Source organism: Candidatus Bathyarchaeota archaeon, assembly GCA_025059045.1.
Lineage (GTDB): Archaea > Thermoproteota > Bathyarchaeia > Bathyarchaeales > DTEX01 > JANXEA01.
Genome location: JANXEA010000004.1, coordinates 1 through 56784 on the forward strand (window position 1 = coordinate 1; position 56784 = coordinate 56784).

Here is a 56784-nt window from a genome sequence, read left to right on the forward strand (position 1 = left end):
ACAATTGTCGCATGCCTGTTGCCCTCTCTCCTAATATGGTTGCTAACGATAACTCTTCCAAGAACAATTTTTGCGAGGCTCAAGATTGGGCAGGCCGTAAAGTTCTATTGGTCTTTCCCACTGCCTTTATCAGTCCTCTCCGTACTATTATCCTTGATTAGGATATAGTGTATGGTGACAAATTATGAGGCTTGGAAGAATGTTGCGTGTGGCTTTGGGCGCCCTTCTCCAAAAACCAGTAACCGTTAGATATCTAACCAAGCATGGTGAGAAGGTGCCTATACCCGACCGGTATAGGGGGAAGATAATCTACGACAAAGACGCTTGCATAGGATGCCTTTTATGCATCCGAACATGCCCCAGCGGAGTTATAACCGCTACAGAAGATAAAAAAGTCAGATTCGACATCTCAAGATGCATATTTTGCGGGCAATGTGAGGAGACATGCCCCAAAAAAGCCATCAGCTTAGGCTCAGAATTCGAGTTGCTGTCTCGCGAAAAGGAGGAACTGATCATCAAGTAAGCCTTATTAGAGATGAGAACGTATCCTAACCATGTTTTAATTGATGATGTGATCTGTCGATGCAGTCACATGAGCTGGTCGTCTTACTGCTTAGAGACGTGCTCTTTAAACATCCAGAGTTCACCTCGCTAGAGGACTATCTGGCTAGGAGATGCGGTTTCCAAAAGATCGAGGAAAAAGAACGAAAGATATCTGAACTGAAGGAGCTCTTTCCATATAGGCATGAAAAAATAGTAATAGAAGAAGAAGGCGGAGCATCTGTAGTCCTAGGAGAGGTAGAAAAGAAAGTTTCCTCCCTAAAAATATATGAAGGAACATTCCTGGAAAGCGATATAGAAGTTTACATGCTCGGTGAAACCACACGTAAAGAAGTTATTGTCGGAGTAGGAGAGAAAGAGAAGTACACCGTCCATATGGCCGAGTATCGCATGATAAAGATCATCAGCAGAAGCGGCTACGCGATTCAACAGTTGCTCGAGCAACTGTTAGTGGATATTGGGATCGAAATAAAATCTAAGGAATGGGTATTCCAAAGGCTCTCAGAGAGCTAAACAACCCTAATCATGTCCAGTAGGAGGTTTGGCTGGAGACCTAGGGCAAAACCGGCTGACGCAATCGTTATTGTAGGAAGCCACATACTCGGATAAACCTCGTTTACTTTTCTGGTTCTCCTCTTTTCCTTTCCCATGAATATTTGCTGAAATGATCTGACAAGAAATATGAAGGTGATCATGGAGAACGCCATGATAACGGTCACTGTTAGAATTGAGGCGACGATGCCCCCAAATTCGAACATGTAGCCGTAGACTATGGATAAAAAGAACCATTTGGCAAAAAAACCACTTAAGGGTGGAATACCTGCAAGTGAGAGTGCAGATACAATGTAACTGAACGCGGTTTTGCCCATCCTGTAAAGCAATCCTCCCAGCTTTTCCACATCTGCTGTTCCAGTCCTAAAGTACACGGAACCTAGGCTAAGGATTAACCCCGTCTTCATTAGGGCGCCGTTGACAAGATAGAATTGGCCGGCGATGAAACTCGATGGAGAATCCATCAGCCCTAAAATAAATAGGGTATTCCCAAACTCTTCTATGCTACAATATGCAAGCATTCTGTAAAAATTCTTCTGGGAATAAGCCATCAAAGCCCCGAAAACGATTGAAGTCAACCCTAAACCCACCATCAAGACAATAATAATTTTTGAAGGGAAGACCATGTAGAAAGGAGCGACCAAATTGTATAGTGCGAGAATCAAAGCGATGGGCTCAGAGCAGAAGAAACCATTAATGATTATGGTGGATCCTGGAAATGCGTCTGGCAGCCATCCGTGAAAAGGCACAATCCCAATATCTGCGCCGAGGCCGATTATGAAGCAGCCGACAGCCAACATTAGTAAATGCGAATTTTCATTCAAGACTCCACGAATATGTGCGTCACTTACAATAATAGCCAAGTTCGAGTTGCCAGTGAGAAGGTATATTATGAGTGTTCCAAGTAATACGAAGATAGCGCTGATCGCGGTGACTATAAGATATTTGAACGCCGCCTCACTTGCCAGCCTGCTCCGATTATGGGCGACTAATATCACAGAGACGGCGACTGTCAGTTCCACGAAGAGATATATGCCGAATAAGTCATAGGATAACAGCAATCCCAGCATACAGCAAAGAAAAAGTAGCAGAAAAAAGTTGTACAAATGTGGCTTTAGTCGGCCTCCCATCTCAGCATTAAAGTTGTAGATTGAGGTCAAAAAGAATATCAAGACCACGCCGACTAAGCCGGCTAAATTTTTTGAGTTTGCAGAGAGAGATAGCAAGGGAAGATCCAAGTTTTCCCCTATAATGACATATGGGATCATTAGGAGAACGACAAGGAAGGTCAAACCGACGCTGAAAATCAGTGTGACCTTACCTATTTTAACTAGAATTGGCTCAAGGAACCAAAAGGGGTGCAGAAGCAGATGAAGAATTCCTGCCGAAAGAGGAATCATTATCGAGAGGAGAGGAAGAAGGGAGTACACTATTTGGCCAGCCTCCAATCGCTGACATTCATGGATCTATAATCCTTGTATGCCTCTATTATTATGAAGACACCGACCATATTCACGAAAACCATTAGGACAAGCATGAAGGGGATCAATACTATGGGGCTTTCCGCGAACATTGGATATAATGAGTTTTCAGCCATGTTCAAGCCGATTAGGATCTTAAGGGGATCCCTACGCATTACCATAATGAGGATTGAGAAAGAGAACATGAGAGCAACAAATGGGAAATGACTCATATGCTCTGGGACATATGAAGAGGCTATTATGAACAGGATGACATTTAAGACTGATGTGATGACCAATGCTGCGGCCGCCCTTCTCCTACCGCCGAGCTGTTCATCGCTGACATTCTCAGTCTTCTTCATGCCCCAATAAATTATCATAGGGGATATTGCAGCCGCCGAAAACCACTCAGCGAAAGTTGCAAAGAAATCGATCAATGCCTCTAATTCTAGTCCGACTAGCAGATTTACGAGACATGATGTGAGTTTAACAAGACCTATGACAGCAGCATGGGCGGACATTAGATGGATCAACTGCTGTGTCGATTTTACAAGATTTCCCCAGAAAGTTAAGGCCGTTGAGATGATCAAGGTTAAAAGTACAATTGGATCCATTTTACCCACCTAGAAGGGCGAATAAAATTACGAGTACGGCGCCAGCCATGAATGATGCGACAGCCCCAAAATAGCTCTGCTGGATGTCCCAGCGTAGAATTCTTTGGCATAGATCATAGAGGCTATTGGACAATAAGTTATAGAACTTATCAATGTTTAACGATCTGTTGGCAGCGTCGATTTTTAATACGTAAGTTAATGCATGATAGAAATGTGAACCGCCAGGGTTGTCAAGCATTTTCAAATCCTCCCCACAGAGAAATGGCTTGAATGTTTCCTCACTCGGCGAACCTCTATAAGCCGCTGCCGCCTTAGCTGAGCGCAGCACCAAAACTAGGAGAACGGAGGAGAGGCAAACCATTGTTACGCCTAGCACGCTGGGGTCCCAAAAACCAATAGAAGTCTGAATAATCCATCCATGAGGAAGATCGAGTGTTAATCCGATATCTCTAACTGCAGGCGCCACAAGAAAGTTTAGTGGAATTGAAGGAACAACCCCAAAGATTATTAAGATGGTGGATAAGAAGATCATTGGCGTCAACATCGCCGCTGACGGATCTTTTATTTCAAACTTGAAATTTAACTCTCTATTCCTCTGCATGAATAGGGGGTTAAGCAGTCTCATAGCCATTGCAGCGTTTAGGACGCATCCGAGAAATGCGATAGCTGTGTAGAATGTTGCCTGAGCATTGATGGTTGCGTGAAAAAACAAGAACTTTCCCACGAATTCGCTTAAAAACGGGGCAGTTGACATTGTTAATGCGCCGATCACACAGCAGACCGCAGTTTTTGGCATAAAATGATATAAACCAGTCACATCATTAATGTCGTATCTTCCAGTGGAATAGGTCACAGCGCCAATGCAGAAGAAGAGTAGGCTGAAGCAGAAGGCATGGGATATTAAAAGGTATAGACCCGCTGACATTCCGTAGGAGGTCGTTAAACCCGTCGCCATTATTATGCAGCCGACCTCTGAAATGGTGCCATACGCGAGTATTCTTTTCATATTTGTCTCTGTTAGGCCATTAATCGCACCTATAAGGAGTGTGACTGCGCCGATTATGGAGAGTATGTGGCACCATAGGTTCACGTTACCAAGAATTGGCAGGGACAAAACATAGGATGAGATTAGATGCTTGCGGAAAACATCAAGGAAGAAGCGAATTATAATGTAGACCCCGGCTAAGACGCCGCATTCATGAAAAACGATAATATTTGGGGTCGGCGCTACAGTAGCGTCTGGAAGCCATGTGTGGAGAGGAAATAGGGCTGCCTTAGGCAACGCGGCAAACAGGAGAAGCGGAAAAATAATGTTGATTATAGGATCGTTGCTATTAATGAATCGACCTATCTGGTGGATCTCCAAATTTCCAATGTGGGAATTTATGATTACGGCCGCAATTAGTAACGTTAGACTACCCCCGTGGGTCATAACGAAGAATTTTATTGCAGCCCACAGAGAGGACTTGTCTTCGTTCCTGAAAGAAATTAACACATAGGAGAAGACGCTCATCATCTCCCAAAATATTATTAATTGCAGAAGGTTACTCGAGAATAACGTCCCAAGAACGGCGCAATTGAATAATAGAATGAAGGAATAGGATCTGTTGAATGCCCAGCCGATGTTATAGGCTCTGTTGTAAGGAGAAAGATAAGAAATGTTGTAGACAAGAGCTAAAAGCGTGAGCATTGAGGAAATGAATGCCAGTACCAATGCCAAATAATCTATGTAGAATCCAATGGTTAAGATTCCTGTCGGTGTGAGGATGGTGAAAAGATTTTTTTGCATAGGTTGTTGACAAAAAATGATCAGACATGAAATGATGAAAAGCGTAATATAAGCGGCTAAGATGCAAATGAGTTTTGCAAGTGTTGCTCCGCCCCTACGCCATTTAGCGATCAAATGTGATACTACTGCGGATGCAAACGGCAGAATGACGGCCGCAAGTATCGGTTCCAAATAGCCCATTCATGATCCCTCTGATGCGACACAAGCATACCGTTGATGAGATGTCATCCGCCTCAACCCTTATATCTTGTATGTGTCTACCGAACGGGTAGCCTTTTCATGCCAGACGTCCTCTACCTCTCTTCTCCTTAACCCTAGTCTTCCCTTTCCTGAGAGGATGGATGCTCTTAGGCCAACCCTCTGGCAGAATCAAAGGCCCCAAATTCGGGTGACCCTCAAACTTGATCCCGTATAAGTCGTGGGCCTCCCTCTCATAGAGGAGCGCTGCGAAAAAAATGTCGGAGATAGATGGGACACAGTCATCATTTAAAGGCAAATCGACTTTGGCTGTCAATATGATCCCTTTCTTAGTGAGATGATAAAGAAGCTCAAACCCTCCCTCATCCTGCAACGCTGTGATCCCCGCTAAATGAGAAAAGCCTTCATCCATCAAGTATCTGATAAATTTTTTGAGGTGCTCTTTGTCTAGGCGCACGAAGATCCGCTCTTCTCGTGGAACCGAGATCTCTTTAATCTGCGATGGAATCATCGCTTGCAGCTTATTTACTAGATCAGTTTTCATCATGGCAAGTCTTCTCTAATAGGCTTCTAAATGCATAATTTAAGAGTTTTCCGTTTTCTTTGAATAATCCTTAAAAAATTAAGTTAACAGTCTATAGTAGCGGAGGCTAATGATATGATTGATGGCTATGAAGGCCGTGGTCAACTCCGATGGCAAAGCGTGAAGACAGCACTCTACATAATCCTATTAGGCATTTTGCTATCGGTCCTGAACCTCGTGTTCGGCTGGACGTCTAAGGAGAGTATGCCAGCTTTCCTTCAGCCCTTCAGCAACGTAATAATCTTTGTTAACCCCTTTCTGCCATATGTTCAGGCAGTTCTAATTCTAGCAATAGGATACCTTGCCGTTAATACCGTAAGTGGGATGGTATACACATACATGCGAAGGTTTACAGATCATCCTACTGCCGCAACGATTAGGACGATAACAAGGATCTCGGGATTCGCCGTTTTACTCTCAACGATGGCCTCTGTATTCAATCTTAACACTGCAGCAGCCCTAACGATAGGGTCATTCGGGGGTCTCGTAGTTGGCTTTGCAACCCAAACCATTCTAACTCATGTTGTGGCTGGAATTTTTCTTCTCATCTCTAGGCCCTACACATTTGGAGATGTCATCACAGTTGCAGGTCAAACGGGTATTGTGAAGGAAGTTAAGATTATGCATCTTGTACTTGAATCGCTTGATGGAGCAACTGAGATACTTATCCCGACAGGCACCGTCGTGACTCAGATAATTCAGAAAAAGAAGCCGCCAAGCAACCCAAGCCAATCGAGACCGTATTAGAGATGGAGAAACCGCCGAAGAAAATTAGGTCAGGCTCATCTATCACGTTTACTGGCAGACTAATAGAGTATGAAAGCAGGAGGCCCTTGCAAAATGCTACTGCCCGCTTGATCGTGAAGGATGAGGGTCGAGATGATTTGATAGATTCGTCTATCGCAGATAATGTGGGGAGGTTCTTTGCGGTCTGGATGGCGAGGAGAATGGATTTTCATGGTAATATTGCAGAGGTTTACGCCAAGTTTGAAGAAAACGACGATTATCAGCCATCGAAAAGTAAGGAATACACTTACACTATTGAAATAGAGGAAACAGAATAGTTTATGCGTATAGGACTTTCGGGAGGAAGAAACTTGAAGAATCGACCTGCATGCTTTAAGTGCGGGGCATATGTCACATCATTCACCTATATGGATTATCCATTAGGCCCCAGCCTGTTGATGATGGTCTTCTGTAAAGAATGTGGAGCAGTGCAGGGTATGGTGCTGAAAGAAAAATAGATTGTTATGTGAGCCTGCAGTAATGAAACTGGTTGAGGCTAGGTTACTATCTCCTCAAGCTTACCCTCCGCTGCTGCATACTTTATTTCCAACATTGGAAGATCCATCGGTGTCTCGATTTCTCTAAGACCGAACCTTCTAAGCAGTCCGGAATATTTCAGGGTGAGCCTACGCATCTCTGGAGATGTTGGCCCGACGCATGGACATCCTGGGATCCTCAGACTTACGTCAAAGACGTAGAATTCTAGTCTCCTGCCTTCGGCGTCTTCAGGATCGTAAGCGACAGCGCCTTGAAGGGCGAATAAGCCAATTATGCCTGGGGGATACTCAAGCTCGCAGATCCTTCTGAATTTCTCTGCCGCCTGATAGACCATTGGCTTCTGCGATTCCCTCATCGTCAGTCCATAATGTCCTATCTCTTCGTTCCTTATTGGCACATCTATTGTTAGCTGGTTCTTTGCAGGTAGTGCGAGTATGCCATGGAGGTTAGTCTGCTTCCTATCGTCGAACCCTACGAAGTCAAAATTGTCGAAAACATCTCTTAAAGCCCAGCCCTGGAAGTTTGCGTTAAACTTCTGTCCCAAAACATATTCTTCGACTCTCGCCTTTCTTAAGCCCTCCTCGTCTATTACGTCTTTCCTGATAAGTTCCTCAGCCTTCATATAATACTCTTCTGGGGAAGATGCGTAGAAGAAGGCTCTCTCAAGAGGCTTCCTCTTCTGCTGGACTTTAACGATTGCAAGCCGATCAATCTCTTCCGGTTTGCTGAACTTTTTGGGTATTCTTATTCCAGCCTTTTCCAGCAACCAATACTGGTTCCTCACCTCGTTCCTTTCCTCAGCCCTAAGTAACATCCTATTTCCATAGATCGGTATTCGAAAATTGTTTTCAATATTATCGTATCCTACATAAACCGAGAACGATCTATTCGGAATGAATATTGTGTTCAATTCTCTCATCCGATTTTGGATGTCCTCTCGTAACATATCTGAAAATTTCTTGACCAAGATGATATGATCAAAAAGATGCCTATTGTATTTGGCGTAGAGAGATTCCCTGCCTTCTTGGCAGATCACAACTACTGGGAAGCCTGCGGACTTTGCAGAGATGCCTACTTCCTCTGCAGAGTGCGAGCCTAATACTCCAATACATATCTTTTCAGGATTATACTCCGAAACAATTTTCTGTGCTTCACTTCTTGTTAGGGGCAAATGCTCACCTCAAGTATTATCCTTCAAATTTTTTAGCCAAGGATCTCTTTAAGCCTATCCTGCTCTATGGCCTCTTTAATCTCCATAGCTATTCTCCTGCCAGTAGTCATGTTCATACCATGCTTCAAATTGGCATAGGGTGAACCATCCATGAAGACATTTGTCCCAGCAACTATCCTGGCTGAGATCTCGAAAACGTAGAAGCTCAGATCCGGCGTTACAACTGTCTCAAGACAGAATGGACCGAATAATCCTGGACTGCATATCTCTCTAGAGGTTTCGACAACTTTCTGACCCAGTCTGAAGACTTCTGGTAGGAGAGATTCCCGGAGCACGAGAGGCAGGTTTCCGACTATTGTATATGTGATATCCAAATCGGTCTGTAGGGATGGGGGCAACCGTGATAATGCGTCGACATTAGACTCATACCGCCTGTCAAAACCCATAAGCTCAAGCTCATCTCTGACAACAGAATAGAAATAATGGATGTAGACTGGTACGCCGACCACGTACTCCTGTATTATTAAATCTTCAGTTAACCCGGCCTTTTTATGAAATTCCTTCCCATCCCTAACGAGAAAGTAGCCTTGCCCTCCCTTAGCGCCCTGAAACTTAACGATACAGAGCCTGTCAATTTCGCTTGGGTCCTTGAAGATTTTAGGAACCTTGACACCAGCCCTCTCTAGCCAAATCCTCTGCTTATTTCTATCACTTTCCCACGCCAGAATTTTTCTGTTCCCATAATATGGGACTCTAATGTTTTCGATAATGGTCTGATCTATGTAAGCGACGAGTGACGCGTGAGGAATAAGAATCGAATTCTCAGAGAGAAGTTCATCTTCCACGCTTGGGAATTCGCGGTAAGAGGAGATTTCAATGATCCTATCAGCGACGCTGAAGTGCCTATAAATGAAGCTATGATCCTTTATGCTTACTGCAACCGTCCTGAACCCCTCATCCTTGGCGCCCTTGAGTATCTGGAGTGCTGAATGGCTTCCAAGAGTGGCTATCGAATACTTTTTGTGCTGCAAGGCATCAGCTCCCTCACAAAAAAATAATAATGACCTTTAAAAAGGATTACTGCATCACATCTTTTTATCTTGAATCTGCAGTGTAAGGCATGGAACACTAGATTTCTAGATTTATGCGACCGAGATATTTTTAGATGATTCTCTTGACTATGTCTGCTACCGTTCTTCCAAGCGCAAGATGGGCCTCCCTATCAAGGTGCACACCGTCAACCTCACTAGTCTGGATGATGGTGGAAGTATTGAAGAACTCGCATCCCCGCTCTTTTGCAATCCTCTCAATATACTTTGATAGTTTGCGTGATTTTTCTATACCGTCGCCAAATGTTTCTTCAAACTGGTCAACTTCTGTAAGTCCCTTTTTCAGTTCTGAAGGTCTCCTTAGTGGGGGTGGAGCTAGAACCAAGATTTTAGGAGCCCTCCCGCCTCTGCCACAGTTACTTCCCTCGACAATGTCTATGAGAACACCTATTCCAGCGGCGATGTCAAACGCTGAGAGGCTAAAGCGTTTTTTCAGGTCGTTTGTACCTAGCATGATAATTACGAGGTCAATGGGTCTATGCGATCTTAGGCAAGGCAGAAGGTATGTTTTGCCATTTCTCCCGTTTTCGATCGGATCATCACAGATTGCAGTCCTTCCAGGCAGCCCCTCCTCAATCACGTAGTAGTCGGATCCCAGAATTTTCTGGAGAACACCAGGCCATCTTTCATCTCTCTCTAGTCTGGTGCCCGTAGAAGGGTCATGCCCCCATGTGTTAGAGTCCCCATAGCAAAGAATTACTTTCGTTCTACGAGCCTCCATGCCACATTTTGAATGAGCAGATAACCATATTCCACGATATAACGCTTATGTCGCCAATCTTATTATATGGGCGAAAGCCTATATGATACGCTTTCCAAGAAATAGTTAAGTGAATTATGCATGGTCTCAACAATAAGATTAAGGGAGAGACCTGAACTTTTTGATCCTGTCTTGATAGAAGGGCTTCCCGGCATAGGGTTGGTCGCAAATCTTGCTGTCGGATATCTAATAAGAAGGTTTGATGCCAGGCTCTTCGGTGAAGTTATAATAGATTCCTTTCCTGACATTGTTGTCGTTGGAGAGGGCGGGTCATTGAAGTCTCCATTTTGCCGCCTATATTATTGCAAACGTGAGGCTGATATGGGTTATCGCGATCTTATACTTGTTTATGGCAACACACAAGCTTTGACCAGAAGAGGGCAATATGAACTCTGCGGCGTTATGCTGGACGTAGCGGAAGAAGTTGGCTGCAAATACGTTATAACACTTGGTGGCTTCCGTCCAGGTCGACCGGTCAGGGCTCCTAACCTGTATTTTACAGCCTCAAATCTTGAGATGGTGAAGTGGGCTGAAAGCGTTGGCGCCGAAATTTTAAAGGGGCGGGTCTTCGGTGTAGCTGGCCTACTTATTGGTTTGGCTGGTTTACGTAAGATTAATGGTCTCTGCCTGCTGGCTGAAACTCCTGGAACCCATCCGGATAAGGAGGCAGCGATATCCATCCTTAAAGCATTATCAACCCTTCTTCATCTAAATCTGACCACTCAAGATTTGAAAGATGTCGGTGACATCGCAGATTTTCTTTCACCTTTTGATTTCGGGGTGTTAGACCGAAAGAAAGGAGATTTGGAGGAGAAACCAGGCTGGTTCATCTAACGCTGAAACAAAATTTCTATTCTCTTGTCATATGACTAAAAAAGTTTAGTAATGTGTGGTAACTTTCTGGTTAGATGCCCTGCGTCTCACGAACAAACTGCTCGTAGACATTCTGGACTTTTTCTGCTGCGGGACCTGACCCCTCTATAACACCGTTTTGCGTCACTTTTATTCTGTCCATAACCCAGATGAAGCCTTCTTTCTCATAGAGTTTCACCATTCGCGGAAAGACTCTCTCTAACCTCTCCGCTAACCCCTTAAGATCGAAAACTTTCTCGACTGACAATATCTGAGCAACTGTGGCTCCACTGATAATCACTCTTGGTATAATCGCACCCTCTGGATTTTTTGCGTCTGCCAACACCAAACTCAAATTCTCTGGGTTTATGCCTACTAGTACTCCGGTAAACGTCTTGTTATCCAGTGTGATAACGGTTACTGTCTTATCGATCAACGAGGTGACTTCACTCGTAAATCTCCTCTCTACAACTGACATATTAACAGACCTTCCGATTAATTGTTGCGGGGATCTCGCTTATTACCTTTCTGATCGCAACTGGGTACGTGCTGTAGACTTCTTTGTTCGATTCGCTCTCTCAGAAAGATGATTACATTTGAGGGGGCATCTTTGCTGACTATCGTGTTAGGCCCTATCCAGCTGTTGCAGCCAACCTTGACTCCTGGCATAAGAAGGGCTCCGACACCGGTCTTGACATTGTCTCCTAAGACTGCACCGAGTTTTTTCCTGCCTGAATCAATCAATTCATCTTTGATAGTCATTTTTACGGTTCTCAAGTCGAAGCGTAGGTTCGCGGTAATAGTTCCTGCACCCAAATTACAGTTCTCGCCAATTATGCTGTCGCCAACATAGGAAAGGTGACCGATGTGAGAAAAATCCATTATAACGCTGTTTTTGATTTCGCATGCGTTTCCAATCCTGACACCTCGACCGATGCTTGTGTAGGGTCTGATGTAGCAGTTTGGGCCGATATCGCTATTGGCTCCTATGTAGACAGGTCCTTCAATATATGCGCCTGATCTAACCCTTGCCCCATCGTCTATGTAGACTGGTCCCTTAATGTGGGCGCCATTCTCAATCAACCCAAAAGATTTCGGCTCGATTTTTCTGAGGAGACGATAATTTGCCTCTAATATGTCCCATGGTTTGCCTATGTCAAGCCAATCTTCGGGTGATATTCTTGCGGCAACCACATTTCTCCCACTTTTTATCAGGCGTTGGATTGAGTCGGTTATCTCAAGTTCACCTCTTGGCGATGGTTCAGTCTCTGCAATTGCATCGAAGATGTCCTTGGAAAAGATGTATATTCCCGCATTTATTGGGTTGCCGACCGCATGCTCACGAGGTGGCTTCTCAACGATTTCGATCACAGACTCGCCTATTGTTCTGATTATGCCGTAGTGCTCAGGATGCTCGACCATAAGCGTCGTAAGCGTTGCAGCTGGCTTACTTCTTGCATGTGTGTTTATGGCCGATTTGATTGCGTTAGTTGTCAGTAGGAGATCTCCGTAGACTGCGAGGAAGTCGCCGTCTACGTAGGTTTCGGCAACCCTGAAGGCGTCTGCCGTGCCTTTAATCGCCTCTTGGTAAGCGTATTCTATCCTAATCCCGAGTTTCGACCCATCCCCAAAATATTCTTTGATCATTTCTGCTTTGTAATGAACGACAATTAATACGTCATTGATTCCAGCTTCTCTTATAGAGAGGAGAAGATGCTCTAAAAGGGGCCTCCCCATTACTGGGATAAGGTGCTTCGGGCGTGTAAGAGTGAGTGGACGAAGTCTTTGCCCCTCACCAGCGGCTAATACTACGGCTTTCATGCATTTAACCCGCCATTTGTATCTGCCGTTCTCATCCTGTTAATCTTGTCACAAGTTTGGCGAACTTTACTCCGAAATCTCGGCATCGCTTCTCTTCTCTTCCTCTAGGCGCCCCAACTACCGCAAGCCCATAATGTTGATCGTCAGGATCCCCCTTGACGATCATGCCGTGAATTAGAAGTGACTCTAAAATGGATAGGAGTGTTGTCTCGGCTCCTGAGGCGGTTCCTCCCGAGGATGTGAAGGCTGCTCCAGTCTTGCCTTCGAGTCTCCCATGGATCTCAACCGTCTTGTCGAGAAAAGCCTTAATCTTACCGCTCATGTTCCCATAATATGTTGGAGATCCGATGATTATTCCATCAGCTTCGAGAACGTCCTGCAGTGAGCACTCATCTACTCTCTTCACCATGCTCTCTATACCTTTAACCGATCTTAAACCATCATCGATTAAGTGGGCGATCTTCTCAGTGTTTCCAGTTCTAGAGTCATATATTATTAAGATTCTAGCCATGGCTACGCTTCACCATTTTCCTTTCTAAGAGAATTAGGCGCCGAGAATTTATCTCTTTTCAGTACTTCGTTACATATGGTTATTGGCTGAATCTTTTTTGAAGGTAATAGTGGTTTTAGAAGATTTTTTGCAAGGCTTATGCAGGCTGTTATTGCTAATGATAAGAAGGTGGCGGCTACTATGTCGAGGGGGAAGTGGAAGCCTGTATAAACGACTGAAAAGCTAATGAGGTAGCAAAGTGCGGTAAGGAGTAGGCCGCAACTGCGTTTCTCAATAAGTATTGGTAATGTAAGCCCAAATGCGAGGGCTGCAGTTGTTGATGGAAGCGAGAAGGGGCTTGAATGCCAGAATCCTATTAATCTCGCCTCATACATTACTCTTCCATTCACGACGATTTCAGGTCGTGGTCTCTGAATGAAGTTCTTAATTGTTGAACCTACTAGGTATGAGACTGCACCGTTTATGATAGAGAGGGTTGCGGTCAGTCTTGACGATTTTCTCGATGAGAAGATGAGCGACATGAGGGCCAAGACGTAGAATAAGCAGAAGGCAACAGGGGAGACGTATACGCAGATGAAGTCTAAAATGGGATTAATCATTCCCAGATTTATGAGAAGGAAGAGCTCTTCATCACCTATAACCAGAACGGCTCCAAATAGTACTATTGAAGGAATTAATGATGCCAAGTATGTCCGAATTATTTCCTTCCTGAAAGACAATGTCGCTATGCCTTCCCTTTATTACCCTATGTTTTCATCAGACTATGCAACGAACTTTAAAAACCTTTGCTTGCTATTGTAGCGTTTATATTAAAGGTATGTTTGAGTTGATCACATGGACGGAGAAAAGAGATTCGAATTTCTTGACCATATGGCGGATGCTTACATTGCAGCGTATGGAAAAGACTTGGCTGAGGCGTTCGAGAATGCGGCGCTCGCGATGTTTGAGACTATGACAGACACTGCATGCGTGAAAAAAGAGGTTGAAGAAAGCGTCGAAATCATGGGACAAGACAAGGAGAGTCTGCTTTACAACTGGTTGGAGGACCTTCTAATACGATTTGAGGTTACAGGAATGTTATATTCCGTTTTCAAGGTGGAAAGCATAGAGAGGTGGAAGGAGGGGTATAGGCTTAAAGCTAGAATTTATGGTGAGCCATTTAATCCAGAGGTGCATAAGCAGAAGGTGGGTATAAAAGCCGTGACTTATCATCGAATGGAGATTGAGGAGAGCCCGGGAAGGACAACGGTAAAATTCCTTTTAGACCTTTGAAGATTCGAGACAAATTTTTGTCTTGAAAAATGAACGTTGATTAGAGAGAGGGATTGTGAACTTTGTCAATATCCACTAGATGCGGATATACGAATCCGAGGGATACACGATTCTGCACTGCGTGGAGCCGAAAATTGCGGTAGAAGGTTCCGCATCACGGAAAGGACGCTTCATTATGGTTAAAACACCCGCTGTTCGAGGTTTATCGGATAAAAGAGGTTATATGAGTCGTCACAGGTTTAACTGCGAGGAGATGGGGCGTGGCTGGAAAGTTCGTTGCAGGCTTCTAATACGTGGCCGGAGGCGAAGAGCTCTGGAGATGGAAGCAAACGCGGTTATAGGATTAGATGTAGAATCCTTCGATCTTCTAAGTAGGATAGAATAATAATATCCGCTACCGGGACGGCTGTAATACTTAAGCCTGAACCCCAATAATATCTGTGTGATCCTTGCATTGAGTGATGAAGGCGGAATTTGTAGCGAGACATATTGAAGATGTGGTTTCAAGGATAATCTTGCTTTATCTTTTCCATTATTCTCTTTTCCAGCTCTGGATTTATCTCTATGCCTAAGCATCTCCTCTTCAGTTTCATGCATACCTTCAACGTCGTTCCCGAGCCTAACACGGGATCTATAACTAGGTCGCCTGGGTTTGAGGATGTTCTTATGCACCTCTCGACCAATTCGTTTGGCAGTTCGTTGCCAGCAGTCTCTTCTCCGTGATGGTATGGTCTCTTAATTGTCCAAACGTCCTCCGCGTAGTGCTCGGGCTTATTGAAGGTGTAGTGCTCCTCGTCCTTCACAAGCAGTAACAGATGACAATGAGATGTAACGAATCTTCTTCTGGTGAACACTCCAAACTGATACTTCCAAATTACATGGTTCAATTGTATGAAACCCGCGTCTTCTACAGCGTCTAGGACATGCCGAAGATTGTTCCATCCGGAAACAAGCCACATACTTCCATTAGGCTTCAGGGCGTCATAGCACCACTCAACCAAATCCCTGATAAACTTTGGGTACTCTTTTCGAGGGACCTCCACGTATGATAGGGCATCAGGGGTTCTATGATACGTCCCAAGGTTGCTCCTAAAATCAATCCCGAAAGGCGGATCAGCAAAGACCAAGTCCGCCTCAACATCTAGCTCGATATTACGAAAGTCGTCAAAAACGATCATGTAACCCTCGCTTATTCTTTGAATATTCTTGGACTTACACCTCAACATTCTACCACGCTTCGACTATAATAATCGGATTGGAAAACATACGAAACAGTAAGCCTCATTAGAGATTTTTCATGTGAAAGATTAAAAGTGTTTTTGGATCATATGCAAGTATAGTTCGAAATAAGTATGCCAACGTAAAAATTCTGAAGGGAAACCTCCTGAAACCAGATTTCAGTCCAAAAATAGAACATTATAATGCTAAATCTTATCTGTCGCTTTTTTTGTACCAATGTTAATTTAGGCAATATTTTGCCTGCAATTTAGATACTTCACATGTACTCGGGTTTTGGTTACTGAATACATCAAAAATCACTTTCTTAATATTTAAATTAGTAGTGTTAACTAAGGTATTTTTTGGATGCTTCTAGCTTCATGTCTCATAGTAATCAACCCAAGTAGTGGCGGGCCCGCTGGGATTTGAACCCAGGACCTCCGGCTCCGCAGGCCGACGTCATAATCCATGCTAGACCACGGGCCCGATTTCTCCCGTCATAATACCCTTTAATCCTTTTTATCTCATTTTGTTGATGAGTCTTGAAAGGTTTAGTTACAATTATACAACTTCAAATCGCTCTCTTAAATTATATGTAGGTTGCGAAGTGGTTAGGGGCTGGTTTGATGAGTTAGTGGTTGTGAAAGTTGGAGAGCAGCAGGCGATTATGTTGGTATGCTAGGGGATTCATTAAAGATTATGGCAAATAGTTATTAAAACTGGTTAAGTAAACTCCTAATGAATTGTTAAGAAGTTTCGAAGAATTGGTTCTTGAGGTGGACTTTAAATGCATTAGAGGTATATGGCCAAATAAGTTTGGCTATCGTTTGCTTTGGGATAAACTACTTGAGCTGGGCTGTATCATCCTAGATGTAGAATACAAAGTTTTTAAGGCTGATCACCGAATTTTTCAGTCGGTGTTATATGGTCAAGGTTGACAGGGTCATTTATTATTTTCTGGAGCCAGGTCCTGAGAATACGGAAGATGTGCTGAAGGCTGTTGCTAAGAGGCTTGAGGTTGGAGATGTTAAGACTGTTGTTGTGGCCAGCACCTCTGGAAATACAGGCGCAAAGTTTGCTAGGGCGCTTAAAGGAAAAGCCAAGGTTATCGCAGTCTCCCATGAAAAGATGGAGAACAGATTTAAAGATGAGATAGTTGGGCTTGGAGGCATCGCAATAGACAAGACGCACTTGCCACTTCACGGTAGGGGAATGGATAAAGTGAGAGATGCCCTTTATAGCTTGGGCCAAGGCTTCAAGGTTGCAGTCGAAGTGATCTTAATAGCCGCCGACAAGGGAGTCATAAAGCCATGTGAGGATGTTATAGGGGTCGGAGGCAGCGGTGAGGGAAGCGACACAGCGATAGTGTCCAGATCAACAACCACAAAAGAGGCCTTCGGCAGGGACTCAAGCAGTAAGCTTGAAGTAAGAGAAATAATAGCCATGCCCTTAAAGAAGAAATGGTGGGACTAGTTCGCATACGTTGAAGACGCTTAAGGCTGTTTTTACCGCCTAAGCCAAGGCGAATCTATCTTAGCCGCTCTAAACTCTGATCTGCTGGCCAAGCTAGGTCCAAATGAAGATGCATGACCGCCCAGCCCTTCTCCCCACTTCTGATTTGAGGCCCAAGATTTTATATTTTACCAACTGGTAGGATGTATAGCGGCTGCTCATTTTCCGGCAGCCTAAGCACAGATTTAACCTGATCGTCATAGAATGCCCCCACGGTGACTGTGCCCAAGCTCAATGCCGTCGACTGGAGGTAGATGTTTTGGGCTGCATGCCCAGCCTCCATGTGCACATATCTGATTCCCCTGTCGCCATACTTAACAGTCGTTCTCTCATAAACCGCTGCAATGACGATGTCTATTGCACCATTCTTGACTGGTGCTTGTCCAAGCGCCGCCGCGGATAGCTCCTCCCTCTTGTCTCCATCAAGAACCTTTATGATCCTATGCCCCTCCGGCTTATACTTATAAACGCCCTTATCTAGTCCCTCTACATTCCCAACCACAAGATAAACTTCTAACGGGTAGAGAGCTCCTGCGGAAGGAGCTGTCCTCAGCCCCCTTTCATCAGTGATTCCCTGAGCAGCCCACAAAAGCTGGGAAACCTCATGCAGCGTCAAGGGCTCAGCCTTATAATCCCTGATCGACCTTCTCCTCAATAGCGCCTCTTCGACCGAAACATTACTAACATATCTAGGAGATGGAAGCGCAATCTCCTTCGCATCAGTCGACGGGAAAGATCCATCAGCCTTTGGACCGAAAGAATGCCAAAGAAGTAGTGACGCTGTTGCCGCCCCAAGAATCAGGGCTAACATCATCATTGTTCCTTTTCTCGTCCTTATCATACACTTCACCTACACTATACCTGACTAAATCCATCAATTTAATAATTCGCCTACACCCAATTACTGGAGGCCGTGAAACAGAAGATAACATCCGAAGAAAAGAGGCAAACACCTGGTGGACGGGCATTTTTCCCTATCAATCAAAAAGGAATGGCTTAAGAATCTCACGTGATACGGTAAATGATGAAGGAGAGAGGTATGCTCAAAATAGACGCCGCAATCAGCAATCTTCGGTCAGACACTTCTAGGGTAGGTCGGAGTATCTTATCAGCCTATCCTCTAACCCCACCCTATTAAGCTTGGATATTAATGTGTAGTAATTCCTTCGCGAGATATCCCTCCCCCTAGAAGAAGAGGCATTCTCATCGACACCATGCATCAATATGACTGCGAGTCTCTCATTATACATCAAGTATGCCATCATCTCATCCACGTAAGCCCAGCCATGAGCCTCTATAACCTCATCTGAAAGGTAAAGCGCCCTAAGCTTTTGGGGCGGCGGATAATCATTAAGGTATCTGATCCACCTATCCAAGTCGGCATGTAAACTTCCCACCCAATACCTAAACCACTCATTAAAGTATTTTTCCTGCCAATCAAGATACTGAAGGAATGGCGGGGTGAAGGCGACCGGCTTAACTCCAAACTCTCTCTCTATCCACTCACTAGCTCCTAGAACCTCCCTTTCTAAGCAATCTAAATGCGAATCCTCACAGGTTAAGTAGGATAAATTAGTATGCGACATGCTATGGTTCTGTAAATCAACCCTCCCGCTGGCAAGCATCATTCGCAGCTCACTTATGCTACATGCCCCCTTACGATTCCTCACACTCCTGGAGAGCAACAAATTCGAGGAAACATTCTCTGAGCCGACCTTAACATATGCCGCCGTGACCATTATGCTGAATCTATGCTTGAATGGAAGGAATGCGTTTGAGAATACATTCGCATCGGCATCATCATGCTCCAGGATGATGTAGCCTTTACCACTCATATAGTTCACACTTGCATATAAGTGCTGGGTGAAGACAATTTAAAATATGCCGCATGAATGTAAGGCTTTGCTATCCAAGAACAGCCTACAATAAATTTTCACACACCTTCAATATTGCTACCTCAACTGTAGGAATCTCAGAATATATGGTGCTGACGCCGTGAGGATATTATTTACTATGATGATGTTTGTAACTATTAGGGGAAATAGATAGGCGGTTTGAGTAGGAAGGCTTAGAGACGTCAGCGTATTATATGTTAGAATGCTGAGAGTAGCGTTAGCTAGGCCTGTACCGCACATCAAGGTCATGAAGATCTTGTGTTCAGACTCAGCACTCCCAAAGGTTGAGCCTATTACGGAGAGAAAACGTATCGCCAAGTTGACCGCAACTATGAGTAATGCGAAGAGCAAACCATATAGGTCGGGTCTATATATAAGCCCAAGAAAAACAAAGAAAAATGCTCTTACCAAAAAAGCCATCTCCCCCTGAAAGTCTTTAATCTTTCTGACAAGTCTCGGAATATTTTTCTGACTATTAGCATAATTGGAATGCGGTCTACGAAAAATTCTGAGCATGTCCGCCCAGTTACCGAGCATTAGACCGAATAAAAGAGCAGAAAGGGCGCCACTGCCTCCTAAGAACTCTGTGGAGGTGTAGCAGAAGAGTAATAGTGCTATCGTGAACATATACGTGTACTCCTGCCCCTCTATTAGAGGAACTAGTCGTAGCCACACAAGGCCTATTAAGACTCCCAAAAACGCGCCTACAGCGAATCTGGCCATCATTGAAGCAGCTGTCTGCTGAATATCAACCAAACCTTCAACGTACAAATGAAGCATCGTGATAACCAGTACTATGTTAAGGATATCCGTTATTACGGATTCAAGCGATAGCATCGTATTCACCTCCTTGCTTACCTTCATCTTATTCATTAAAGGAACTATGACAACTGAGCATGTTCCCGCAGTCATTGGCCCTAGAATCGCCGCTTCAAGCGGGCTAAGGCCAAAAGCGGTCTGTCCAAAAAAGTCATGAATAACGTGACAGCAACTACGTAAAGAATTCCTAAGACCATGGCCCTCAGGCTCTCAGAGGCGGCTCTCCATAAATCCATGTTCAACCCTCCATCGAACAATATGATCATAAGGGTTAATGTGGCCAAGTAAGGGGTCAATGCCATCATGGCGTCAGGAGGGAAAACTCTGAAGACTGGCCCGAGAATTATGCCTACGAAGATTAGGAATATCGTGTCAGGCAGCCTAGTACTATTAAACAGAACATTCGCTAGGAAGCCGATAGTAATAATTGCGCCAACTAGGGCAAAAACCACGAGCATTTCGACCAAAGACCATCAAACACAATTTCTCTTTGCAAAAATTATAATTCTTTCTATTATTAGCCTTCTTTATTGGAGACGCATCCGGGCCTTACAATTACAAAACTTCTAAACCGTACATTTGACTATTTTGGCTTGAAGATCTCCATGCCAGACACTACGGCTATTCATAACAGTGACATCCAGCTTTTCAAATGTCTCCTCTAGAATTTTTGAAGCTGAGGATATCATTACTAATGTTGCACCCTCAAAATTCGCCTTGATTGTGCCGATAAATTTTTCGTAGAGTCTACGAACCCCCTCTTTCGGATAAGCCCTCAAACCGTACGGGGGATTGACAGCGAACAGATCAACATCAAGTCTTGGATAATCTGAGATGTTTGTTGCATCACCTAGTTTGAAGTTGATTGTCCCGCTGACTCCTGCATTCTGTGCGTTTTCGATTCCCCCCTTAAGATGTCTATCATTCTTATCCATCGCGTAGATGGGGAAGACCGAGTAGATCTCACTTCCTAAAAGTTTTGTCTTTAGTTCTTCGAAATCGTTTCTGTTACAGATTTTTAGCTTGCAGAATGCGAAATCATATCTGAATTTTCCAGGAGGACTATTCCTAGCCCATAGTGCCGCTTCGATGGGGATGGTTGCGCCACCGCACATTGGATCAAGGATAGTTTTAGATGGTGTCCAGTCGCCTATTCTAAGCATGGAGTAGGCGATAGTCGGCTTCAAGGCTGCTGGGTGATTATAAACTCTATAGCCTCGTCTATGCAGAGAAGGGCCAGTAGTATTTACGCCCAGAAGAAACTGATTATCCCTGACTAAAGAATAGAACTCTACATCAGGGTCCTCAAGATTCACCCTTAACACTCTTCCTTTCGTCCCTTCAAAAGAATCTTTTATCGCCTGCCCAACAACACGTGAGACATCCATACTCGTAAAGTCGTGTGCGCCGATCCTTTCACTCCTCACTGCAAACGTTTGATGCGGATCAATTATCCAAGCGTAATCTATCTCCCTTGCAAGTTTATAGATCCCTTCCAAATCTTCAAACTCTTCTCTGCATAATTCGATAAAGACCTTATTTATTGTCCTAGCCTTTAGATTGAGAAGGTAAATGTCCTCTAATCGACCGCTAAATGATATCCTGCCCACTTCTGGCTTTGCAGATATCCGCGCTAATTCCGCGACCTCTTCGCAGGCAATATCCTCTATACCCCTCGCGGTTGTGGCGAATAATGCAAGTGTCTCCATTGTAATGCAGCGGCATAGGTCCCACTTTTGTATGCCGCCACAGTGATTCAGCCAGAATCCTAACTTAAGGCTTACGATTCAAATCATCTTAAGATCTTACACCGCGTATACTGTTGGATCGGGCACTCCAGCTTCCTCAAACGCTCTCCTCCTGTTGATGCAGGACTCGCATCTGCCGCAATGTTTTTCTCCCTCTAAATAGCATGACCATGTTAGACTGAAGGGAACTCCGAGTTCATTGCCGATCTTTATTATCTCAGACTTCAGTATGTTTCGGAAGGGCGCCTCAATATATATCTCCCGCTCTGTCCCCAGTTTAGCGGCCTGCTCAAAGGACTTATAGAACTCCTCTCTACAATCTGGATAGAAGGGTCTATCAGAGGCCTGAGCGCCGTAAAAAATGTGTGTCGCGCCAACAGATAATGCATACGCAACCGCGATTGAAAGGAAGATGGCATTCCTAAATGGCACAATGAGTGAATGATCAAAACCTGCAGAGACAGGGATACTCTTATCGCAGAGTGAGGTCACACCAGCGAAGATCTCTTTTAGAGAAGAGACATTTACGACTTTTATCGGGGCATTCAGTTTCTTAGCTATTTTCCGTGCAGATTCTATCTCTCTCGCTGCTCTCTGTCCATAATTGAAGGTTATCGCATGAACTTCGTAACCCTCCCTCTTCGCCCAATAAGCAACCGTTGAAGAATCTATCCCACCGCTCAGAATCACAACACACTTACCTTTCTCCAACTTCACTGCCACCATCTAAACCTTTTGTCTATAAGTCTAAAGAAGACGGCACCTGTTAGGCATACTATCTGCTCGCTTGCAAAGAGATATGGCATAGTAGCCCACATCGGCAAACCTAAAAGCTGATCAAGCATCCAACTGACGCTTGCTGAGATAATTGTAGCAATGACGAATCCGGTGACAAAGTAGCTCTTATCAAACCTTAGACCAGCTGCATATCCACATAGTCCAGCGATCAAACTCATCAGAGGCATGAAAACGAGTTCATGAAAACCGACATAAGGGCTGAAAATGTTTCCGACGAATACTCCAACAGCGTAGCCAATAGCCAACGTCCATTTTTTTGCAATAGCGGGCCTGAGGATGCCTGCAACCCTAAACTGCAGAGCTGAAAAGGATATTGGGGCAAACAAGTAGACCAAGGACGCGTACATCGCAGCAAATACAGCGGCCAACGAAATATCTTTACTCTTCAATTATTTTTCCTCCCAACTCCGGGGTTTATTAGGCGGAACGGGTGGGAGGCCCCACTCACCCGCCTATCATTTTATTAATTAACAAACGAGGTAATTAATAATTTTGTCTTCTCTCCCATATGTTATGATGTTGAATTTCTATTCTTTTCACATATTATAAAGAAACTTGCGCTCGTGCTCGGTATCTTTGAAAATGCATAGTCCAAGATTTCCAACAGTCTGTTTGATCTGAAAACGGCTCTTGCACCATAAGCCTTCAAGGGCCTAAATCCGTATCGATATAGTAGATTTTCCAGTGTTCTTAACGTGCATGTATGAATGTGATCTATCCCTCCATTAGCCATCTTTGATACGACTACTCCGTGAGGTTGCAGACCTAGAAAGAGCTTTAACCTGTTAACCCAGTCGGCTAAATTCGGTATTGAGACTAATAATAGCCCTTCATCATCAAGAATGCGGTAAGACTCCATAAGAGCGTTATCAAAGAATCTTAGATGTTCAAGAACGCCAAATGATGTGACAAGATCAAAGAATCTCTCAGGAAAAGGCAATTTATCTGTCTCTAAGTCTACTTTATAAACTCTCATTAATCTTTTACTGGCAATGAAGATCCTCTCATCATTAATATCTACTCCATAAGTCTCTTTAAAGCAGAGACAATGACCTATGAAATACGGGATGAAGCCACATCCACAACCTAGATCACATAATCTTTCTCTTCTATCTAGGCGTGCATCAATATAAGAGATAATTTTATTTGTAAGTTTATCTTGTTGAAGAAGCGTTTGCAGAGTTCTACTTGTTTGCAAGTCCTCAAGTGTTGCTTCTCGAAGCATTTCAAATCTCTTAGAAATATGGCAATTATTGCCATCTTCTTTCATTAGAAATTTATCCCCTCTTTATAGGCGCGAAAGATGTTGGAAAAAATAAGATTCCATTAGGGACTACAGTCAATGAATCATTTGGATCTCGGCTTCATCGCTATTGTTAAAGACGATGCTGAAAGTACTATCGAAACAAGACCAAGTGTGACCCCAAGATACCCGATGAAGGGATCAGCTGGTTCCCCGGGATCTCCTTTCGGCCCTTGGACGCCTTGCGATCCAGTCAAGTCTGGGACAGTATACTCTATTTCTTGTGTTACGGTTGAAGTTGAGGCAACAAGCCTATATGACCCCTGTAAGCTTGTTGGGACAATGACGATTGCTGAAAAAGCGCCGTACTCATCGGTCTCTATAGTCTCTGTAAAATTAAATATCACTCCTATATCTGTCTCAAGTCTCAACCAGACAATCTCGTAAGCATCAAAGCCGGTGCCGGAAACCCTGAAAATATTGCTGTTTTGCGTTGACGCGAATAGTTGCTGTGCCTCATCCTGTGCAACTACTGGAAAGATAAGCGACACGCATAGAAACAAAGCCATAGATAAGGTTGTTTTATTCTTCATTTTTGTCACCTATTCTTCGGGAATGGGAAATTTTATTTAATGATTTTTCAGAATGTCATCCCAAAGCTTACAGAGTTATGCCAAAATATTCTCATAATCTGGCTTTATACGCACATATTTTCTAGAATTGTAAGGCACATAGTGAAAAAAGATAGTTCTCAAAAGCCGGCATCATATTATCTTTCACAATCAAAAATTAAAAAATGTAGGTGTTGAGGAAAGTTAAACAAAAAAAGAGGGGGTCAATGGCGCACTATGACTTCTCAATGACGGTTAATGATGCGATGATTATTCTTGTGACTTTCCCCTGCTCGATGTCAACCCAGACCTGGGCCCAGCCGCCTGAACCGTTCCGCAATACGACTACAGCGCTTGTAGCCTTCATCGTCACTGTACCATCTCCCTCAACTCTCAACGCAATCTTGGGCATCACATTGGTGATATTGTAGCCCTGCTCAATCAGTGATTGAACATCTGGATCGCCTTCAGCGATAGCGATTACATTTTCTTTGAATTCATCACTTATTTCAATCGACCATCCACGTCCACATTTTTGTCCCCAGCCACGAGCCATTGGAACAGGAGCTATGCCCGCATTGTTCTTGCCATTTCCCTCTCCATTGCCTGTTGAAGGTTGTGAAATCGCTCTGCCAAACGGTGTCAGGGCCCACAGCCAACGGTGAAACTGATTTGCTCCTGCCGCACTGACCGTTAAGATCGCGCTTCCAACAATTAGAGCGATGACTATTAGAGTTGACGCCGTCAAGAGGCTTCTTCTGTCCATTCTAGTCACCCCTTACGCAAGTCATCAGCTATCTTGCGGGCTATTAAAGGATTTTTCAGAATCTTTCCTCAATCTGACCATAATTCTCAAATCAGATATTACATTTGAGAAGCTCTGTCTACCTTAGAGCGCAATCTTTCCCATTCGCAAATTATGCGAACCAATTCATACTCTTCTACTTTAAGCTTAGGTATAAGAGAATTAGAACAGCGATGAAAGTAAATAGATCCGGAAGCATTGCGAATGGGCCTAGACCAAACGCACGAAAACCAAAAACCCAATGGAGTAATGGATTAGAAGCCAGTGTGTAAAGAAGCAAGGTTAAAGAGAATATTATCAGTCCCGCCGTAAAATTCGATTTTGTCTTCCTATATACTCCAAGATATATGATGAGCAGGATCGTTGTGATTGCGGCATTCGCAGTTGAGATTACCGTCTTAACGGTATAGAAAAGTTCAATGTCTCCCGGTGGCGGCGGATTAATCCCCCACTCCCTAAGTTTCGCTCTGACCGCCGACTGAATCTCCGGCCAAGGTCTATTATTTCTTCTCATAGTCTCAATCAATTGTTCAATCTCAAGGTTCCTTTGCTCAGTAAGGTTCAGCCGCTCTCTTCCCAGAAACTCAATCAACGAGCCTACCGGACCCGTTACAATCAAGAGTAAGGTAAACAAGATTATGATCAACACTAACGCGGCAATAACTAAAATTCTCTCTCTACTACTCATCAATTTCTTCATTCACTCTTTCCTCCTTTTTTCTTTTTCCCAAATTTTCTCCAAAATCTCCTCGAACAGAGCATAGTTCTCCTCCATCTCTTGGGTTAGAAAGTATGTGAGACCATACCTGCCACCAGCAGAGGTTATAATCTTATTCTCTTCTAGAACCTCAAGATGATGCCTAATAGTTCTATAGTCCATCCCTAGAAGATTCGCCAGCTGATTAGCATTTTTTGGTGACTCTTTAAGAGCCTTTATTATCTGAGCACGCGTAGCCCCGCCCCTTGTGCCAGCTATCAACCATCCCAGAACATATCGTAAGGGGCGATATCTATAAGCCATTCATCTTTGGCTCCTTTTCGCAATAAATGATCGGTCCCTTAGTCAATATATCCGGTTTATGCTGCTTATTTGATAGATTGATTTGGCATATATCTCTGTAATGATGATTTGGATGGATTAAAAAAGATTCTGAGAAAATTCTGAAAAAATATTAAATAGAATCGCGGTGACGTTTCGTTTCTTGTATGAACGCAAAAGTGGCGGGACAACTGAAATGTCTTTTGAGTTGAGCTTGGCCCTTCGAAACTTAGGAAGGAGAAAACTCCGCACAGGGCTAACTGTTTCAGGCATCGTTGTCGGAATCACTCTAATGTTTGTACTCATGTCTCTTATCTCAACTATGGACGTGCAGTCTAGGCGGATGATTAGAGCACTTGGTGGCGCAGATATAACAGTCTCTAACTCCACTAGGATGGGACGCTTCGGATTCGAAGGCTTTCTGATGACAACTATAACAATGGACCAATCAATTATGAATATCATAAAAGACATCGCAGGAGTATATGCTGTCTCTCCCCAGCTCTCTCTGAACGGATTTGTTAACGGTAATCGCTGCTCTCTAAACGGTATAGACCCAGAAACCTACTATATTGTAGTAGGAGATCTAAACATCGTGAGCGGAAGAACACTCTCAAGAGATGATAATTATAGGATTGTCCTAGGACGAACATTGGCGGATAACGCAGGAATAGGTGTTGGACAGACCGTTACAGTTGGTATGAACTCAACAAGCGGCTACAGATTCACTGTTATCGGAATATTCGAGACAGGAATGCCATTCCAAGAGATGGTCGGCTACATTCTTTTGAGTGACGCTCAAGCCATATCAAATCAAGAAGGTTTAGTAACTCAGATACTTGTAAAATGCATCGACCCAAATGATGTGAGCACCATTACTGAGAAGATTTCAAACATGATCCCTGGAGTGAGAGTGACGGTGCCTACGGGAACAGTCCAGCAAGCATCCCAGATGCTGAATACGTTAACTATGTTCTTTGCCACGATAGGCCTAGTCGCATTGGTAGCGGGTAGCTTCGGCGTTGTCAATACGATGGTCATGTCCGTAAGTGAGAGAACCCGTGAAATTGGGACATTAAAAGCCATCGGTGCAAAGAACATCGAGATATTAAAGATATTCCTTACTGAGGCATTATTAATCGGTCTTCTAGGAGGCTTGATTGGGGTCGGAGCAGGTATAGCCCTATCCTACCTATTTCCGTATCTATCCCAGTTCATTGGCTTCATACCAACAGGAGGTACACCATTCGGCAGAATGGGACCAGGCCTAAGAGGGGCATCAACAATAACCCTGACGCCCACATTGGACCCGCTGATCATATTCTTCTGTCTCTCTTTAGGCATCTTAGTAGGTGTTCTAGCCGGACTTTATCCGGCATGGCGTGCTTCACGCATGAAGCCTGTGGAGGCGCTTAGACATGTCTAAAATCATTGTTAGAACCATTGGATTATCAAAGACTTATAGGCGGGGGCTCATCACTATCAAAGCCCTAAATAACGTGGATCTACAGATAGCTGAGGGAGAGATTGCATGCATAATGGGTCCCTCGGGGTCAGGGAAGACAACGCTTCTCAACCTCATAGGAGGCTTGGATAAGCCTACCCATGGCAAAGTCTTCGTCGACGGCACTGACATAACAAGCCTAAACGATAGAGCTCTTGCTAACTATAGGCTTAGAAAAGTAGGATTCATATTCCAGTTCTATAACCTAATACCGACATTAACAGCGCTCGAGAATGTAGAGGTTCCACTAGCATTCGCAAAAGTTCCGAAAGATGAGAGGAAGGCTCGTGCATTAAACCTGCTTAGAACTGTTGGGCTGGAGGATCGGGCTGACCACAAACCGGACGAGCTAAGCGGAGGTGAACAGCAAAGGGTCGCAATTGCAAGAGCCTTAGCGAACAATCCCACATTGATATTGGCTGACGAACCTACGGGCGATCTGGATTCCAAATCGGCGGTCTCATTCATGAAGATTGTCAAGGAGCTCAACGCAAAGGAGGGTAGGACATTCATTATCGTAACTCATGATCCACTAGTCGTTGAACAGTGTTCAAGACTTTTCACAATACGGGATGGGCAGATAGAATCTATACATTGACATCTTTTGATTCGCTTGAGAGATCAAAAGAAAAATAACGTGTATTTTAGCATTTAGACGTGCCTTTAGGGATATGTTAACGTTGTATACCAAAAGTTATCTCCAGAAGGTTTTTAAATCACCTTTGATTAGGATTTAGGGTCAAATTAGTTTATCCTCTCAAGGAACACTTCACGGATTTAACAGTGGGAAGGAGCGGTTGGAAGACGTTCAATATCGTGACGTTAGAGGATTCGGTTCGGATTCCACCTGACAAATTCGGCCAGCCGCTTGAGGTAATAGCCCGTGAGCAGCTGAAGATGAGATACGAAGGCATAATCGACGAAGAACTGGGCTATGTTATCGCCGTAACAGACATCGAAGTCTCGCCTGTAGGAAAAATCATACCTGGAGATGGTGCAACCTATCATAAAGTGAATTTTACTCTATTAACTTTCTATCCGAAGCTGCAAGAAGTTGTTGAAGGAGAAGTTGTCGAAATCGCAGACTTCGGTGCATTCGTCAGAATTGGACCAGTTGACGCTCTGATCCATGTATCGCAGATTATGGATGACTTCATCTCATATGATGATAAGCAAGGGATACTGATGGGAAAAGAGACCAAAAGAAAAGTGACAACAGGAGATCGAATGAGAGTGCGCATAACCGCTGTATCCCTAGGTCGCGGAGGAAGCTTCGGAAAGATAGGCGTCACCGCGAGACAGCCATTCCTAGGGAATATTGAATGGATAGAGCAGGACATAAAAGGCGCCAAGCAGAAGACTGCGGAAAAAGAATAAGAAAGGAAGGATCGTGATAGGGATGGTGGAAAAGGCCTGCAGAAACTGCCACCTAATTTCCGACCAGAATACGTGTCCAAACTGTAAATCCTCTGACCTTAGCGAAGATTTCACTGGCTTAGCAATAATACTTGACCCGGAGAGATCTGCGATCGCCAATATAATGAAAATAGACCGAAAGGGCCGCTACGCCATTAAGATAAGGTGATGAAATATTCTTATTTTGACAGATGAATTAAGGGCTGAATTGAAAAGGCCGCTTGGATTGCTCCTTAAAAATTCAAATACACCTGCAGTTGAAAAACTACGAGATATTTTAGAAGCAAAAAAGCCTAAAAAGTTGATCGCTGTGGGGGATAGGGTTTCTAGGGATCTGTTAAAAAACGGTATCCGCCCAGATATGGTAATCATAGATTATAAGATTATGAGGGAACCAGTTGACCCGCTTGACTTTCAAGCTGAGAAAACATTTCACCTAGAGAATAGAGCTGGAACAATATCCGAAGACTCTTGGAAAATAATTGGAGACGCCGCGAGATATAATGGGACAACAAAGATTGTAGTTGAAGGGGAGGAGGATCTATTAACGCTTGTTGCCGTATCATGTTCGCCATCGGGGTCCCTTGTAATCTATGGCCAGCCTCGGGAAGGAATTGTGGTCGTGGAGGTCACAGACTCAGCAAAGGAAAAAGTTAAAGATATAATTCGGAGAATGAGACAAGAGGTCTCGAAAAACTAAAGTAAGACCTTTGATTGAAAAAGTTATCCCAAAGACTGGTGGGCAAAATGAAGGTTTCAATCATAGATCAGAGTCGTAACGAACTGTTAAAGAGGTTAGAAGTGAAATTCCAGGTCGAGCATCCAAACGATGGAACGCCGTCCAGGTTAGAAGTTAGAGAAAAGATTGCGAATAAACTTGGAATTGACGTAGAGAGGGTGTATGTAAGAAAGATGGAGACAAAAAGTGGGGTCAGAGTAGCCGTCGGAGAAGCAATGATTTACGACACAGTCGACCAAGCTAAATATGTTGAACCGGAACACATAATACTCAGGAACGTCAAGAAGAAGGAAGAAAAGGTGCAATAAGGAGATGTCGCAAAAGAAGGAGAAATCCGTGCATTCCTACTACAAGATTGAAGGGTCAAAGGTCAAAAGGCTGTTACCGACATGTGAAAGATGCGGCGCCGGATACTTCATGGCTGATCATGGAGATCGCTACTCTTGTGGACACTGCGGCTTTACAAGATATAAGTCGGAAAACTCTTTGAAAAAAGAGAATTCGCACTTTGAGTGATTGCTGTTTTTCGATTATCTATTATCTTCAGGTCCTTCCTCTTATGTCTTCTTGCTTATTGAAAGGTATAAGAGGATCCCTGAGAGCGCTAAGAAAATGATCGTAAGTCCAATTACAAGCATCCTCACAGAGGAATACACATCAGTATATTCGAATAATGGAAGAAAGACCATCCATGAATACCATATTAGAAGCAGGCAGCATACCGAAGATATCACGTAGAAAATATTTATTCTTATTCCGCTCAACCAATCACTTCCGCCGCAACCTATCCAAACTCTTTTAGGATATGACCTTTTATTAATGGTTTTGCATAGAAAAAGATATAGAATGGAGAGTTGGAGAAGATAGATATGCGAATAGGGATAATTTCTGACACCCATGACAGGCTTGAACTAATAGATAATATCGTTCGCAGGCTGAATGAGGAGAAACTGGATCTGGTTCTCCATGCAGGGGACTATATAGCACCCTTTGTAGTGGAGCGATTTAGACCGTTAAATATGAAGATGATAGGCGTCTTAGGTAATAATGATGCGGAGAGAACGTTGCTTACCGAAAAATTCAAACAGATAGATAAGCAGATTACGGGTAAATTCGCTGAGATAATCGCCGACGGCTTAAAGATAGCATTACTTCATGGCGAGGAGGATTTGCTGCTGAACTCTATAATCAAGACTGGATACTATGATGTCGTTGTACATGGGCATACGCATCGCGCTGAAATAAGAAGAGAAGGAAATACTGTTATCGTAAACCCAGGCGAAGTTTGTGGCTATCTAAGCAACCAATCAACTTACGCAATTCTCAACACAGAACCTTTTGATGTCAAGATATGTCTAATTGATAAATGATCTTGAAGTTCTGCCTAACAGATATCTCTTATTTACGTATATGGTGGACTGGTGGGCCACATTTTTCTTCTCTCTTTCTCTCCTGAGCAGTTATATGAGCCTCTCTTAGAGGCGCAGGGATCCTGTACCGTCCTGCACAATGAACTACTATCTTTATCGCATTATCTAAAGAGATCTTGTATCCTTGACTTACATATATCGGCTTAACATTCGGTCTTGTCGAGACCTCGGCGCCTATGATCTTTCCTTCGTGGACTATCAGTTTATGCGTTCTCTCATTAGTTTCGATGACCTCGCCGCAAAGCAAACCTTTGGCGACCCCAATTGTAGGAGCATCAAGCAGTAAACCTAGATGTGTTGCAAAACCTAGATGGGATGGATGAGCATATCCATGTCCATCAACCAGGAACACGTCAGGTCTCGTCCTAAGCCTCTTAACTGCTGAATAGGCTGGACGTATCTCCCTAAAAGATAATAGTGTTGGCACGTAAGGAAAATAGACGGTCTCCATTGACGTTTGCTTCTCAACAACCTGAAACGATTCATAATCTAATACGGCGACGGCTCCAAATGCAAAATCGCCTGAATATGCCACGTCTACACCTGCAACAAGATTTATTTTACTCGGCAAGCAGTCTTCAATGACTATTCTCTCTTTAAGAAGATTTTGCATTCTTCTCGCCTCCTCCAAAGAGATTCTAAGATGAGGAAGAATAGAAACAGACATATTGTCCACCCTGAGATATATGCAAAACTCTCATACTTCAATCCGATATTTCAGCTCTTATCCCCAAGAAAACGGGTCCATAAACATCAATCTTCTTCTTATGACTCATTATGTATCGGAGCACAGGATCACTTAGCTTCAGGTTAATGTCACTTAGGCGCCTAACCATCTTAACGCGGATGTCAACCCTACTTTTACCCGACTTCGCAGCCTCCTCGATATTTGCTGCTGCAAATTTTGCAATGCCGTCAATATACCTAATTCCTGTGGATTTACCCTTTTCACGGACTTCCTTCAGTACGGGAATTTGCTCTCTTCCAGCAGGAGGCACGCCTAAGATGTTTCCATTATATACGTATAAGCAGTTCTCGCCAGCTGGTCCCATTAAGGTGGAGTTCGTCTCATTCTCGTAAAGGTAGACTTGTACATGTTTCCCTAATAGTGATCCCTCGAACGCCAAGAATTCGCATGGGCTCGGCTCTTTTGCGTGCCTTATCGCCTCTGCGATTATCAGCTGGGCAATCTTGTCTCCTTCCTCTGTCTCTGGTTGAATGTCAAAGCTTATGCTTCTGGCTATTTCCTCGTCTGAATATGCAATTTCCCTATAGAATTGAGGATAGACAAGCCTTCTAATGTCTTCTTCACAGTGAGTAACCAATGCCAGCCGCTCCACACCAATCCCAACGTTCAAAACCGGATATTCCAAGTTGTACCTAGCTAGGGCAATAGGGCTGTACATGCCATAATCTACTACCTCAACCCACCTCTTCGATACTGGATTGTAGATGAAGCCCTCATACTCTGTTCCCGGAGCATAATACTTTGATGTCGTCTTCTTCTTTACAAATCTAAATTCTTTGATTCCAAGAGGATCGAGTAACGCCCTCACTATTACCTCTCCATAGTCCTCACCAACCTCCTCATCCATTATAACGCAGCTCGCTGAATGATGAACGCGGAGATGAGTAGGATCTTCACTCTGTTCCCTTCTAAATCTGATATCAATCGAAAAGAGTTTAATAGGGGTCTCCATTTTATGCTGCAGGGCTTGAAGCGTTAGGAACCAAGCGCTGGTCATATGCGATCTTAAAGTAAGATGTGAAGGCTCAGGTCGCAGGGTGGAAAACTCGGGAAAAACTTCTGAGACGACTCTTATCGCTGCCTGATCTGATGTTTCAAGTGCAGACGCGATTTTCTCGACAAGATCGTCGGAATCGATTTCTCCCTTCTTATATTTTCTTAACACTTTCTGGAGAGCCGATATTTTTGCATCATCGATTGCTATACCTATCTTCTTTATCTCTTCGCATTTGCTTTTGCTTAAACCAATGTCAGGCCTTGGAAGAGCAGCCAGATAGTAGCATCGATCCAATATTATTGGCGCTTCCGGACCATATTGCTTATAGATCTCGTTTTCGTCGATGATAATTGGGTTCATAACCTCATCGAACCCTAATTCCAGAAATGATAGTCTGAGTCTTTGGATAAGATCATATATTGGATGTGATGCTCCATGCCTCCTAGCCGTCAACTTGGCCATGTTAGAGGATGATGGAAGTAGTTTTCTGCTTTCATACCAAGCGATTTCGAAGCCTTCTTTCTTCACGTTCTCCAGGATTTCTTTAGGCTCCAAAGGACCCTTCATTTTCTATCCTCTCAAGCTTTTTCTTGAGTTCATGGATAGAATCCTCGAGAAAGCCTCTCCTCACTTCGAGAGTTATGTCGCCCCTTGTCGCCTCTATCACGCGCCTTGCAACGTCACATTTTCTCCTTAGGCTTGGGACCAATGACTGAGCTTCGTCTAAGTTTATCAGTTCCATATATATTGCCTCCATGTATTCTAAACATTCTTCAGCTTTCTCGGTCTCTCCATTTCTGAGGAAGTCAAGAGCTCTGCGTCTCAGCTCTCCAATAACGTCAGCCAGACCTAAAACATAAGGGGTCGGAGGGACACCAATCTCCTCAGGCTTTGGAAAACGCTTATCATTGACCAGAGAAATCATTATGTATGCCTCCGCATATTCTTCGAAAGCCGAATCGGCCAGTCCGCCGTATGTGAAGTCTGGGCTCTCTTTGGAAAGCTCAACGATATTTGCAAATGTAACCTTAGCTTCTTCAAGCTTATTTCTTGCCTCATCAAGTCTATGTTTATGAAGAAGAAGAATAGCTTGTTTCGAGAGCTTTGTTGCCCTGCGAAGATGTGCCTGAATTGTCTGGCGAAAACTGTCCCTTTTAACAATACTTTCTTGTACCTCTTTTAATGTCTCGCCTAAGGACATGGTGCTCACTTGCTTTGACGGTGAATTTTACGATCACTTCTTATATGGCGTAAAGGTTATTTAAAATCTCTCAAAGTATACATGAAAAACTTACACAAGACTAAAGTTTATTATCTAGCATTAAATAAGACGTGGTGCAATGTAAATTGACTTTTGCCCCCTTCAAATCGGTCTCATCTAGGCTTAAACGTATTCCATGCGCGATGACGGTCGCCGGGTCTGACAGTTCTGGGGGCGCTGGCATCGAGGCAGACCTGAAAACCTTCTGCGCTCTAGGTGTCCATGGAGCCTGTGTTGTAACAGCAGTGACATCCCAGAACACAAGAGGAGTATATGACATTTATCCGGTTGATCCTGACGCCGTCAAGAGGCAGATGGAAACGATCCTAGAGGATATTCACGTTGACTCAGTCAAGACAGGTATGCTTTACTCTAAAGAGGTAATTAACGTCGTCTCGGAAATGATCGACAAGTATGATCTCAAGGCAGTTGTGGACCCTGTTCTCTCTGCGGGGACCGGCGACCCCTTAATCGTTGAGGATGGGTTAGATGCCCTCGTCAAGATATTGTTACCGAAAGCCAAGGTGGCGACACCTAACATAATTGAAGCAGAGGTAATTCTGAAAACTTCTATTAGAAACCTTGAGGATGCGAAAGATGCTGCCAAAAAGATCGCTCAGCTAGGTCCAAAAACGGTGGTTTTAAAGGGAGGTCATCTTAAATTATGCGATGATAAAGTATACGATGTAGTGTGTCTGGAAGATGGTGCGATAAAGATATTTGAGAAGAAACGTGTTCTAGGCGAATTTCATGGTTTGGGCTGCGTCTTCTCGGCGGCAATTGCTGGACATATGGCTTTAGGATCAAACCTGAAAGACGCAGTCGAAAGAGCTGAAGGCTTAATAAGTGAAGTTATCCTGAACCCATGTAAAATTGGCCATGGGAGAGCTATAATCAATCCTGTAGATAATATTTACAGGAAATCTGAGAGGTTCCAGAGCTTATTGGAAGTGCAAAAAGCAATAGAGATTATTGAGTCGAGAAGCGAACTCTCGCCATTTATAGCCGAGGTTGGCACTCAGATTGGTATGGCAATCCCATTCGCATCAAATTTCGATGACGTTGCAGCTGTTGAAGGAAGAATTGTTAAGGTTCGCGGCAAGCCTAAAGCCGTTGGTCAGGTATGTTTCGGGGCCTCGAGACATATTGCAAGCGTAATCCTCGCAGTGATGGAGTACAATCCAGAGATGAGGGCGGCACTCAATCTTCGTTATGATCGAGGATTAATAGAAGCTTTCAAGAAGGCAGGCTATAGGATTTCATGCTTCGACAGAAGACTTGAACCTGCAACCGCTAAAGAGGTCGAGGGTAGTACATTAGATTGGGGAGTGAGAGAAGCAATAAGGAGTTTAGGCGGGGTTCCAGATGTAATATTTGATCTGGGCGATGTTGGAAAGGAGCCTATGATCCGCGTTATCGGAAAGACGGCAAGCGACGTTCTTCATAAGACCTTGGAAGCATTGAAGCATCTATGAATTGTTTCTTTCTATAACTCTCCTCTCCAACAGTAGAGGCAAAGGTCCTCCTCTTTAAGACCGGTATTTCCCGGAGCTTCTATTACGGCTCTGACAAGGTTTCTTAGTGACTGAAACTTCAGAGTTGTAAATCCGATTTGCTTTCTTATTTCTTCAACCATTGTAGCATACTCTGGGCTCTTAGGATCCAAGTATTTGCTTACATCTTTCTCATTCTCAATCATAGCAAGCGCCTTGCATGTTGCTAGGTCGTTTCTCCTCGTTGAAAGATCAAAGATGCATGGATACATCTGAGGTGGAGAAGCTATCCTCCCATGAATTTCTTTTGGATTATATGGCAAAATCTTCTCTTTCAGAAGATCTCTAAGCTGTGTGCCCCGGCGGATTGAGTCGTCTATAAGGATTATCCTTTTCCCCTCTATCATTTGAGGATTTGGAATCTGCTTATACCTTGCTATCAACTCTCTTTTTTCCTTTGTTGGAGGAATATAGCTCCTGCCCCATCCGGGAGTATATTTTATAAGCGGCCTCCGCAGAGGGGGGATAAGCTTGAATGTTTCGGCTACTACTTTCTCCAGATGCTCTATATCTAATTCGCCGTTTTTTAATTTCTTTATGGCTGCAGATATCCTCTCCTCTGCAAGTTCGATCTTTCTTTTTACGTACCCAACAGAGTGGGGAAAGCCGGAATCCGCTATGCCAAGTACTAAATCTGCTTCTACATCGTCTTCTTCTGCAAGAAAGCCTCCACATCTTTCGCGGACAATCTCTGCGTTGATACCATAATAGTCAGACGTTGGGAATCCGAAGTAGACGTGAAGGAATGGACAGAATTTCCTCTTGAATTGCATGTTATTCCTAGTCTTCAGACCTCTTTCACTGATGGAGACTATCTCTCGATAATCGAGGAATTTTAAGATTTTAAAACCAAGATTTGGAAATGATGTTGTTTCAGATGCGATGGCAACGTCGTTGCCTCTTATACCTATGATCAGCGGGAACATGTCGCCAGAAGCGTAAATGCTCCTCTCATCTTTTGAAAGGACAAGAAGGGATATTGTTCCATCAATCTTTTCATACATTCTTTCTATTCCATCGATGATGTTCTTTCCCCTACTTATCAGCTCGCCTACAATCTCCGTCTGGTTCGGCACAACCTTTCCATCCCTGTTTATAGATTTCTTGAACGTTGCCCCGGAATTTATCAGTTCGCGATAAAGCAGATCCGCGTTTCTGATGAGTCCTACTGTACATACAGCATAGGTTCCTATACTAGTTTCGAATATCAGAGGCTGTTCTTCTTGCGCATTGCTGATAACGCCTATTCCCATTATGCCGCTTATTTTTCCATACTCTCTTTGGAATTCCGACTTGAATTGACTGTTGCTGATGTCGTGGAATATTATTTTGATGTCATCGTCTAGAAAGGCTAATCCGCCGATCTCTGTGCCGAGATGAGAGTGATAGTCGACACCGAAGTAGAGATCATCCCTGAACCTTTCCCTTGAATATACGCCGAAAAGTCCGCCTAACATTTTATCATCGAAGGATGAGTTTGTGAAGACCGTATAAAGCATTTTTGCACTATTTTATGTAAAAATATAGGTCTATGAATGTTCAAGCACTTTTTTTGCGATAGCTTCGCCGACTTCAGTAGTCGTCGAATTTCCGCCTAAGTCATATGTTCTAACACGTCCCTCCCGCAGAACTGATATTACTGCATTTTCAATACGATTTGCCGCCTCCTTCTCGTTGAGGTATTCCATCATCATCTTTGATGCTAAGATCATCGCAATTGGGTTTGCTCTGTTTTTTCCAGCATGTTTAGGAGCTGAACCATGCACAGGCTCAAACATCCCATAAGAGTCTCCAATATTTGCACCCGGCATAAGACCTATGCCCCCAGCAAGTTGAGCTGCCTCATCCGATAAAATGTCTCCGAAAAGGTTTGTTGTTACTATAACGTCAAACTTTTCAGGTTCTTTTATCAACCTCATCGCCATTGCATCTACATGTTCCTCGTCTACAAGGACGTCTGGATACTCGTTAGCAATCCTGAACACGGCTTCCCTGAAGATACCGTCCGTGATTCTCAAGATGTTCCTTTTGTGAACGCAAGTAAGATGCTTTTTACGTTTAGAGGCATAATTAAAGGCTATTCTTGCAATCTTTTCCGAAGCTTCTTGTGTAATAACCCTTATAGCGATGCCCCTCCCCTTGGAAACTTCAAATTCAATGCCGGAATAAAGCCCCTCCGTATTCTCCCTGACTATCAGCATATCGATCTTAGGATTGGCTGCGGGTACCCCTGGAAGAGCTCTACACGGCCGCAGATTAGCGTAGAGATCAAATTTTTTCCTGATGGTCACAGCGACGCTAGGAGGTGCGCCTGGATCCTCTGGAGTCGTCATGGGACCCTTCAGGCAAGCAGCAGTCTCCTTTAGGAGACTTATTGTCTCAGTTGGAAGATTAGTGCCATATTTATCGATACAGTAGTATCCAGCATCTCCGTATATCAGCACAAGCTCTAACCCCTCTACTGCTTCTTGGACTGCATGAAGAACTTTGACAGCGGCTTCTGTAACTTCTGGACCTATTCCATCACCAGGAAGGACCGCGATCTTATAGATTCTGGACATAAGCAAGTCTCTCCAGATCAGCCAATCTAATCTTCGCGAGAATATTTATCCCTTTAGTTTTATATGCCGGCAAAAATCAAAAATACTCTCTTCCACTATCCTTCGTAACAATGGTTCCTGAAAGATAATTAAAGAGCCTTTGTCTCCTTGTAGGATAAAAAATCCATCCGACGAGACAGTCTAGTGGCAGCATAAAAGCCTTTCCAAAACTTTCTATGGCGGCTGTACTTAAAGTTAAGGGTGCGCCATCAGATCTTGTTACACGTAGATTCAGAACCATTTTTCCGAGTGATTGACCACTAATGCCCTCCATTAAAGTCCAATAAATGAAGTATATCACATTATCAAGACCGATCATGGAAAAGGGGATCCAGATTATGAGACGCTGAATAGGGAATATTATGGGCCATATCGACAATAAGAATAAAGATTTGAGTGTGGAAAGAAATATTCCGACGATTATCACATCAATAAGCCATGCTAGAAATCTATCCCCCCAGCTTGCTGCGGGTATCCTTTTAGTTACTATATGTTCCACAGCCTTCCCGCATATAGGACAATACCTAGCGTCCTCTGGCAATTGGGCTCCGCAATCTCTGCAATAAGTCAATTCTTACACCTTCTAAATCGGGCGTAATCGCAAATTAATGCATCTCATTATTTATAAAGTTAAAATAATCGGAATATAAGAACTTTTGAATAATATCAAATCGACTAGTCGGAAGGGAAACATGATTGGATATTAATGGTAAATTGAATCTCATCGTGCGAAACACGGAAGAAATCGTAACGAGAGAGGAGCTCCATAGTCTTCTAGAAACAAAGAGTAGACCGAAAGCCTACTGGGGCTTCGAATGTTCCGGCTTCATGCATGTAGGCATGGGTCTTATATGCGGCTCGAAAATTAAGGATATGGTCAAGGCTGGGTTCGACTTCATAATATTTTTAGCCGATTGGCACAGCTGGATCAACAACAAATTAGGCGGAAAGATGGAAAATATACGTTTAGCGGGAGAGTATTTTAAAGAGTGCTTTGAGGCCCTCGGAGTAATTACTAGTGGAGTGAAGGTTGTTTGGGCCTCAGATATTGTAGGAGATGTTGAATACTGGGAAAAGGTTGTTAGAATTGCTAAATCCTCATCGTTACTTAGAGTTAGAAGGTCTTTGACAATAATGGGTAGAGAAATGGATTCCTCGGATATTGAGACTGCATGGTTACTTTATCCATGCATGCAGGTTGCAGATATCTTTCATATGGATCTTGACGTCGCTGTTGGAGGTATCGATCAGAGAAAAGCGCATATGCTAGCTAGGGATGTTGCGGAAAAAGTTGGCTGGAGGAAGCCTGTGTGCATTCACACCCCGCTGCTCTTAGGGCTGCAAAAGCCTGAAGGTATTAATGTGCATGAAGGCCTTTTTGACGAAGACAGCGCCTTAAACCGGCGGTTAATGTCCAAGATGTCAAAGAGTAAGCCTGAGAGCTGCATATTTGTTCATGACCCTCCTGAAGAGATAAGAAAAAAGATGATGAACGCTTACTGTCCACCCAGACAGGAAGAAGGAAACCCTGTCCTAGAGCATGCCCAGTACATCATATTTCCAATATGCGGGAATATGGAGATTCAGCGTCCATCAAAATATGGCGGATCAATAGTTTTTGAGAATTATGAGGAACTTCGAGCGGCATACCTTAGAGGTGAAGTGCATCCATTAGATTTGAAGAGCAGCGTTGCAGAGGCGCTAATTGAGATCTTAGAACCAGTCAGAGAGCATTTTCGAAGGAAGTCTGAAACATTAGAAGAACTTGAGAAAATTGAAATGACAAGATGATTATAGTCTTTAGAAGTGGAGAAAGGAACATTAAAAACTATGCACAGGCTGGCATAAATGCTTGGAAAGGTGAAGTAAAGTGAGATATTTTTCCACCAAAGATATTGGTAGAATCTTCGTCTTAAGGCTGGATCCTGGGGATTATGTGCTTGAGAGCATCATGGACCTTGTAGAGAAGGAAGGGGTCAAGGAAGGCGTAGTGGTCTCGGCTGTCGGTACATTAGATCGCTACAGTGCTCATATGGTTACTTCAACAACATTCCCGCCTGAGAACTTGTTTGTAACGTTAAATGACGAGCCCATGGAAGTTCTTTCCATATGCGGATTAATAGTTGCTGGTGAACCCCATCTTCATATAGTTGTTTCCGACTCGAAGAAGGCTTATGGAGGGCATCTTGAGAAAGGTTGCAGAACACTATATGTGGCTGAAATCGTGATAATTGAATTGAAATCGCTCAATTTGAAGAGGGTTAGGGAAAGTGACCAGGTGAAAAGACTGACTAATATAGAGGATAACAAGTAAGCGAAAGGTGCCGCAAGACCCGATGATACATAGAGACATTTTTTATTATTCTACTTAACCTCATTGACTATAAGTTAAGGTGGCGATTATGGCGTTGAAGAATTGGGATGCCAATTATCTGATTGAACTTTTAGCTAAACCACAGAAGGGTGAGTTGAACTATGATGGAATAGAAAGTCCACTGACGCGGTTAGAAGCGTTGAGGGAGCTTAAAAGACTGGAAACGGCCGGTATCCTCAGCAAACCCGAGAGGAGATACGGTGTTAATGTGCATATTCACACGAGCGAGTCTTTCAGTGTTTTCCGTTCCCCGTCTGAGGCCGCTTGGGTTGGCTATAGATCAGGCATAGAAATATTGGGCATAAACGACCATTACACGATTGATGGGCATAAAGAGTTCAAAGAGGCTTGCAAAATATTAGGGCTAAAGGCTACTTTCAACATTGAAGCTATGGCTATGTCCCAGGAGGCAAAGAATGAAGGGGCTAGGTATAATGATCCAAAAAATCCTGGTAGGGTGTACTTATGCGGAAAGGGTATAACACGCAACCTTAAACCAGGGTCAGCAAGCGATAAACTTCTTCAGACTATGAGGCGGGCTTTTAGGGAGAGATGCCGAGAGATGACTGAGAAGGCAAGCATTTTTCTAAGCCAGTTCGATCCTTTCCTGAAGTTGGATTTTGAAGAAGTTTTAAAGTTCACGCCTAGAGGGAATGTAACTGAGAGGCATGTTGCCCAAGCCATTGCCGAAAAACTGAAAAAGAGATTCAGTAAGACCGAAGAACTTAAGGAATTCTTGGCGATGCTCCTAGGGGATTTTGATGAAGCGGCTTTACAACGTGAAGACAAGTTCCAAGACCTCATAAGGAATACTCTTCTAAAGGCAGGAGGCCCAGCCTACGTTGAGGAACCGCCTGAGGCGTTCCCAAGCATAGAAAGTATTGTAAAACTTTTCTTAGATTACGGGGCGATCCCCACCTATCCAGTGCTAGGAAACCCCATAACAGAGAGAGAAGCTGACTTAGACAAGCTGCTCGATGAGCTTGAGGATTATAAAATATACGCCATTGAGGTGATCCCGAAAAGAAATACGCGAGAAAGACTATCAGAGATTTTGATCACAGCGAAGAGACATGGTTTTCCTGTATTTAATGGGACTGAGCATAACACAAAGACCCATGAACCTCTCATAGATGAGTTTTCAGCGGATCCAGAATTCGCGCCTATCTTCCGCGAAGGTGCCTGCCTAATTCTTGGGCATCAAATCCTAGCGGAATATGCTGGGAAAGGCTACGTAGACAATAACGGAAAACTATCCTTTAACGAAAGGAAATTCGGCATTTCATTTTTCTCGTTTGCTGGCAAGATCATATGGTCTGAGGAAGCTTTACAATGGCTTTCCAAAATTGGAGAAACTAACACCTTAAAGGTCGTATTGGGGCTTCACTCAGTCTTTTCGGATAACTCTGCAAAAGAGTTTTGGGTTAAGCCTGGCTTCGAGGTTCCTAAGAGAATATTAGATAGGATAGTGATCAAGGAGGACAGAGCCTGTTTCAAAGATGAGGATGCAAAGATCTCCTTTGAAAGGATTGCGAAAGACTTAGTAGTGCCTAAAAGTTAATGGCTGATGCATAGGGTTAATTTCATTCCCAACCTCGTTGGGAAGGCTATACAAAGTTATATATTATCCTCCAAGGCTTGTTAGATATGCATATCTCGCAGAGTGGTGAAAAGGATGGTCAAGAAAGGAACATTAAAAATAAGTGTTGACAATATATTGGGCTCTATAAGTCCTAACATCTTTGGCCACTTTATTGAGCATCTAGGAAGATGCATATACCCCGGAATCTGGGTCGGAAAATCTTCAAAGATCCCAAATGTTGATGGTCTAAGAAAAGATGTCGTAGAGAAATTTAGAGCCGTCAATCCGCCTGTGATAAGATGGCCTGGAGGCTGCTTTGCCGACCAATACCATTGGCAAGATGGGATAGGCCCATCTGAGAAACGCCCAAGAAGACTGAATATCTGGTGGGGCGGAGAAGAAACAAACGAGTTCGGAACAGACGAGTTCATAAAGTTCTGCAGATACGTGAACGCTGAGCCGTACATATGTGTGAACGTTGGATCAGGAAGCCCGGCCGAGGCTGCTGCATGGCTTGAGTATTGCAATTACGCTGGCAAGTCTGAATATAGCGATTTAAGAAGCAAAAATGGGTCTAAAGATCCCTACGGGGTTAAATATTGGGGCGTCGGAAATGAGAATTGGGGATGTGGCGGGTCTTTCGACCCAGTCTATTACGCCTGGGAATACAGGAGGTTTGCGACATACCTTAAAAAGATTGATCCTTCAGTACAGCTGATTGCATGTGGACATATTTCAAGAGACTGGAATTATAAGTTCATGGAGAACCTTCGAAATCACATAAACCTCATCGATCATCTATCAATACACTATTACTTTCCTAAGTTCGGCGGAGACACAAACTTCACAGAAGAAGATTACTTCAATCTAATGCTTGACGTGCAGAACCTAGAATACCAGATCCAGCAGGCAATCAATGTCGTTGAATATTTCGCAGAGGGACGCAAGGATATAGGAGTCGTGGTTGATGAGTGGGGGACTTGGCATCCCCAAGCGACGGTTGAAACTGGACTGTACCAGCAGAACACACTTCGCGACGCGCTCCTTGCCGGGGCAGTATTAAACCTTTTTACCAAATATTGTAGAAAGGTCGTAATGGCTAATCTGGCACAGACCGTTAATGTTCTACAGAGCCTCTTTCTTACGCGGGGGGAGCAAACTATTGTCACCCCAACATATCATGTCTTCGCACTGTACAAGGAACATATGGGAAACTATGCGCTAAAAGTGAATTATGAATCACCGGTCGTCAAGGAACTGCCGAGGATCGAGGAGCGGCACCAGAGATTCAAGTCTGAGAGGATTAAGCCTCTGCAAGCCTTAGATGCGTCCGCGTCTCTAAGCAAAGATGGTGGGCAAATAATCCTGACATTACTCAATCAGAGTCTGGAGGATCTTGAAGTTGCTATTAGTCTGACGGGAGGGAAAGAAGTTGCGGAAACAAGATTATCCGTGCTGACGGCTGATAATCTACAAGACCATAACGACTTTCACAGTCCAGATAAGGTTTCGCCGCGTGAGGAGAAGATAAAAGCAAGAGGCCACACCTTCGACTATACTGCTCCAAAGCATTCCGTAAGTCGATTAATACTATACTTGTCATAGCGGATGGTAGGTCGGTGCTTTCATCATTGCGGACTCTTTATCTTTTTTATTAGCCAAACAATCTTCTTTCCAAAATTCGCAGCCGTTCTAAGGCCTTCCTCATCTTTTAAAACATCCCCCTTCTCTCTCCCGAAGGCGATATTCCAATATGTCGATCCAGGAACAATCATCCCCTGATGTAGGAAGAAGAATAGAAGCTCCGCAAATGTGAAGTTGTGCCCTGCCCTTCTTGCGACAACCATTGCTCCGCCAACCTTATTCTCAAGTATCCTCCCCTTGGCGCCGGATACGAGAGCGGCTCTGTCGATCAGTGCCTTAATCTGAGGCGTAGAGGAACCGACGTAGACAGGTGATGCCAAGATTATGCCGTCAGCCTTAACCATCTTTTCGAATACCTGCTGAAAATCGTCTTTTATTTGGCATTCCCCAGTCCTCCTGCATGAGAAGCATCCATCACATGGCCTAATCTCCTTGTCGCACAACCTTAACAGCTCTGTCTCAGCCCCTTCAGCTTGAGCTGCCTTAAGGGCCTCCGAAACGAAGATTTCAGTGTTGCCGCCTATACGAGGGCTTCCAACAATACCAACTATATAAATCATGGCATTACCCCAAAAGAAGGGAGGTATTAAGATATATTATAAGTTTCGGTCCATGGATTAGATGCCACTCGTTCACCCTGCCTTGCTTTTCAATGCCGCTAACGCCAGAGCCTCGCCGAGTTTTCTGCATGAGTCAAGATCTTTACTTGTCGGATAACCGCTTGAGACAATCCCTTCAGCTATCTTTTTGAGTCTAAATGCATCCATCATCCTTTCCAAGCTTAAGAGTGCAGAGTTACTTGGGCCTCCTCCCGACGTGAATGCGGCTGCGGGTTTTCCCGCGACCTTATCCCTAATGTTCCATGCTCTATCAAAGAAGTCCTTCATTAATCCACTCATATATCCAAAATAATTCGGGGAGCCGAATGATACGGCATCACATTTGATGAAATCTTCAATGGATGCATCTTCCACACGCTTGACCTTCGCTTTAGCTCCCTCAACTTTGCCAACTCCATCGGCTACAGCCTTCGCCAATAATTCTGTCTTGCCAGTTCTCGAGTAATAAAGAATTAGCACCTCGACCATTATCTTTACCTCAACTCATAAAACTACTAGTAATGGAAAAGGTTTATGGTTTTTGCCTTTTTCTTAAGCTTGCATAGAGATTCATCAAAGTCCTCTCGGGTTCAGCACTTCTTGTTAGGAATGAACCTACTACAGCAACCTTCGCTCCAGCCTCAAAAACTTTGATGATTGTTTGCTCATTTATGCCCCCGTCAACCCAGACAGTCGTTTCAGGATAGGATTCCACGATCGTGCTAATCCTCTCTTTTGCCTCTTCACAAAATTTCTGTCCTCCGCGGCCCATTGGAACAGACATGAGCAATACATGATCGGCTGCATTGATAATGTCTGCTGTAAGCAACTTGAATGGTGTTGGGAGGTTGATACATATGCCTGCTGAGTATCCATACTTTCTCAGGAGATTTAATGCCCTAATAGTTTCCTCCTCCGATTTGAATGATTCTCTCTGTATAAAGATGACAGTCTCCTCGCGATCTTCTTCTAGCATGAAATTGTTGATTTTCCAAATTATTGGAAAAGGGTTTTTTACCATGAAATGAAGGTCTAAAGGTATCTTGTCACGGAGCATCTCATATAGTTGTCTTATGAGCGGAATTGGAAACGATGTGGTGCTCGGAATCAGTGATGGTCTCATAATATCAATGTGAACTGTGCGAAGATTACCAGTCTTCACTAATTGATTTATCAAAACCCACGACCTCGATAAGTTTAGATTGCCGATGTGTCTCCTAAGATCAGATTCCAGCTCGAATATTGAAAGAGATATTTGCATGTTTCCTTCACTTCAGATTTGAAAAATATTTAGATGTTAAAGGTAATATTTACTTATAGCCCAAGTGATCAGGAGTTTAAAACATGACTGAAGAAGGTTTATATATAGGAGTTGACGTTGGAACCCAGAGCACTAAAACGATAGTTTTCGATGGAGAGTCAGGAAGAGTTTTAGCAAAAGCTTCACAGGGCTATGGGCTTATCGAAGGATTGCCCCCTGGTCATAAGGAGCAAGACCCCTCTGTCTGGATAGAGGCTCTACGCTTAACTATAAAGATGTGTTTGAAAGAAGCGAGTATAGATCCTGCGAGGGTAAGGGCCATTGGAGTTTCTGGGCAGCAACATGGGCTTGTCCCCTTGGATGAGAAAGGTAACGTCATAAGACCTGCAAAGCTCTGGAACGATACGAGCACAGTGAACGAATGTAAGTACCTGATACGAAAGCTAGGCGGTAAAAGATCCGTGATCGAGCTTCTGGGGCTGTCTATTCCACCAGGATTCACAGCCTCAAAGATTCTTTGGTTAAAGCGACACGAGCCCATGAACTTTAGGAAGCTTAGAACAATTCTTCTTCCTCATGATTATGTGAATTTTTACTTGACTGGCAGAAAAGTGATGGAGTACGGTGATGCTTCAGGAACTGCTTTAATGAATGTTAGGACTAGGACATGGTGTATGAAAGTATTGGAGACAATTGATCCTGGTCTTGAGGAAAAGCTTCCGCCAGTCCAAAGTTCTGATAAGCCAGTAGGCTTCATAAGGCGGGAAATCGCGGAGAAATTTGGCTTTAAAGATGATGTTCTAGTCAGCGCAGGTGGAGGAGATAATATGATGGGTGCTATAGGCACAGGGAACACAAGGAAAGGGATTGTAACGGCTAGTTTAGGCACATCAGGCACAATATATGCATACTCAGACGTTCCCATAGTGGATCCTGAAGGCGAAATTGCCTGCTTCTGCGACTCAACCAATGCGTGGCTGCCGCTTCTCTGCACAATGAATGTAACGGTAGCTACAGAGTTCGCTAGAAACCTTTTCGGTCTCTCACATGACGACTTATTAGGGGTAACTGAAATGGCTCCTCCAGGCTCAGACGGTCTCATTCTCTTGCCATATTTTGAGGGGGAGAGAACGCCAAACGTGCCGGATGGTACAGGTGTCTTTTTCGGGCTGAATAGCAAAACTTATGATAAGGCGCATATTATGCGGGCTTCAATGGAAGGTGCGACTTTGGGGATGAACTATGGATTGAACAAGATGAGAGAGCTTGGAATTAGACCTGAAGAAATTAGGCTTACTGGCGGCGGCTCAAAGAATAAGGCTTGGCGTCAAATCGCCGCGGACATCTTCGAAGTAGATGTCGTCTGTTTAGAAATTGATGAAGGAGCAGCGTTTGGCGCTGCATTGCAAGCATTATGGACATATAAGAACTTTATTGGCCATAAGGTGACTATTCAGGAAGTAACTGAAAGATATGTTAAGGTTGATGAGAACTCACGTCTCTCCCCAAAAACCAAGAATGTCAAAGTTTACAGGAATCTTCAAAAAATCCATGATGAGCTGAGCAGAAGCCTACGAAGAGTATTTAGAAAACATAGATCATTCTTGGAGCAGTATGTTGGAGGAGCAAGAGGCGGGTAGAGTAACACCATCAGCTGGTCATCTCGAGATAAACACTTTGAAAAGGTATTGGTCAGTTGGGGATTTTGAGTGATAGTGTTTTTATGTTTCAATAGAAATCAATAATCTTTGATCATAGTGACCTTTGAAGCGTGTAGGGAAATCATAGAGGACCTGTTAGAACATGGAGACCTCGATTCGGAAGATGTTAACCTAATCAAGGCAAGGATTGCTGAGAAGTATGGTCTGACCTCGGTCCCCTCAAACTCGGAAATCATGAAATGTGCAGAAGATAATGAGAAGCCTAAGATTCTCAAGATTTTAAGGAGAAAGGCTGTTAGAACAGCCTCTGGCGTGACAATCGTTGCTGTGATGACGAAGCCTTGGCCGTGCCCGCAGGGGGAACCATGCGCCTACTGTCCAGGTGGTCCGTCACACGGGGTTCCCCAAAGCTATACCGGCTTAGAGCCTGCTTCATTGAGAGGCGCACAAAACGATTATGATCCCTTCAGACAGGTTAAACATCGATTAGCACAGTATGAAGCGATTGGACATCCCGTCGATAAGGTTGAATTAATAATTATGGGAGGGACTTTTCCAGGCACCCCCCTTGACTATCAGAGATTTTTTGTGAAGGGGTGCTTGGACGCATTGAATGGTGTTTCTTCAAACACGCTTGAAGAGGCGAAGAAGATTGCTGAGACGGGTAAAATTAGGAACGTTGGCATAACAGTAGAGACGCGCCCAGACTGGGCGAAAGAAATTCACGTCGACCACATGCTATCACTTGGGGTTACACGTGTAGAATTAGGCGTTCAGAACATCTATGATGATGTATACAGGATTGTAAATCGAGGTCACACAGTTAAGGACGTGATTGAGGCCACAAGAATTCTCAAAGACTCCGGACTAAAAGTGGGATACCATATGATGCCCGGTCTTCCAGGCTCGAGCTTCGAACGTGACTTAGAAGGCTTCAAGAGGATCTTCACGGATCCAAATTTCAAGCCGGATATGATAAAGATATACCCGTGCCTAGTAATTGAAGGTACAAAGATCCACGACTGGTGGAGGGAGGGTAGATATGAGCCATATACGACCGAAGAAGCGGTACGGCTGATAGCTGAGGTCAAAAAACTCGTGCCTGAATGGATCAGAATAATGCGGGTTCAAAGGGATGTACCAGCTTATGTGATCAAAGCCGGGGTAAAAAAGAGTAACCTGAGAGAACTTGTGCTGGAAAGGCTCAGGCAAGAGAATGCGAAATGCAGGTGTATAAGATGCCGTGAAGTTGGGCATAGATGGTTGAAGGAGAATGTGATGCCGGATTTGGATAGGGTGGAAATCGTGACGAGGCAATATGAAGCCTCAGATGGTATTGAATTCTTTATCTCCTGTGAGGACATTGAGCGAGACATTTTAATTGGTTATCTTAGGCTCAGAATGCCATCAGAGTATGCGCATAGACCTGAAATCAAGGGCGAGGATGTCTCGCTAATACGCGAGTTACATATATGTGGTCCCCTAGTTCCGGTTGGAGAGAAGTATGTTGGAGCATATCAACATAGGGGGTTTGGTAGGCTCCTAGTGCAGAAGGCAGAAGATGTCAGCCGAGATTATGGGGCCAGAAAGATATTGGTAACCAGCGCATTGGGAACAAAGACTTATTATAAACGGTTAGGCTATGATTATGCCGGGCCCTATATGAGCAAGAACATTTGATTCGGAGAAATTTAATATTCTTGAAGCACATGTTGAAGGGTGATCGGCAGCAGATTGGAGGACGATATCTACCGTGAAGTCAATTGATAAATATGAGCTTGTGAATGAATTGGCACGTCGCAGAGGGTTCTTTTGGCCCTCATTTGAGATATATGGAGGGGCAAGCGGGTTCATCAGCTGGGGGCCATTCGGCTCGATAATGAAAAGGAAGATAGAGGACAAGTTTAGAAGGATGTTCTTGCAGCGACATAACTTCTATGAGGTAGAGACACCGATAATAACGCCTGAGAAGATCTTCAAGGCTTCAGGTCATCTTGAACACTTCAAAGAGCCCATGGTTGAATGTTTAAAATGTAAAAGGAGATTTAGAGCGGACCACCTGTTAGAGGGATCTACTGATCTAAGCCAGCAAGAGATTGAGAAAATGGATCTAGCCGCAATAGAGGAGACTATCAGAAACCAGGGGGTCAAGTGCCCTGACTGCGGAGGATTATTATCCGAGCCGCAGTATTTCTTAACAATGTTCAAGACTACGATTGGACCTTACTCAGATGCTATTGGGTACGGTCGTCCTGAAGCGGCTCAGGGAATCTTCTCAGAGTTCAAACGTTTATATGAACAGGTCCGGGAGCGTCTCCCAATAGGGTTTGCCACAATTGGACACGCACTGAGAAATGAGATAAGCCCAAGGCAGGGGCCAATCAGGCTCAGAGAGTTCACGATTATTGATTTGGAGTTTTTCATTGATCCCGCAAACCCGCAATGTCCTTGCTTAGAAGAGGTGGCAGACGAAATAATGAGGCTTGTCCTGGCAAAGAATCGTCTTGAGGGATGCGAAGATCCGGTTGAAGTCGCCGTAAAAGAAGCAATTAACAGAGGCTACATAGTGATGGAGTGGCAGGCCTACTTTATGGCATTGGCAAAAAGGTTTCTAAGTGAATTAGGGGTTCCAGATGATAAGCAGAGGTTTATTGAGAAGCTCCCATGGGAGAGGGCACATTATTCTGCCCAAGGGTTCGATCAGGAGGTGTATCTTGACCGTTGGGGGTGGGTGGAGGTTGCGGGCTTCAACTATAGAACCGACTACGACCTGTCGGGACACATGAGAGAGAGTGGCGTCGATATGAAAGTATTCAAGCCTGAAGGAACAAAGACGGAGAGAACAGAGTTAATAGTAAAGCCTATTCAATCAAGGATCAGGCTGACATTCAAGGATGAAACGCCAAAGGTTTTAGAACTAGTCTCCAAGGCAGACGCAAGAAAGATGGGGGAAGACTTCAGAAAGCAGGGCTTCTCCCAGATAGATGGCTTCAAGATTCTTCCAGAACATGTCGAAATCGCAGAGATGCGGGTTCAAGAGCATGGTCGCCGCTTCATACCACACGTGATTGAACCCAGTTTCGGTTCAGATAGACTTGCCTACGTAGCCTTGGAGTACGCATACACACAAAAGAGGGGAAGAGTGATTCTTGAGCTGCCGCCTGATATCGCACCCGTAGAGGTTGCGGTCCTTCCTTTGGTCAGTAAGGACGGACTGCCAGAGAAGGCAAAGAAGATTCACCTTAACCTAATAGAGGAAGGTTTCATCGCCGAGTATGATGAATCTGGCTCTATTGGGAAGAGGTACGCTAGATTCGATGAAATCGGCACTCCAATCTGCGTTACTATCGACTACGAGACTTTGAAAAATGAGACTGTTACTCTGAGAGATAGAGACTCTTGGAGACAAGTTAGAGTGGACGCTGGTGTTCTGCCTAGCCTTCTGCATAAATACTTGCAGCGGAAAGTGAGGTTCGACGATTTGGGCGATTAATTTTGATGGATTCATGTTTAGTTAGGTTTTTAAGTTTTCTCGCAGTAATATAGGGTTGACGATATGCTGTGAGGTATCGATGAGGGGCTGATGTTGACATGGTCTTTCCAATGGAGGCAGAAAATCGAGCGAAGAGGAGGGCGCTCCGTCTCTGCCAGGATCATTTAAGGATAGTTATTGAGGCGTATCGGAAAACTGTACAGCTTATGGACGCCTTCTTGCAGAATGATAAATCATCACTCTCTCAACTTCATGAGGAGATACAGAAGCTTGGGGACGAGGTGGACAACTCTAAGAGGGCGGTTGCACAGGAGCTCGTTGAGATAGGTGCTATACTGCTAAACAGAGAAGACTTTCTAAGATTCACTGATGTCACAAGCGAGATAGCCGACTTCTGTAAAGGCATATCATTCAGGATAATGGAGATCGTTCATAGAGGCTGGGAGATTCCGCCAGATCTGAAGAAAGGCATGAGCAACCTCGCTGCCGCAGTCTTCGAAACCGCATCGAAATTGAGGGATACCTTCCTAATGCTAAATTATGGATCACCAATGGTTCAAGAGAAGGCCAAGGATGTAGAGATGGCTGAAAGAAATGTAGACAACATATACCGGGAGCTCGAAGTAAATCTTCTGAACAGTAAGATGGAGATCTCAACGTTGCTTATGGCAAGAGACATTATCCAACTACTAGAGGACATGGCCGACAAGATTGAAGACGCTTCAGACGCCGCAAGGATTCTAGCCTTCGCAGTCTAGAGGTAAAACCCCAAATGCAAAAAATATTCACAGCTGAATTCGTCGAAAACTCCCTAATAATATGGAATCCGGAAGAAGGATCCAAACTCTTCAAGCTAGGCTTCTACGGCAAACCCCTAGGAATACCTAAACCTAAAACCGCAGAATTCGAAGTCCCCCTTATCCTCGACCTCATAGAAGGGCTATACTTGGCAGAAGAACGCCTAATAAAAGTCATCGAGGGTCCGGAAAAGAAGAGACTAAGCATAAAAACTCTAAGAACAAGAGCTAGGAAACTATTCGAACAGTTCGACCTCCGATACATGGTCTACAAAGACCTCAGGAAACAGGGACTAATAGTAGCACCAGGTGTTAAGTATGGATGCGACTTCGTCGTATACAAACAAGGTCCAGGAATCGACCACGCACCATACATGGTTTCAGTAAAAAGCCGAAAAGACAAAATCTCAGCCACAGACATCGTCAAAGCCGGAAGACTAGCAACAACAGTCAAAAAACGGTTCATAATCGCGGTCCCAGACCTAGAAGAAAACAAAATCCAATACCTCATCTTCAAATGGTTCAAAGCTTAGATGTAAAACGCCCCGATGGAAATGATTAGAGGCAAAATAAATGAAATATTTTCAGGAATATTCAAACTTCTGGAGAGCACCGTATAACTCGTACTAATCCCGTTTAGTGCTAGTATTCGATTTTTTAGTTAGAAGGTCCATGTTCAACTGAAAATATCGCTTTGCTAGTGTCTGCCTTAATATTTTTTCACTTATGTGTTTGCGATTGAGAATAAATCTCCATGCTAAAAACTGGATTTACAAAATTCTTTTATTGTCTTAATGCATAATTAAAAATTATTGAAAGTGTAAGTCTAGAGACTTCGGCAGCTATGAAGATTCATAGATTTTTGCAAGTTTTCTTAATGTAATACTTTTGCTTATCCTTGGGTATGTGCGACGGGCGCATTAATGGCCAGTCATGGAAGCCCCGGTAATCAACTTATTTTGGCTCTTCTATCAACTTTTTCTTATCTCTTTGTGTATATGTCTACAATAATATCGTGGATGTTGAATTAGATAGACTCAATCCTCAAAAGAAAAATCGCCCCCATGCATCTGGAGCTGTCGCGAAAGAGGAGTTAATGGTATTTGTGTATACTACGGCTTTAATTGCATTTGGATTATCAATACTTATAGGTTTTAATATGTTACTTCTTTCACTACTTTGGTTTTCTTAATTTAATGCCTACTCAAATCCACACATATATTTGAAGAGGAGAACCATAATAAGAGAGGCAACACCCTCAGTTGGGATGTCATTAGCAATACTTGTGGGCATATATTTTGGGTTCCCTACCGTCAACAGTGATTTTTAGTGCAATTTTATGGGATGCACTCCTTTTTTCAATGCCTGCGTTTAGAGACATAACTGATATTGTTGAAGATCAAAAATACGGAGTTAAATCATTAGCAACCCTTCTGAGCTGGAAGCGCAGATTGGAGCTCGTAATATTTTTCTTTCTAGTAATTATGACATTAACTCCTCTAACATATGTCTATTTTGGGTTTAATATGATTCTGCCGATAGTTGTAGTCGCTATAAGCGGAATGGTCCTTAAAAATATGTTTCCATTGCTAAATGGTATAGAACAAGGGAAATATGCGCAGCTGACACGAACAGGGTTTGTCTATATGATTACTGTATCTCTCTATGATTTTAGGTTATCTTCCTCTTTAGGAATGTGGCCAACCGATACTTTTAGATTATGAGAAACAAGTGGTTTAATGTCGCAACCTCTGTCCCACATTGCTTTAAATGATTGTAAAAGTCTTCTGCTTAATCTTTCGCTTTGGAAAAAGAAAGCAAGAGAAAAAGAATTGGAATATGGATGAGTCACTTCAACCATTACCATTTTACTATCACCTATAAACAAAGTATGTGGAAGCTCTCCGTAGCGTATATTTATGTTTGGTGAATGCAGCAAAGAAATCAGCGAAGAAAGAGATTTTGGACTAATCAATATTGCCCGTAACACCATTTGAAGTCTTTTTTGTAAGATCTCTTTTTCACTGGTCATAAGATACATTGTTACATTTCTGTCACATGCTCTTGCTATGGCATCAATAACCTTCAAATCGAAATATTGCGATGCAAAATGAATAGTATCATTTGCTCGATCTATATACTCTACCAAATCATTTACGACTTTATCCCAAGTATCAGCTATTCTAATCGGACCAGCAAGATCAGAAATTCTTTCGTCTGCTATCAAATTTGCATCTCTCAAGATAATGCGAACAATTTCTTCGAGTTCTTCGAGTTTAATGTGGTTTGCTTTATTTAATCCATCGATCAGCTTGAGTCGATCCTTATATGTTACTGCTATTTTAAGAGCTTCAAAATGTCTGAAGCTTATTTCTCCAAATTTCGTCAGTTTATACACCCCATTCACTTTTTCCACAAGACCTGCCTCGATAAGTCTTCTCAAATTGGTGTAATATTTTTTGGGAGTTAGATTAAGATCGGTTATTATTCTAGTGGAATTTGATATGCCGTCTTTTGCGGCATAAAATATTTTTAATGCATCTACGCTCGCCGCCGCCGTAAATAATCTCTCTAACTCGGTATAGATTATTAAGTCCTCATCCTGCCCTTTTCTATCTAATGATTGCCCGTCAGTATCGTACGATACTGTTTTTCGCATCTTTTCCATATGATCCTCTAAATGTTGAACACTGCGAATATAGCATAACAGATTTCTTGAGAGTCCTCTTTATAAAAGATAAGAAATTAAGAGAGATATTTGGAATATGTTTTCAGAAACTATTTTGACCATCACGTAGAATATTATGTGAATATTATGTGTGCTAATGGACGAGTAAGACTAAAAAGCGTGATTCTTGCAATTGACAACTAATTAATTAGACTTTAGATTCTTTTCATGGATATTAGTCTCCTATAAATTTCCGCATTATTTTTCTCTATCTCTCTAAAAAGTTTGTAAGATTCATCGTAGATTTTCTTATTATAGGGATCGGGTTCCGTTGTTTCGGTTGCTTCAAGCCAATTCTGAATGGCTTCAAAGTCGTCGATAGCTTTTGTTCCGACTCCAGCAAGAAGCGCGTCTCCTAAGGGGGCTCCTGGCGCATTCTTTATGTATATCATTTTCATTCCTGTGACATCTGAGATTATTTTGCGCCAAAGTTTGGATTTTGCACCTCCATCTACTAGGATGCATCTTCTGGGGATGATTCCCGCTTCTTTGGATGTTTCTAGGCTATACCTTAATGCGTATGCTACTCCTTCGAGGAAAGCTCTGAATAGATGCGCTTTTGTGTGATAGATGGTTAGCCCGAATACTGCTCCGCTCACATAATTGTCCCAGTATGGTGCTCTTTCACCTATCATCATGTGCGGTAGGAAGATTAGTCCTTCTGAGCCCGGCGGAATTTTCTCAGCTTCTTGGTCAAGCATGGCGTAGGCGCTTTGACCCAATTCCTCTGCTATCTTTGCATCGTGTTTTGCTAGGTTATCTCTGAACCATCTTATGCAGTATCCCGCGGTCAGAAGACCTGAAAATGAGTACTGGGTTTCTGGGTCATTTGCTACGTATGGGTAGTTTATCATCTTGGGCGAGAGCCTTTGTTCATTGCTGATGAAGCCGTTACACATCGATGTTCCAAGCATGATGGCCGCGTCTCCGTCTTGGAGGGCTCCCACGCTCAGTGCGCTTACAGGCGCGTCGATACCCCCAGCACAGACCGGGGTGCCTCTCTTCAAGCCAGTTAGTCTCTCGCCATCCCTTGTAACTTCTCCGACTACATCCTTAGATCTATAAATTTTTTCGGGAAAGAATTCTCTCGGAATGCCTAAGGTTTGCATCATCTCTTCAGACCATGTGTTCTTCCTAATGTTGTAAATGCCGCCGTAATTGCCAGCGCTAGAATAGTCTATCGAGATCTGCCCAGTCAGCTTATAGATGCAGTATGCGTTGGGGGTGACCATCTGCGAGATTCTATTCCATATTTTCGGCTCATTATTCTTTATCCAAAGCATCTTCGTGTAACCGAAGTATGGGTCAACAATGTTGCCCGTTATTTTAAAGATCTCGTCGACTGAAATCTTCGATTTTACCTCCTCACATTCCTTGCCGGCTCTTCTATCCGCCCAGATGATACAGGGTCTCAAGGGCTTCATTTGCTTGTCGCAGGGAATCCCACTTCCGCCATACAACCCGCTGATACAGACGCCTAAAATCTCTTCAGGCTTGACCTTTGACTGGCTTATCAGCGATCTGATGGTCTCGCATACAGCATCAAACCATACATCTGGCCATTGTTCAGCCCACCCCGGCTTAGGTGTCAGAACCCCATACTCTCGGAAGGCGGCGGAGATCTTCGTTCCCTCGACGTCGACAAGTATTGATTTTGTCCCCAACGTTCCAATATCCGTTCCTATAAGATACACCTTTATGCCACACCTATTCAGATCGTGATTTCATCATTAAAGAAGAATTGTGGAGTCTGCTACAACGTAATAGATCAGTTCAAGTTGAGTATGGGTCACGATTTCTTCGGTCTTTCAACTATTTTTACATTTACTTGGACTGTATCCTCTGTTATCATGTTCCCTCTTATAGTCTTCCTTTTCCTCACACCTTTATTCCTCGGTTTGTAACCTATTCCTCCACTAAGTAGCACCTGAGATTTCACTCCCCCGTGAACATCTGGTCTCATGGGGAAACCTGAGATGTCGGATCCTCCTGTAATTTCTAGTTTATGTCCAGGTAGACCCGCCACTGAACCGTCTATTACTTCTCCTATTCTTCTCCCAACTAATGGGGCTGCCCTACTGCCTTCAACCTCCACAACGCTTGACTTGCCTGTCTCAGGATCAGATATTATTATCTTGAATTTTGCCATGATCCCTCATCCTATCTCCTTAT

The 56784-nt window shown here is 43.7% G+C and carries 65 protein-coding genes and 1 tRNA gene; 28 read left to right on the top strand and 38 right to left on the bottom strand.

Annotation, left to right across the window (positions count from 1 at the left end):
* Positions 1 to 184 precede the first annotated feature (184 nt).
* The gene (locus tag NZ952_00435) at positions 185 to 523 is read left to right on the top strand and encodes a 4Fe-4S binding protein (GenBank protein ID MCS7119667.1); all 339 of its coding nucleotides are present in this window, start codon (positions 185 to 187) and stop codon (positions 521 to 523) included.
* Positions 524 to 582: 59 nt separating this feature from the next.
* The gene (locus NZ952_00440) at positions 583 to 1074 is read left to right on the top strand and encodes a hypothetical protein (protein MCS7119668.1); all 492 of its coding nucleotides are present in this window, start codon (positions 583 to 585) and stop codon (positions 1072 to 1074) included.
* Here NZ952_00440 and NZ952_00445 read toward each other — a convergent pair.
* From NZ952_00445 to NZ952_00460, 4 genes are all read right to left on the bottom strand, one after another.
* Positions 1071 to 2561, bottom strand: a complete 1491-nt coding sequence (locus NZ952_00445) for a complex I subunit 5 family protein (GenBank protein MCS7119669.1) — start codon at positions 2559 to 2561, stop codon at positions 1071 to 1073. The two genes, NZ952_00440 and NZ952_00445, sit on opposite strands and share 4 nt — an antisense overlap.
* A complete protein-coding gene (locus tag NZ952_00450) occupies positions 2543 to 3187 on the bottom strand; it encodes a hypothetical protein (protein MCS7119670.1) in 645 nt (214 codons plus the stop codon). The genes NZ952_00445 and NZ952_00450 overlap by 19 nt, the downstream gene beginning before the upstream one ends.
* 1 nt (position 3188) lies before the next feature.
* Positions 3189 to 5156 (bottom strand): hypothetical protein, encoded by a 1968-nt coding sequence (locus NZ952_00455; protein MCS7119671.1) that lies wholly within the window; start codon positions 5154 to 5156, stop codon positions 3189 to 3191.
* A 97-nt stretch (positions 5157 to 5253) separates the two neighbouring features.
* A complete protein-coding gene (locus NZ952_00460) occupies positions 5254 to 5721 on the bottom strand; it encodes an NADH-quinone oxidoreductase subunit C (GenBank protein MCS7119672.1) in 468 nt (155 codons plus the stop codon).
* A gap of 111 nt (positions 5722 to 5832) precedes the next feature.
* Between NZ952_00460 and NZ952_00465 the strand changes: the two genes are divergently transcribed.
* The 3 genes from NZ952_00465 to NZ952_00475 are packed head-to-tail and all read left to right on the top strand — an operon-like array spanning position 5833 to position 7001.
* Entirely contained in the window at positions 5833 to 6504 is a 672-nt protein-coding gene (locus tag NZ952_00465) for a mechanosensitive ion channel family protein (protein MCS7119673.1), read from the top strand.
* Between the two features lie 2 nt (positions 6505 to 6506).
* Positions 6507 to 6821 (top strand): hypothetical protein, encoded by a 315-nt coding sequence (locus tag NZ952_00470; protein ID MCS7119674.1) that lies wholly within the window; start codon positions 6507 to 6509, stop codon positions 6819 to 6821.
* A 33-nt stretch (positions 6822 to 6854) separates the two neighbouring features.
* Positions 6855 to 7001, top strand: a complete 147-nt coding sequence (locus NZ952_00475) for a hypothetical protein (protein ID MCS7119675.1) — start codon at positions 6855 to 6857, stop codon at positions 6999 to 7001.
* A gap of 38 nt (positions 7002 to 7039) precedes the next feature.
* Here the strand turns inward: NZ952_00475 and NZ952_00480 are convergent, their stop codons facing one another.
* From NZ952_00480 to NZ952_00490, 3 genes are all read right to left on the bottom strand, one after another.
* A complete protein-coding gene (locus tag NZ952_00480) occupies positions 7040 to 8212 on the bottom strand; it encodes a DUF1297 domain-containing protein (protein MCS7119676.1) in 1173 nt (390 codons plus the stop codon).
* 32 nt (positions 8213 to 8244) lie between these two features.
* Complete coding sequence (locus NZ952_00485; protein ID MCS7119677.1) at positions 8245 to 9243, bottom strand: formate--phosphoribosylaminoimidazolecarboxamide ligase; 999 nt, start codon at positions 9241 to 9243, stop codon at positions 8245 to 8247.
* A gap of 130 nt (positions 9244 to 9373) precedes the next feature.
* Positions 9374 to 10042 carry an SGNH/GDSL hydrolase family protein gene (locus NZ952_00490; protein MCS7119678.1) on the bottom strand — a complete coding sequence of 223 codons (669 nt, stop codon included), beginning with the start codon at positions 10040 to 10042 and terminating at the stop codon, positions 9374 to 9376.
* Between the two features lie 120 nt (positions 10043 to 10162).
* On the opposite strand from NZ952_00490, the gene NZ952_00495 reads away from it, so the two are divergent.
* Positions 10163 to 10915 carry a PAC2 family protein gene (locus NZ952_00495; protein MCS7119679.1) on the top strand — a complete coding sequence of 251 codons (753 nt, stop codon included), beginning with the start codon at positions 10163 to 10165 and terminating at the stop codon, positions 10913 to 10915.
* 70 nt (positions 10916 to 10985) lie between these two features.
* On the opposite strand, the gene NZ952_00500 is transcribed toward NZ952_00495, so the two are convergent.
* From NZ952_00500 to NZ952_00515, 4 genes are read right to left on the bottom strand one after another with little or no spacing between them, the layout of a single operon-like run.
* The gene (locus NZ952_00500) at positions 10986 to 11411 is read right to left on the bottom strand and encodes an Lsm family RNA-binding protein (GenBank protein ID MCS7119680.1); all 426 of its coding nucleotides are present in this window, start codon (positions 11409 to 11411) and stop codon (positions 10986 to 10988) included.
* A gap of 17 nt (positions 11412 to 11428) precedes the next feature.
* Positions 11429 to 12754, bottom strand: a complete 1326-nt coding sequence (locus NZ952_00505) for a sugar phosphate nucleotidyltransferase (protein MCS7119681.1) — start codon at positions 12752 to 12754, stop codon at positions 11429 to 11431.
* A 31-nt stretch (positions 12755 to 12785) separates the two neighbouring features.
* Positions 12786 to 13265: an NAD(P)H-dependent oxidoreductase gene (locus NZ952_00510; protein MCS7119682.1), complete on the bottom strand. Its 480-nt coding sequence runs from the start codon at positions 13263 to 13265 to the stop codon at positions 12786 to 12788.
* A gap of 2 nt (positions 13266 to 13267) precedes the next feature.
* A complete protein-coding gene (locus NZ952_00515; protein ID MCS7119683.1) occupies positions 13268 to 13984 on the bottom strand; it encodes a phosphatase PAP2 family protein in 717 nt (238 codons plus the stop codon).
* A 115-nt stretch (positions 13985 to 14099) separates the two neighbouring features.
* Between NZ952_00515 and NZ952_00520 the strand changes: the two genes are divergently transcribed.
* Together NZ952_00520 and NZ952_00525 are read left to right on the top strand one after the other, a co-directional pair.
* Positions 14100 to 14537 carry an archease gene (locus NZ952_00520; protein MCS7119684.1) on the top strand — a complete coding sequence of 146 codons (438 nt, stop codon included), beginning with the start codon at positions 14100 to 14102 and terminating at the stop codon, positions 14535 to 14537.
* Positions 14538 to 14616: 79 nt separating this feature from the next.
* Positions 14617 to 14922, top strand: a complete 306-nt coding sequence (locus NZ952_00525) for a hypothetical protein (GenBank protein MCS7119685.1) — start codon at positions 14617 to 14619, stop codon at positions 14920 to 14922.
* Between the two features lie 118 nt (positions 14923 to 15040).
* Here the strand turns inward: NZ952_00525 and NZ952_00530 are convergent, their stop codons facing one another.
* Both NZ952_00530 and NZ952_00535 read right to left on the bottom strand, forming a co-directional pair.
* Positions 15041 to 15763, bottom strand: coding sequence for a site-specific DNA-methyltransferase (locus NZ952_00530; protein MCS7119686.1), 723 nt, complete (start codon positions 15761 to 15763; stop codon positions 15041 to 15043).
* A 399-nt stretch (positions 15764 to 16162) separates the two neighbouring features.
* Positions 16163 to 16241: transfer RNA gene (locus tag NZ952_00535), tRNA-Arg, on the bottom strand.
* A 438-nt stretch (positions 16242 to 16679) separates the two neighbouring features.
* Here NZ952_00535 and NZ952_00540 point away from each other — a divergent pair.
* Positions 16680 to 17228, top strand: a complete 549-nt coding sequence (locus NZ952_00540) for a hypothetical protein (GenBank protein MCS7119687.1) — start codon at positions 16680 to 16682, stop codon at positions 17226 to 17228.
* Positions 17229 to 17388: 160 nt separating this feature from the next.
* Here NZ952_00540 and NZ952_00545 read toward each other — a convergent pair whose 3' ends face one another.
* The 12 genes from NZ952_00545 to NZ952_00600 all read right to left on the bottom strand — a co-directional run bounded on the left by NZ952_00545 (position 17389) and on the right by NZ952_00600 (position 26207).
* Positions 17389 to 18108, bottom strand: coding sequence for a SagB/ThcOx family dehydrogenase (locus NZ952_00545; protein ID MCS7119688.1), 720 nt, complete (start codon positions 18106 to 18108; stop codon positions 17389 to 17391).
* A 244-nt stretch (positions 18109 to 18352) separates the two neighbouring features.
* Positions 18353 to 19102, bottom strand: coding sequence for a polysaccharide deacetylase family protein (locus NZ952_00550; GenBank protein ID MCS7119689.1), 750 nt, complete (start codon positions 19100 to 19102; stop codon positions 18353 to 18355).
* A gap of 117 nt (positions 19103 to 19219) precedes the next feature.
* A complete protein-coding gene (locus NZ952_00555) occupies positions 19220 to 20074 on the bottom strand; it encodes a cation:proton antiporter (GenBank protein MCS7119690.1) in 855 nt (284 codons plus the stop codon).
* A gap of 5 nt (positions 20075 to 20079) precedes the next feature.
* Positions 20080 to 20433 carry a cation:proton antiporter gene (locus NZ952_00560; protein MCS7119691.1) on the bottom strand — a complete coding sequence of 118 codons (354 nt, stop codon included), beginning with the start codon at positions 20431 to 20433 and terminating at the stop codon, positions 20080 to 20082.
* A 114-nt stretch (positions 20434 to 20547) separates the two neighbouring features.
* Positions 20548 to 21690 (bottom strand): tRNA (guanine(6)-N2)-methyltransferase, encoded by a 1143-nt coding sequence (gene trm14, locus NZ952_00565; GenBank protein ID MCS7119692.1) that lies wholly within the window; start codon positions 21688 to 21690, stop codon positions 20548 to 20550.
* A 96-nt stretch (positions 21691 to 21786) separates the two neighbouring features.
* Positions 21787 to 22440 (bottom strand): 7-cyano-7-deazaguanine synthase QueC, encoded by a 654-nt coding sequence (gene queC / locus NZ952_00570; GenBank protein MCS7119693.1) that lies wholly within the window; start codon positions 22438 to 22440, stop codon positions 21787 to 21789.
* A 2-nt stretch (positions 22441 to 22442) separates the two neighbouring features.
* Positions 22443 to 22916, bottom strand: coding sequence for a QueT transporter family protein (locus tag NZ952_00575; GenBank protein MCS7119694.1), 474 nt, complete (start codon positions 22914 to 22916; stop codon positions 22443 to 22445).
* Positions 22917 to 23038: 122 nt separating this feature from the next.
* The gene (locus tag NZ952_00580; GenBank protein ID MCS7119695.1) at positions 23039 to 23752 is read right to left on the bottom strand and encodes a class I SAM-dependent methyltransferase; all 714 of its coding nucleotides are present in this window, start codon (positions 23750 to 23752) and stop codon (positions 23039 to 23041) included.
* Positions 23753 to 23874: 122 nt separating this feature from the next.
* The gene (locus tag NZ952_00585) at positions 23875 to 24363 is read right to left on the bottom strand and encodes a hypothetical protein (GenBank protein ID MCS7119696.1); all 489 of its coding nucleotides are present in this window, start codon (positions 24361 to 24363) and stop codon (positions 23875 to 23877) included.
* Positions 24364 to 24616: 253 nt separating this feature from the next.
* Positions 24617 to 25147, bottom strand: a complete 531-nt coding sequence (locus NZ952_00590; protein ID MCS7119697.1) for a hypothetical protein — start codon at positions 25145 to 25147, stop codon at positions 24617 to 24619.
* 175 nt (positions 25148 to 25322) lie between these two features.
* Positions 25323 to 25886, bottom strand: a complete 564-nt coding sequence (locus NZ952_00595; protein ID MCS7119698.1) for a hypothetical protein — start codon at positions 25884 to 25886, stop codon at positions 25323 to 25325.
* On the bottom strand, positions 25887 to 26207 hold the full coding sequence (locus tag NZ952_00600) for a winged helix-turn-helix domain-containing protein (GenBank protein MCS7119699.1): 321 nt from the start codon (positions 26205 to 26207) through the stop codon (positions 25887 to 25889).
* A gap of 214 nt (positions 26208 to 26421) precedes the next feature.
* On the opposite strand from NZ952_00600, the gene NZ952_00605 reads away from it, so the two are divergent.
* The 7 genes from NZ952_00605 (at position 26422) to NZ952_00635 (ending at position 30400) form a co-directional block, all read left to right on the top strand.
* A complete protein-coding gene (locus NZ952_00605) occupies positions 26422 to 27651 on the top strand; it encodes an ABC transporter permease (protein MCS7119700.1) in 1230 nt (409 codons plus the stop codon).
* Positions 27644 to 28327 (top strand): ABC transporter ATP-binding protein, encoded by a 684-nt coding sequence (locus NZ952_00610; GenBank protein ID MCS7119701.1) that lies wholly within the window; start codon positions 27644 to 27646, stop codon positions 28325 to 28327. The genes NZ952_00605 and NZ952_00610 overlap by 8 nt, the downstream gene beginning before the upstream one ends.
* 185 nt (positions 28328 to 28512) lie before the next feature.
* Positions 28513 to 29106, top strand: a complete 594-nt coding sequence (locus NZ952_00615; GenBank protein MCS7119702.1) for a DNA-directed RNA polymerase — start codon at positions 28513 to 28515, stop codon at positions 29104 to 29106.
* 22 nt (positions 29107 to 29128) lie between these two features.
* The gene (locus NZ952_00620) at positions 29129 to 29314 is read left to right on the top strand and encodes a DNA-directed RNA polymerase, subunit E'' (protein MCS7119703.1); all 186 of its coding nucleotides are present in this window, start codon (positions 29129 to 29131) and stop codon (positions 29312 to 29314) included.
* Between the two features lie 15 nt (positions 29315 to 29329).
* Entirely contained in the window at positions 29330 to 29845 is a 516-nt protein-coding gene (locus NZ952_00625) for a GTP-dependent dephospho-CoA kinase family protein (GenBank protein ID MCS7119704.1), read from the top strand.
* Between the two features lie 47 nt (positions 29846 to 29892).
* Positions 29893 to 30192 (top strand): 30S ribosomal protein S24e, encoded by a 300-nt coding sequence (gene rps24e / locus NZ952_00630; protein MCS7119705.1) that lies wholly within the window; start codon positions 29893 to 29895, stop codon positions 30190 to 30192.
* 4 nt (positions 30193 to 30196) lie between these two features.
* Complete coding sequence (locus NZ952_00635; GenBank protein ID MCS7119706.1) at positions 30197 to 30400, top strand: 30S ribosomal protein S27ae; 204 nt, start codon at positions 30197 to 30199, stop codon at positions 30398 to 30400.
* Between the two features lie 41 nt (positions 30401 to 30441).
* Here NZ952_00635 and NZ952_00640 read toward each other — a convergent pair whose 3' ends face one another.
* Positions 30442 to 30648 carry a hypothetical protein gene (locus NZ952_00640; GenBank protein ID MCS7119707.1) on the bottom strand — a complete coding sequence of 69 codons (207 nt, stop codon included), beginning with the start codon at positions 30646 to 30648 and terminating at the stop codon, positions 30442 to 30444.
* A gap of 90 nt (positions 30649 to 30738) precedes the next feature.
* Between NZ952_00640 and NZ952_00645 the strand changes: the two genes are divergently transcribed.
* A complete protein-coding gene (locus NZ952_00645) occupies positions 30739 to 31254 on the top strand; it encodes a metallophosphoesterase (GenBank protein MCS7119708.1) in 516 nt (171 codons plus the stop codon).
* A gap of 28 nt (positions 31255 to 31282) precedes the next feature.
* On the opposite strand, the gene NZ952_00650 is transcribed toward NZ952_00645, so the two are convergent.
* Genes NZ952_00650 through NZ952_00660 form a run of 3 tightly spaced genes read right to left on the bottom strand, consistent with a single transcriptional unit; the run spans position 31283 to position 34260 of the window.
* On the bottom strand, positions 31283 to 31981 hold the full coding sequence (locus NZ952_00650) for an endonuclease V (GenBank protein ID MCS7119709.1): 699 nt from the start codon (positions 31979 to 31981) through the stop codon (positions 31283 to 31285).
* Positions 31982 to 32018: 37 nt separating this feature from the next.
* Positions 32019 to 33626 (bottom strand): O-phosphoserine--tRNA ligase, encoded by a 1608-nt coding sequence (sepS, locus tag NZ952_00655; protein ID MCS7119710.1) that lies wholly within the window; start codon positions 33624 to 33626, stop codon positions 32019 to 32021.
* Positions 33604 to 34260, bottom strand: a complete 657-nt coding sequence (locus NZ952_00660) for a haloacid dehalogenase (GenBank protein MCS7119711.1) — start codon at positions 34258 to 34260, stop codon at positions 33604 to 33606. The genes sepS and NZ952_00660 overlap by 23 nt, the downstream gene beginning before the upstream one ends.
* A gap of 146 nt (positions 34261 to 34406) precedes the next feature.
* Between NZ952_00660 and thiD the strand changes: the two genes are divergently transcribed.
* Positions 34407 to 35795 (top strand): bifunctional hydroxymethylpyrimidine kinase/phosphomethylpyrimidine kinase, encoded by a 1389-nt coding sequence (thiD, locus tag NZ952_00665; GenBank protein ID MCS7119712.1) that lies wholly within the window; start codon positions 34407 to 34409, stop codon positions 35793 to 35795.
* A gap of 11 nt (positions 35796 to 35806) precedes the next feature.
* On the opposite strand, the gene NZ952_00670 is transcribed toward thiD, so the two are convergent.
* The 3 genes from NZ952_00670 to NZ952_00680 form a co-directional block, all read right to left on the bottom strand.
* Positions 35807 to 37372, bottom strand: coding sequence for an amidophosphoribosyltransferase (locus NZ952_00670; GenBank protein MCS7119713.1), 1566 nt, complete (start codon positions 37370 to 37372; stop codon positions 35807 to 35809).
* Positions 37373 to 37402: 30 nt separating this feature from the next.
* Entirely contained in the window at positions 37403 to 38425 is a 1023-nt protein-coding gene (locus NZ952_00675; GenBank protein MCS7119714.1) for an isocitrate/isopropylmalate dehydrogenase family protein, read from the bottom strand.
* Positions 38426 to 38510: 85 nt separating this feature from the next.
* Complete coding sequence (locus tag NZ952_00680) at positions 38511 to 39044, bottom strand: RDD family protein (protein ID MCS7119715.1); 534 nt, start codon at positions 39042 to 39044, stop codon at positions 38511 to 38513.
* Positions 39045 to 39169: 125 nt separating this feature from the next.
* Here NZ952_00680 and NZ952_00685 point away from each other — a divergent pair, with 125 nt between their 5' ends.
* The 4 genes from NZ952_00685 to NZ952_00700 all read left to right on the top strand — a co-directional run bounded on the left by NZ952_00685 (position 39170) and on the right by NZ952_00700 (position 44034).
* Positions 39170 to 40264, top strand: coding sequence for a tyrosine--tRNA ligase (locus tag NZ952_00685; GenBank protein ID MCS7119716.1), 1095 nt, complete (start codon positions 39170 to 39172; stop codon positions 40262 to 40264).
* Between the two features lie 79 nt (positions 40265 to 40343).
* Complete coding sequence (locus NZ952_00690; GenBank protein MCS7119717.1) at positions 40344 to 40787, top strand: DNA-binding protein; 444 nt, start codon at positions 40344 to 40346, stop codon at positions 40785 to 40787.
* A gap of 88 nt (positions 40788 to 40875) precedes the next feature.
* Positions 40876 to 42408, top strand: a complete 1533-nt coding sequence (locus NZ952_00695; GenBank protein ID MCS7119718.1) for a hypothetical protein — start codon at positions 40876 to 40878, stop codon at positions 42406 to 42408.
* Between the two features lie 114 nt (positions 42409 to 42522).
* Complete coding sequence (locus NZ952_00700) at positions 42523 to 44034, top strand: alpha-N-arabinofuranosidase (protein MCS7119719.1); 1512 nt, start codon at positions 42523 to 42525, stop codon at positions 44032 to 44034.
* A 23-nt stretch (positions 44035 to 44057) separates the two neighbouring features.
* On the opposite strand, the gene NZ952_00705 is transcribed toward NZ952_00700, so the two are convergent.
* From NZ952_00705 to NZ952_00715, 3 genes are all read right to left on the bottom strand, one after another.
* Positions 44058 to 44633: a flavodoxin family protein gene (locus NZ952_00705; protein ID MCS7119720.1), complete on the bottom strand. Its 576-nt coding sequence runs from the start codon at positions 44631 to 44633 to the stop codon at positions 44058 to 44060.
* A gap of 72 nt (positions 44634 to 44705) precedes the next feature.
* Positions 44706 to 45161: an NAD(P)H-dependent oxidoreductase gene (locus NZ952_00710; GenBank protein ID MCS7119721.1), complete on the bottom strand. Its 456-nt coding sequence runs from the start codon at positions 45159 to 45161 to the stop codon at positions 44706 to 44708.
* 43 nt (positions 45162 to 45204) lie between these two features.
* Positions 45205 to 45933, bottom strand: a complete 729-nt coding sequence (locus NZ952_00715) for a hypothetical protein (protein MCS7119722.1) — start codon at positions 45931 to 45933, stop codon at positions 45205 to 45207.
* Between the two features lie 83 nt (positions 45934 to 46016).
* Here NZ952_00715 and xylB point away from each other — a divergent pair, with 83 nt between their 5' ends.
* From xylB to NZ952_00745, 6 genes are all read left to right on the top strand, one after another.
* A complete protein-coding gene (gene xylB / locus NZ952_00720) occupies positions 46017 to 47573 on the top strand; it encodes a xylulokinase (protein ID MCS7119723.1) in 1557 nt (518 codons plus the stop codon).
* A 117-nt stretch (positions 47574 to 47690) separates the two neighbouring features.
* Positions 47691 to 49274, top strand: coding sequence for a tRNA uridine(34) 5-carboxymethylaminomethyl modification radical SAM/GNAT enzyme Elp3 (locus tag NZ952_00725; GenBank protein MCS7119724.1), 1584 nt, complete (start codon positions 47691 to 47693; stop codon positions 49272 to 49274).
* A 73-nt stretch (positions 49275 to 49347) separates the two neighbouring features.
* On the top strand, positions 49348 to 51087 hold the full coding sequence (glyS, locus tag NZ952_00730) for a glycine--tRNA ligase (GenBank protein MCS7119725.1): 1740 nt from the start codon (positions 49348 to 49350) through the stop codon (positions 51085 to 51087).
* A gap of 98 nt (positions 51088 to 51185) precedes the next feature.
* Entirely contained in the window at positions 51186 to 51845 is a 660-nt protein-coding gene (locus NZ952_00735; GenBank protein MCS7119726.1) for a DUF47 family protein, read from the top strand.
* 14 nt (positions 51846 to 51859) lie between these two features.
* Positions 51860 to 52417: a tRNA-intron lyase gene (endA, locus tag NZ952_00740; protein MCS7119727.1), complete on the top strand. Its 558-nt coding sequence runs from the start codon at positions 51860 to 51862 to the stop codon at positions 52415 to 52417.
* Between the two features lie 437 nt (positions 52418 to 52854).
* Positions 52855 to 53076, top strand: a complete 222-nt coding sequence (locus tag NZ952_00745; protein ID MCS7119728.1) for a UbiA family prenyltransferase — start codon at positions 52855 to 52857, stop codon at positions 53074 to 53076.
* Between the two features lie 471 nt (positions 53077 to 53547).
* Here the strand turns inward: NZ952_00745 and NZ952_00750 are convergent, their stop codons facing one another.
* The 3 genes from NZ952_00750 to NZ952_00760 all read right to left on the bottom strand — a co-directional run bounded on the left by NZ952_00750 (position 53548) and on the right by NZ952_00760 (position 56761).
* Positions 53548 to 54552: a hypothetical protein gene (locus NZ952_00750; GenBank protein ID MCS7119729.1), complete on the bottom strand. Its 1005-nt coding sequence runs from the start codon at positions 54550 to 54552 to the stop codon at positions 53548 to 53550.
* Positions 54553 to 54767: 215 nt separating this feature from the next.
* Complete coding sequence (locus tag NZ952_00755; GenBank protein ID MCS7119730.1) at positions 54768 to 56306, bottom strand: FGGY-family carbohydrate kinase; 1539 nt, start codon at positions 56304 to 56306, stop codon at positions 54768 to 54770.
* Between the two features lie 95 nt (positions 56307 to 56401).
* The gene (locus tag NZ952_00760; GenBank protein ID MCS7119731.1) at positions 56402 to 56761 is read right to left on the bottom strand and encodes a 30S ribosomal protein S6e; all 360 of its coding nucleotides are present in this window, start codon (positions 56759 to 56761) and stop codon (positions 56402 to 56404) included.
* Positions 56762 to 56784: the final 23 nt, after the last annotated feature.

What these genes read in the sequence shown, in the direction of transcription:
- NZ952_00525 (MCS7119685.1), top strand. Translation starts at nt 14,617, where the DNA reads ATGCGGATATACGAATCCGAGGGATACACGATTCTGCACTGCGTGGAG.
- rps24e (MCS7119705.1), top strand. Translation starts at nt 29,893, where the DNA reads ATGAAGGTTTCAATCATAGATCAGAGTCGTAACGAACTGTTAAAGAGG.
- NZ952_00500 (MCS7119680.1), bottom strand. Translation starts at nt 11,411, where the DNA reads ATGTCAGTTGTAGAGAGGAGATTTACGAGTGAAGTCACCTCGTTGATC.
- NZ952_00585 (MCS7119696.1), bottom strand. Translation starts at nt 24,363, where the DNA reads ATGAAGAATAAAACAACCTTATCTATGGCTTTGTTTCTATGCGTGTCG.
- NZ952_00465 (MCS7119673.1), top strand. Translation starts at nt 5,833, where the DNA reads ATGATTGATGGCTATGAAGGCCGTGGTCAACTCCGATGGCAAAGCGTG.
- NZ952_00530 (MCS7119686.1), bottom strand. Translation starts at nt 15,763, where the DNA reads ATGTTGAGGTGTAAGTCCAAGAATATTCAAAGAATAAGCGAGGGTTAC.
- NZ952_00580 (MCS7119695.1), bottom strand. Translation starts at nt 23,752, where the DNA reads ATGCTTCGAGAAGCAACACTTGAGGACTTGCAAACAAGTAGAACTCTG.
- NZ952_00555 (MCS7119690.1), bottom strand. Translation starts at nt 20,074, where the DNA reads ATGACTGCGGGAACATGCTCAGTTGTCATAGTTCCTTTAATGAATAAG.
- NZ952_00635 (MCS7119706.1), top strand. Translation starts at nt 30,197, where the DNA reads ATGTCGCAAAAGAAGGAGAAATCCGTGCATTCCTACTACAAGATTGAA.
- NZ952_00470 (MCS7119674.1), top strand. Translation starts at nt 6,507, where the DNA reads ATGGAGAAACCGCCGAAGAAAATTAGGTCAGGCTCATCTATCACGTTT.
- NZ952_00715 (MCS7119722.1), bottom strand. Translation starts at nt 45,933, where the DNA reads ATGCAAATATCTCTTTCAATATTCGAGCTGGAATCTGATCTTAGGAGA.
- NZ952_00610 (MCS7119701.1), top strand. Translation starts at nt 27,644, where the DNA reads ATGTCTAAAATCATTGTTAGAACCATTGGATTATCAAAGACTTATAGG.
- NZ952_00605 (MCS7119700.1), top strand. Translation starts at nt 26,422, where the DNA reads ATGTCTTTTGAGTTGAGCTTGGCCCTTCGAAACTTAGGAAGGAGAAAA.
- NZ952_00490 (MCS7119678.1), bottom strand. Translation starts at nt 10,042, where the DNA reads ATGGAGGCTCGTAGAACGAAAGTAATTCTTTGCTATGGGGACTCTAAC.
- NZ952_00440 (MCS7119668.1), top strand. Translation starts at nt 583, where the DNA reads ATGCAGTCACATGAGCTGGTCGTCTTACTGCTTAGAGACGTGCTCTTT.
- NZ952_00650 (MCS7119709.1), bottom strand. Translation starts at nt 31,981, where the DNA reads ATGTCTGTTTCTATTCTTCCTCATCTTAGAATCTCTTTGGAGGAGGCG.
- NZ952_00550 (MCS7119689.1), bottom strand. Translation starts at nt 19,102, where the DNA reads ATGAGTGGTAAAGGCTACATCATCCTGGAGCATGATGATGCCGATGCG.
- NZ952_00695 (MCS7119718.1), top strand. Translation starts at nt 40,876, where the DNA reads ATGGCGTTGAAGAATTGGGATGCCAATTATCTGATTGAACTTTTAGCT.
- NZ952_00670 (MCS7119713.1), bottom strand. Translation starts at nt 37,372, where the DNA reads ATGCTTTATACGGTCTTCACAAACTCATCCTTCGATGATAAAATGTTA.
- NZ952_00600 (MCS7119699.1), bottom strand. Translation starts at nt 26,207, where the DNA reads ATGGCTTATAGATATCGCCCCTTACGATATGTTCTGGGATGGTTGATA.
- NZ952_00505 (MCS7119681.1), bottom strand. Translation starts at nt 12,754, where the DNA reads ATGAAAGCCGTAGTATTAGCCGCTGGTGAGGGGCAAAGACTTCGTCCA.
- NZ952_00705 (MCS7119720.1), bottom strand. Translation starts at nt 44,633, where the DNA reads ATGATTTATATAGTTGGTATTGTTGGAAGCCCTCGTATAGGCGGCAAC.
- NZ952_00450 (MCS7119670.1), bottom strand. Translation starts at nt 3,187, where the DNA reads ATGGATCCAATTGTACTTTTAACCTTGATCATCTCAACGGCCTTAACT.
- NZ952_00595 (MCS7119698.1), bottom strand. Translation starts at nt 25,886, where the DNA reads ATGAAGAAATTGATGAGTAGTAGAGAGAGAATTTTAGTTATTGCCGCG.
- xylB (MCS7119723.1), top strand. Translation starts at nt 46,017, where the DNA reads ATGACTGAAGAAGGTTTATATATAGGAGTTGACGTTGGAACCCAGAGC.
- NZ952_00700 (MCS7119719.1), top strand. Translation starts at nt 42,523, where the DNA reads ATGGTCAAGAAAGGAACATTAAAAATAAGTGTTGACAATATATTGGGC.
- NZ952_00455 (MCS7119671.1), bottom strand. Translation starts at nt 5,156, where the DNA reads ATGGGCTATTTGGAACCGATACTTGCGGCCGTCATTCTGCCGTTTGCA.
- NZ952_00590 (MCS7119697.1), bottom strand. Translation starts at nt 25,147, where the DNA reads ATGGACAGAAGAAGCCTCTTGACGGCGTCAACTCTAATAGTCATCGCT.
- NZ952_00760 (MCS7119731.1), bottom strand. Translation starts at nt 56,761, where the DNA reads ATGGCAAAATTCAAGATAATAATATCTGATCCTGAGACAGGCAAGTCA.
- NZ952_00545 (MCS7119688.1), bottom strand. Translation starts at nt 18,108, where the DNA reads ATGATAAGGACGAGAAAAGGAACAATGATGATGTTAGCCCTGATTCTT.
- NZ952_00435 (MCS7119667.1), top strand. Translation starts at nt 185, where the DNA reads ATGAGGCTTGGAAGAATGTTGCGTGTGGCTTTGGGCGCCCTTCTCCAA.
- trm14 (MCS7119692.1), bottom strand. Translation starts at nt 21,690, where the DNA reads ATGGAGACACTTGCATTATTCGCCACAACCGCGAGGGGTATAGAGGAT.
- NZ952_00710 (MCS7119721.1), bottom strand. Translation starts at nt 45,161, where the DNA reads ATGGTCGAGGTGCTAATTCTTTATTACTCGAGAACTGGCAAGACAGAA.
- NZ952_00735 (MCS7119726.1), top strand. Translation starts at nt 51,186, where the DNA reads ATGGTCTTTCCAATGGAGGCAGAAAATCGAGCGAAGAGGAGGGCGCTC.
- NZ952_00460 (MCS7119672.1), bottom strand. Translation starts at nt 5,721, where the DNA reads ATGATGAAAACTGATCTAGTAAATAAGCTGCAAGCGATGATTCCATCG.
- NZ952_00750 (MCS7119729.1), bottom strand. Translation starts at nt 54,552, where the DNA reads ATGGAAAAGATGCGAAAAACAGTATCGTACGATACTGACGGGCAATCA.
- sepS (MCS7119710.1), bottom strand. Translation starts at nt 33,626, where the DNA reads ATGAAGGGTCCTTTGGAGCCTAAAGAAATCCTGGAGAACGTGAAGAAA.
- NZ952_00660 (MCS7119711.1), bottom strand. Translation starts at nt 34,260, where the DNA reads ATGTCCTTAGGCGAGACATTAAAAGAGGTACAAGAAAGTATTGTTAAA.
- NZ952_00540 (MCS7119687.1), top strand. Translation starts at nt 16,680, where the DNA reads ATGGTCAAGGTTGACAGGGTCATTTATTATTTTCTGGAGCCAGGTCCT.
- endA (MCS7119727.1), top strand. Translation starts at nt 51,860, where the DNA reads ATGCAAAAAATATTCACAGCTGAATTCGTCGAAAACTCCCTAATAATA.
- NZ952_00510 (MCS7119682.1), bottom strand. Translation starts at nt 13,265, where the DNA reads ATGGCTAGAATCTTAATAATATATGACTCTAGAACTGGAAACACTGAG.
- NZ952_00620 (MCS7119703.1), top strand. Translation starts at nt 29,129, where the DNA reads ATGGTGGAAAAGGCCTGCAGAAACTGCCACCTAATTTCCGACCAGAAT.
- NZ952_00520 (MCS7119684.1), top strand. Translation starts at nt 14,100, where the DNA reads ATGGACGGAGAAAAGAGATTCGAATTTCTTGACCATATGGCGGATGCT.
- NZ952_00495 (MCS7119679.1), top strand. Translation starts at nt 10,163, where the DNA reads ATGGTCTCAACAATAAGATTAAGGGAGAGACCTGAACTTTTTGATCCT.